Source organism: Rhizobium sp. NZLR1, assembly GCF_017357385.1.
In the GTDB taxonomy this organism is placed as follows: Bacteria; Pseudomonadota; Alphaproteobacteria; order Rhizobiales; family Rhizobiaceae; genus Rhizobium.
In genome coordinates, this window is record NZ_CP071637.1 from 57,672 (window position 1) to 113,796 (window position 56,125).

Below are 56,125 nucleotides of genomic sequence, written 5' to 3' on the forward strand. Positions count from 1 at the left end.
CTGCACCTAGCTTCGCTGCCGACGCCATTGTTGCCGCCGAGCCAGAAGCGGTCGAGTATGTTCGCGTCTGCGACGCGTACGGCACTGGATACTTTTATATCCCCGGCACCGAAACCTGCCTCAAAATCGGTGGTTACCTGCGCTTTGAGGTTTACGGTGGGCCAGATGAAAAAGGCACCTCTGACTGGAACGCTCGCACGCGAGCGCATGTTCAGTTTACGTCGAAGAGCGACACTGAATATGGTCCACTAACCGGCGTTATCGTTATGCGCAACAACGGCGACAACGCATCAACCGGTACCATGCTTGACTCGGCTTACATCGACATTGCCGGGCTGCGTGGTGGGATGATGACTTGAGCGGCGAGCCAGACGTCCTGTCGAGCTTCGAGACGCTGCATAATTCCATCCGATACCAATACGAGACCGGCGATTTCTATGCTGGCATTAGCGCCGATGAGTTGGAAGATGGCTACTACAAGCTTGGCGAGCAATCAAACAACGTCGGTATCGCATTCGGGATCGGGGACAAGATCGGTAGTGTCAGTTATCAACTTACCGGTGGGTATGACACGGACAATGAAGAAGGCGCGATCCGCGGCATGATCTTCGCAGATCTTGGCCCTGGTACTTTGGGTCTGGCAGGTGTGTGGGCCTCTGGGCCGAACTCCTACTATGCCCAATCAGAATGGACTGTTGCCGCCGAATACGCTTAGAAAATTACAGACAAATGGTCAGTGACCCCTATGGGTCAATACTTCGGCAAATATGCCACCGACACAGACAATGGCGCTATTCCCGCATCATTCGATGGACTTGGCGATGCGTGGGAGGTCGGCGTTACCGTTGATTACCACATCGCTGAAAACCTCTATGCTAAGGGAACAGCCAAATATCTCGATGCGGAAGATGGTGAAGACGTGACAAGTGGCTTCTTCCGTTTGCAGCGCACATTCTAGCCGACGCTGCTCCTTGACTGGCCTGGAGAGCCATACGCAGGCCGACTTCTCAATTGCACAGACCTCTGCCTGGCACGGACAAGCGCGACATTGTCTAATGGGCGACCGTCAATTTCCGACGCTATAGTCGCAAATAAAAGCTGGCCAATAACAGGCGTTTAGTGGTGCTTAGGACCAAGAGTGGTTTCCCGGCGGACTTCGGGTCAGCGATCGTGATCACATCTGCAATAAACAGATTGAACAAAGTACCATCTGAAACGACTCAGGTGATTGTCGAAGCGATTGCTGATTTTTAGAACGTGCTTTCACAATTTGCCCAGGTCATGTGCCTGACCGGATGCTCGTAGTTCTTCCAGGGTCTTTCCGACACAACTGCCACCGCCCTTGCCGCCGACTGCCTTGGCGTGACCGTCGAGCGAGATCGTTCCGGCAATACTGTCGGAGGCCACATAAGTCGCCAGGCCATCTTCCGTCACCCTGGAAAGGTAGAAGGCGTGGACCGTGGTCTTGTATTTGCACTGAATGACGATGGGGAATTTTCCAAAAGGGTCGTCAGCTGCATGAACGGTCGAGACACTAACTGTTTGAAGGGCGGCGGCGACGATCATCGCAGCCACTGTTCCAAGGTGTTTCCCTATACGCCGCTGTGCTAGATGAGTCATCGCTAGAACCCCTGTTTGTTATTGTCTGACAGCGACGCGAGGCCGCTGACCGTAATTGCCGAACCTGACGTTGTCCCTGCTTACCTGCCTGCCTTCGCAGTAATGGCCTGGCTTATTTCAAATCGATATTCGTCGTTGCGAAGCGGCTTGATCGTGAGACGCATTGCCGCAATATTCTCGATCTGCAGGACGAGTTCGGCGCGCAGATCGTCAACGACATCGTAACAATCGTCGACATCAATGCTCGGCCCGACACGCCCTAGCCAGCTCGCATATGCCGCGCCGACGGTGCGCTTAATTCGAGCTTATCATTTCCGCGCTAGCGGATTCGATGGCGATCCCTGATCCCCGAAGTCCGCCCAGAAAACGGTCCTGGTCTTCTTTGCGCTGCAGGCGCAGGGAGACTTCCCGGCGAATGTTCTTCATCATCTCAGGCGCGTTAACGTTCAACCAGTCCCTTTCCTTTGTTGCTTCCGCGGACTTTCCTTCCGCGCCGAGGATCGACAGGAGTACCAGGCGGTGCATCGGGTTGTATTCCAGGTCGCACATGCGGGACCAAAGTTCAGCGGCTTGCAAATCACCCCTCGTGAAAGCGCACAGCGCCATTCCAACCTCGTAGTAGCCCTTGGGGCCGGCCCCTTGGTTCAGTGCCCTTGAAATGAGCTCGCAGCCTGATTGCCATTTTCCGGACATCGCCAGTCGCAGACCATACTCGCCTGCGACTTCCGCATCGTTCGAATTCTGCGCATAAGCGGCTGCCCCGGCCTTCAACGCCTTGTCAGTGTCGTTGTTGAAGAAGCTGACCAGCATCGTTGCCTGAAGCGCGCGCGTATCGTTTGGCGCAATCGAAGTTGCGCGCTCTGCTGCATCGGTTGCGAGTTCCATGGTTGCGGCCTCAGGTACCATGCCTAGTTTGTAGCGGAACCTCATCGCGTCAAGGTAAATCAGCGAAAGCAGCGCCCACGACCTGGCACTCTTTGGGGAACGCAGCGTCGCGCGCTGTAGACATTCACGGGCTGCGGTGTGGCTTTGCAGGCTCATTGCGCGGCGATAGCTGTAATATGCCGACGTGCAGTCATAGGCATCTGCGGCCGCGTTCACATCAGGCCGGGCTGCGTTGTCGTTGTCGGACAGGAAGACTGCGCCGTAGGGCTGGGCGACCGCGATCGCGATCTGCTGGCCGATGTCCGCCTGGATCTGCAGGATGCTCCTGACGCGAAGGTCCGCGTCGTAGTTGTTTGCCCAGACCACAGCGGCATCAGACCGACGCACGAGGCGCAGGATCGAGCGCAGTTTGTCGCCATCACGCTGAACGCTGGCCTGCAAACTGTAGCCCGCCGTGCCTTTGTAGTTCGCCTTGGACGGATCGACGACAACCACGAGGTCGTTGAATGTTGCGAGCTGACCGATAACTTCGTCCCTGAGGCCCTGAGCGATGTCGAATTCACGACCGTCAGGATCGTCAGTCTGAAACATATCGACGACGACCATGGGCCCCGATGAACCTGCCGGGCTATCGTGCAGTGTGAAAATGTCTGGCGTGGCCATGACATAGAAACCTGCCACGGACATTGTGACGAGAGCGCCGATCAACAGCGCAGCCATGGACAGCTTTTGACGGCCCCGGCCATTGCTCGATGGTAGCAGGTCGATGTGCCCCGTATGCTCCGACTGACCTGCAGAATGCGACCCCCGCGCATACTCGAAGCGCGGAACATAGCCGCCCTTCGGTATCGTGATCACGATCGCGTCCGACTGACCGGCGACCAGGTAGTAGCGCTCAAGGCCCCGGCGAATTCGACCGGCCTCTATTCTGACGACGGGATCGTTCTGGGCGTCGAAGGAATTTTGCCGACCGAAAATCTCGTTTGCGATCGTAAACGCCTTCAGGTACTGGGACCGCCCCTCCAAGGTCTCGGTCACGACGAACCGAAAGAACTTCCTGCCGCGCTCGGGCAAGTGAAAGTCGGCACTCGCTAGAACGCGCTCCATTTGCTGCAGGATGTCTTCGATCTTGGGTCCTTGCTCGCTCAACGGCTCGGCTTTTGCGGTGCTCATGATGCCCTCCACCCGATCACGCAATTATTCTTTTTAGATCACCCTAACGAACGATACCCTATAAATGAATGGTTTCAATAGCTTTGTTAGATGCAAGCTAAAGTAGTTGCGTTCGCATGACTGGCGACGTCGAGGCATTCGGTACAGGCAGCATTACCTTGCCGGAGGTGAATACCATCCGTATCAGTTCGGCAGGATTACGCGCTTCCATCTTGGGCATGGCATTGGAGCGATGAACCTCGACCGTGCGTGAACTGATGCCGAGATTGAGGGTCGAGATGACCCGCTATATGGTCCACCACGGCGGCGACGTCGGGATGTCAACGTTTTTGCCGGCGCGCATCTGGGCCTGATCGTAGCCGAGATGGAGATGGACAGCGAGAACGACCAGCCCTCGCTACCGCTTTGGCTTGGCGAGGAGGCCACCAGTGACGATAGGTGATATTGCAATCATGCAACGGCCGTTGCTTAAACCCGCTGGCTTGGAAATATGATACGCGGCGAGTGAGGTAAGATACGGGTGTTACGCTTGCCGGTCTCGGAGCCGTCGCCTAGGGGATGGATGTTTATCAATGGACGTGTGGAAATTGCCCACCATCAGGGCCGACACGCGCAAGAGAAGTTGTCGCCGGAAGAATGTTTCGGCGAATGATGCCCAACAATGCCCAAACCACAGGGACCGACGTCGTATTGTTGCTACTGGTTAAGCCGCGACTGCGAGCCTGCCGCTTCCGCCTCAACTGCGTTCTTATAGATCCGAGGATTTCATGATTAAACCATCGATCAGAAGGCGGATCGTTTCGATCGTGGTGGGACTGACGATCCTCATGGTTGCGACTTCGGTGCTCTCGATGGTGATGGTCGGGCGGGTAGGGCGCCTGCTTGACGAACTGAAGGCGAGATATAATCCCGTCAACGCTCATCTGACACGGATCGAGACTCTCTCGCTTGAACGAGCACTGACGCTCCGACGTCTCGTTATCGCGAAGCTGCAGCACCCGCCCGATGAGGAAGCTTTTACGGCCCGCAAGCAATTGTTCGAAGCCAAGGCCGCGGAGGTTGACCAGGAAGCGCAATCTGCCCGCCAACTGATCAACGAAATGATAGCAGACCCGCGTGTCGCCTCTGACAAGGTGGGGTTGGCGCGCATCGAAAGCCGCATTGAAGGCCTGATGAGCGACGGGCGGCTTCTCCTGACCCAAGCTAACGACGCTCTATTTGCTGCGCTTGATTCACGGGACTTTGCGGAAGTGGCAACCCTTCTCACCCGCGTCGATCTTCTGCGTGACGAGCTGTCTCAAAGGATCGACGCGTTGCGGGAGGCAATGGCCGGAGAGAGTGATCGCGCTATCGAAACGATAAAGGCTCAGCAGTCCGAGGCGGTGGTCATTTCTGCCATCGCGACGTTTCTCGCAGCTCTCGTAGGATTGATATTCGCCAATCTTGTGAGCGGAGGTATCGTTCGGTCGGTGCGCAAGTTGCTCGATGGAACGAAGGCCATCGAGGCCGGCCATCTCGATCAGTCGATCGATGTAACAACGCGGGACGAGATTGGCGAGCTGAGCGCCGCATTCAACCGTATGATCGTGCAGTTGCGCGTCAACCGGCGGGTCAAAGAAACATTCGGCAAATACATTGATCCTCGGGTCGTCGAAGGGCTCATCGATCAGCCGAACATAACGGCAGCGGAAGGCCAGCGTCGGTTGATGACGGTTATGTTCTGCGACCTGAAGGGTTTCACTACCTTGAGTGAAGGCTTGGTGCCCCAGGGCTTGGTGCGGGTGATGAATCGATACTTTTCGCTGATGTCTGAGCCGATCCGAGCCAACGGCGGCATCATCGACAAGTACGTCGGTGACGGCATCATGGCATATTGGGGTCCTCCGTTCGTTGGGGAGGCTGATCACTCCCGTCTGGCATGCCTCGCCTCGCTGGAGATGATTGGGCGCATCGACACGCTTCGCCGGGAAATTCCGGAGATTTTGGGTGTCAGGGATACTCCAATGGAAAACTGCGATCTCAAAATAGGCGTCGCCACAGGCGAGGCACTGGTCGGAAGTATCGGCTCCGAAATCATGATGAGCTACACGGTAATGGGCGACGTTGTTAATCTCGCCTCTCGCCTGGAGGGTGCCAACAGGTTGTACGGAACCCGGAACCTCGTCTCCGGAAAGACAGTTGCCGTAGCGAGCCAAACTCTTGAGGTTCGAGAAATCGACAGCATCGTCGTCGAAGGCCAGACACGTGCGGAGGCGATATTTGAGATCCTCGGACGCCGTGGCGAAGTTACGACCGAACGACTGGCATCGCGTGATTTCTATGAGATGGGTTTGGCGGCTTACCGCGAACGTCGCTGGGAGGACGCGGAATCTGCTTTCAAATCATCGCTGGCGTTGATCCCGGACGACGGACCATCGCTCACTCTACTAACCCGCGTTGAGGGAATGGAAACGGCACACCTTTCTGTGGACTGGGACGGTTCGTGGCGTATCGCAAAATAGCATTGGTGCAACTGGCGTTCGCGATGATGTGGGGCAGAGAATGACGGTAGTCCTTCCGGACGCGTGCCTCCGTCGTGTAATGTTTGTCGTACTTTCTTACCGCCACGAGCAACGTCATACTCGGATCGACAAGCCGGCTAGTGAGGGATTAAATTTCACACGGGCTAAAATGAAGTTCCCGATCGCACTCACTTGTTGCTAATGGTCGTGCACAGCTATCAAATGATCTGCGGCCGCCAAGAGGCACGGTTGCGAGCCTATGCCCACACGTGCCAGTATCGCAGTTCGCGAAGAGAAACCGGTCATAACGTCTCTTCTCCAGTTGATCAAGCTCGCAGAAAGGAATTCAGATGGCTCAAGCTCTTCACCCCGCAACTGTCGACCATTTGCCGGGGTTCATCACGGAGCCTGGACAGACCGACTATCTGTTCGTGGGAGTTGTCATCTTCCTGGTCCTCTTAGTCTTGATCATAGGCAATCTTTATTTCCAGCTCCACGCGGTTCCGGAGCGGATGGCACATCGAACAAGCAAGGTGCAGATGGAGATTGTGGCTGTATTGGCACTTATTTCGCTCTTTACGCATAATCATCTTTTCTGGATCGCGGGCCTACTGCTGGCCTTCGTGCACATCCCGGACTTTTCCACTCCGCTGTATTCCATTGCGCAATCATTGGGCAAACTCTCCGGCCGCGACGCTGCAACAAGCGACGACCCGGCGCTGCTTCTCAATGAAGCCCAGAAGCTGGAAGTGGAAAACCCAGTTAGCGGAAATCATGGCGGGGACAACTGACTATGTTCGAACTAATACTTTGCTCCCTTCTGACCGTCTTCCCTGACTACCTCTATCGACGTTATGTTCAGGGAAAACGTATCGGCCATGAAATCAATCTTTACACTATGTGGTATGAATTGCGGTGGGGCATATCGGCATGTCTGATGCTCACCATTTCTCTCATCACGATGATCTTTTATTTTCATCCCTCGACCAAAAGTGTCACAGCTGTGTTCCGTACAGTGACTATCTTGCCTCAAACGGTAGGGCGGGTTGACGAAGTCTTTGTTGGTGTCAACGAAAAGGTTGACGCCGGTGCACCTCTCTTCCGGCTGGACGACGCGGAGCAGAAAGCAGCTGTTGAAACGGCACGCCGAAAGATTGCAGAACTTGAGGCTGAAGCCAAAGTGACCGCGACGGAGCTGGCGACAGCAGACGGACAAATCCAAGAGGCGCAGGGTGCGCTCCAAGTGGCGGTCGATGAGTATGAGCTGAAGGCCCAACTTCTAACACGGGATGCCGTTGCTAAGCGCGAAGTCGATCGTCTTGCCAATACGGTCGAGAGCCGCAAGGGTTCGTTGAGTGCCGCCGTCGCCAAAAAAGAGACATTAAGGGTGAAGATCGAGGTCTTGTTGCCATCACAAAAGGCAAGTGCCGAAGCAGCACTCGCGCAGGCACAAGTAGAGTTGGATAAGACATTGGTGCGCGCCGGCATCGCGGGTACTGTACAACAGTTCACGCTCCGGAAGGGGGATGTCGTCAATACCATGATCCGGCCGGCTGGGATCCTCGTGCCGACAGAAGCGGGCCGTGGGACGTTGGTTGCTGGCTTTGGACAGATCGAAGCGCAGGTGATGAAACGTGGTATGATCGCGGAAGCCACTTGCATCGGGAAGCCCTTCACTATTATCCCGCTTGTCGTGACTGACGTGCAGGACGTTATCGCGGCTGGCCAGCTGCGTCCGACCGATCAACTGGTCGACATTCAACAATTGGACCAACCAGGAACTCTGACGGTCTTTCTTCAACCTCTATTTGAAGGAGGGCTGGACGATATCCCGCCGGGCAGCAGCTGTATCGCCAATGCATATACCAACAATCACGAAGCGCTGGCCGACAAGAATATCAGCAGTTCGAAATGGCTGTTCCTGCATGTAGTGGATGCCGTGGGACTTGTGCACGCTATGATCCTACGCATGCAGGCGCTGCTGCTCCCGGTTCAAACTTTGGTCTTTGCGGGCCACTGAGTTCAGATTGCTCCCTGCTGACCTTTGCTTGGCGGGGAGCTTTCACCGAAGTGTTTTAAATCGGCTCCGAGATGCTCCACGCTAATAGTTCCCTGACGAGTGACGTTGAAAAGAATCTCAGGTTGGTGTCTGGATTTTTCATCGATTGGTGACAGTGTCCTTAAGAATGCCGCTCAGTTCGTCGGCTTCGCTCGGCAGGTGTTGCCTGGTCGTCTGATCAACAACCGATTCCGGTAGGGCGATTCCAAGTCCAATAATCCCGCCAACGGACATCCCGATATCTGTCGATTTTCTGAAGATCCTGTCGCCAACGCCTTCATTCCAGTCATCAATAGTCTGGCCTTCTTCCAGTCGTCCGCCAATTAGCCTAACCAGTTCGGGGCTGGTTGCGAACTTCCCGTGATTGAGGCTATCATTGCTCCCATGTTTGGTTAAATCGATAACGGTGATGTCGTGTGCTGCAAGCTGCGTCTTGTAAGGTTCCGCTGTTGGATCGATCGCGCCCAGTCTCGCCGTGCTGCCCCAGAGTCTTCGCGAAAGCGCAAGCGCGCGATCGTCCCGCGAAACTAGCAAAGTGAATTTTGGTCTTGGGCTGCCCATGTCATCGATTTCATTCGCGAATACGTCCACGTCAACATCCGGCGCGGCCAGCATGACGTCCTTAATCTTCAGCGGCAGCTGGTGATCGCGAATCGCCATTTGACGGAGGGTTTCTAACGTCAACCAGTTGCCCATTGAATGGGCAAGGATCGTTATCTCAGCGACGTTTTCATCCTTTGCCAGTAGATTGAGTACCTGCTCCAAACCGTCACGCGAAAAATTGGTGCTTTCACGATCGTAGCCATAGGCGAAAATGCTGCCGCGGGAGGGCCATGTGAACAACACCGGCACGAGCGGTGTGCCAGCGTCGTGGACAAACTGCGCTGAGCGAAATACGGCATCGTCGAAGCGGTTATTGAACCCGTGCACGAACACCAGAACGCGTCGTTTCGGCGTTAGAGCGGTATCGGACCGAACCCATTGCCGAGCGCCCTCGAGATCCAGTCTCTCTGCCTTTACTGTTACGAAATCAGTGGCGGGGTTGCCGGGCGTCTTTTGGGGCCATTCGACATCGCCGCTTTTGTGGGCTTCGCCCGGTGGGATGGAGACCACAACATTAGCAAAGCTCAATGCCCTGCCGCGCTCACCCGAGAACATTTCACCTGAGGCATCTGTCTTACGGGTCGTGGCCACCAACAGGTCGACTTTGGAGGTGCTGGGAATTTTTTCTGATATCGGAAGCAAAACATGTTCGGGTCGTCCTGCACATGCCGCCATTATGGCAAGCAAAGAGCAAGATAAAAGCACTTGACCAAACCTAATCTGCATTATCGATACTCACAGCCGAGTGAAACTGTTAAATGAGAAGTTAATCAACGCAAGAGTTTGATAATAATGCAGAAACATGCTTATCGCTTTGGTGTCATTACCGATCCGAAACGCTTCTTGCATAGGTGTTATAGGTACAAGCCTCGGTTTTGGTTGCCTTGTGGCATTTCCCTTACGATCGCGGGCTAGTTGATCAAGAGCACCAAACCGGCGGCTCCACACACGGCGATGTCTGGATCCTATACTATCAGTAAGCATGGGCGGATGGAAATATCCGTCACGTTTTCGTTCTGGGAAGTGTCGTTCGGGACTGCGCGAAGCTGCTGTTGCGAAAATGGCCGCTCTTAAAACTGATCGGGCGGTTCAAGACTACGTTGACAGCCCCGCTTCGACGAATGGTAGAATGGGGCGCAACGCGAAGCGTTGCGCGGTCAAACTAACCGATACTTTTGATCGCCGACCGGCCGGAGGAATCATGGACACCCCACCAATCATCAGCGACTATGCTGATGCGATCCAAACCTCCTTGGCCCCGGTATTTCTGCTTGCTGGTACCGCCGCGTTTGTGAGTATCTACTGTATCCGCCTCGGGCGGGTCTCCGACCGAGTTAACGAGATCGCGGACAAACAATCATCAGGTGAGAAGTCACGACAACAGCTTATCTACCTGCAGACACGAACACTGGCTCTTGAACTGGCGGTTATACTTGGCGTTGTAGCGGGAATCTGCACCTGCGCGGCAATTTTGAACCTGCTTTCTGGCGCACTCGCGATCCGTCTTCGGCCTGAAAACTTGTCGTGGTTCTTTGGTGGTGCCATCGTCTCGCTGATGCTTTCGCTAGTCTCGTTCCTATTTGAACTCTTGGCCGCTGGTCGGAGCATGATTCTGCAAATCCGTAGAGACCGTAACGGGCAAAACAGAACGCAGGCATGAAGGTAGGCTCGAGGCGCGGCATCCCTGCGGTCGGCGCCGCGCCCTGATCATCACCGGAATTGCTGACGTCGATCGAGTGAAGGGCCCGCTTCGTGTTATGCAAATGCTGATGCTGCTTGTGCCCTAGTCCTCCGAGGCGAGTTCCTTAAGAGCTGGCTCGGGAAATCTGCACAGCTAGGATAAGTGGAATTTGTGCCTGACTTCGGCTTAGATGCCGGGAACAGGAGAGACCATCACGAGACGACCGCGCCGGAACCACAGCCCGGCTTTCAAGGCAAAGGTGGCGCTCGCCGCCATCCGAGGTGAGCAGACGCTAGTGGAATTGGGTTCTGTCGCAAATTTTTAGCAAGGTCGCAGAACCAGCTGACGCTGGACACACCTACGCAGCGAGTGAAGCGAATTGCTGAAATGGCGATTGGCCACTGGGTGAAAATTGGCCCTTGCGGATCATGTGCGCCACTTCGATACCATCCAGTGTCGCTGACGCAGACTGAAAGGATTTGAAGCCTTTCATCGGGCCGGTCAGCTTCTTGATGAACCGGTGGTCCTGCTCAATCATGTTGTTGAGGTTATTTGACCTGCAGGATCTCGATCAGCCAGAACCATCCCTGCAACAGCAGTAGCCAGTTGATGTTTTGCAATCCTGCCAGGTTGGCACCGCTCTTATCGATGACGACCTTTTCAGGCCAGCCATTGTTCTTGATCGTGCGGGCGAAGAAAGCGCTGGCCGCAGCCTCATCGCGATGCTCAGACAGCATGAAATCAAGGGTTCTGCCGAATTTATCGACAGCCCGATAGAAATAGGTCCACTTGCCTTTGACCTGAATATAGGTCTCGTCCATCCGCCAGGAGCTGCTGGTTGCGGATTTCCGGCGACGAGCCCGGCAGGCGAGAAGCGGCGAATACTTCACCACCCATCTGTTCAGCGTCGCGTGGTCAACGGTAACGCCGCGCTCGGCCATGATCTCTTCCAGATCACGATAGGAGACTGCATATCGGACGTAGAAAAACACCGCGTATAGAATAACCTCTTTCGGGTAATGGCTGCCTTTGAAATCGACCATGATCTGGAACTCAACCTGCCTGCTCATCTTCAACCCAGATCTATGGCATCACCAACCTGGCGGCAAATGCGCTGAGAAATTTGCGACAGAACCGAATCCGGCGTACCGGAAGAAGACGCCAACTTCTATGCTGAAGGCATCCGACGTGGTGGTTCGGTCGTAACCGCTCGGGTCGACGAAAGCCGGGTTGCTTCGGCTGAAGCAATCCTCAACAGGTCGCCGCGTGTCGACGTCGCAGCACGGCGGGCGAGCTACGCCGAGCAGGGCTGGACGCGTTTCGACGAAACGGCCGACCCGTATACGGAGGCGCAGATTGCCGCGGAACGCGACCGGTATCGCCTGAACCGTCTTTAAGTCGCTTCGAACTCAGTTATCGGAAAGCCTTGCATAGCTGCGGGGCTTTTTGCTGACTTCTGCTGGGACCTTTTGAGACCTTTGGCGTTGTCCTCTCAAAATCGAGAGGAGAGCAAGATGTCATCGAAAGCCACCGCCGCAAAGCAGCGCGAGATCCAGCAACAGGTCGACAATGCCGACGAGAAGGCGAAGTCGAAGCCGAAGCCGTCCGGCGCTATGCAGGCAGGCGCGCGCCGCTATCCCGAACCGCCTTTTCCTGAGGTTCACCAGGCCAAGCCCGGCTCCGAAGCGGACCTTCCGCTCGCGCCCATGTACGACGCGCCTTTCTACAAGGGCTCGGAAAAGCTGAAGGACAAGGTCGCCATCATAACGGGCGGAGATTCGGGCATCGGCCGTTCGGTGGCGATCCTGTTCGCACGAGAAGGCGCCGACGTCGCGATCGTTCATCTCGACGAGGATCGAGATGCCGCGGATACCAAGGCGGCCGTCGAGAAGGAAGGCCGCAAGTGCCTTGTTATAAAAGGTGATGTCAAGGATGCGAAGTTCTGCCGGAATGCCGTCGCAAAGACAGTCAGGCACTTCTCCCGGCTCGACATCCTCGTCAACAATGCCGCCTTTCAGGTTCACTCCGCCGAAATCGAAGACCTGACCGAAGAACATTTCGACGAGACGTTGAAGACCAACCTCTATGGCTATTTCTACATGGCGAAAGCTGCGATCCCGCATTTGACGAACGGCTCGGTGATCATCAACACCGGGTCGGTCACGGGCTTGGAAGGCTCCAAGGAGCTGCTCGACTATTCAATGACGAAAGGCGGCATTCATGCCTTCACCGAGGCGTTGTCCAGCCAGCTCGTGCCGAAGGGCATCCGCGTCAATGCCGTCGCGCCAGGACCGGTCTGGACGCCTCTCAATCCTTCTGACAAGCAGGCCGAGGACGTCGCGAAGTTCGGCAGCCAGACGCCGATGAAGAGGGCAGCCCAGCCCGAGGAAATTGCTCCGGCCTACGTGTTCCTCGCGTCACCCCAGATGTCGAGCTACATCACTGGTGAAATCCTGCCGATCGTCGGCGGCTACTGAGGCTGGCGCGATGGGAAGGTTCCATTGCCATGCGCTCCGGGACGAAACCAAGGAGACGGCCGAAATCCAAGCTCAGGTGGCGATTGAGAGCCATGGCTGGTCGTCGAAAGACTCGAAGATGGTCGTGTTCAGCCTGAAGCTGTCGTGTCCTATGTCGAAATGGCGATCTACGAGGCCATCCTTCGACACCAGCAGGGAAAAGATCCGGAACTCGCCCGGTTCGATGGAGAGGTTCATGGACGGCTGGTCAACGAGTTCGCGGCGTTGGATCGAAGCCGCATGGCCCTGTCTCGCCTCGACGTCGTCCGGGCGCATCACAGGCGAATCCCACAGATCAGCGGTCTCGGACCGGTCGGAATCCTTAGAGGTGAAATGGCACGGCGTCGCGGGCATATGCCGATCCGCCAGCTTATGCAGCGTGCCTCGCCAGCGATCCAGGCGTTGAAGCCTGTCTTCATGATGAGTCCTCTCTCGATCGCACAGTTCCTGCCGCCGGGCGTGCTCGAATTCGACCTTCTCGTCATGGACGAAGCCAGCCAGATTCAGCCGGTCGACGCACTAGGAGCGGTAGCCCGCGCAAAGCAGGTTGTGGTCGTTGGTGACGAACGGCAATTGCCGCCGACGCGGTTCTTCTCGAAGATGACGTCAAGCTCCGGGGACGAGGACGACGATGGCCAGGATGGCGCGCAGGTTTCAGACATCGAAAGCATCCTCGGATTGTTTTCGGCTCGAGGACTGCCGGAAAAGATGTTGCGCTGGCACTACCGCAGCCGGCATCAGTCCTTGATTGCCGTCTCCAACAGCCAGTTCTACGACAGCAAGCTGTATATCGTTCCCAGTCCCTACACCGCGGAAGCAGGGATGGGTCTCAGGTTCCACCACGTGCCCGGCGGCGTCTTCGAGGATGGTATCAACAGGGTCGAGGCGAAGGTGGTTATGGATCCTTCTTGCGACGGTGTCGCTGGCAGCCGACCCTGCTGGAGCCACGAACACGCCTTGCAGCGGAAGCAAGGGCGGTGTTGCGGGCTGCCGTGGCGACACATTCATCTGCAATGATGGCTCCGTAAGCGCCAGCAAGAAATCTTGTACGGGCTATCCCGGAGCTGCTGCTGGCCTTCTAGGCGGATCTTCGCCCCAGATGTCGCCCGCCATGGCCGGGGAGTGCTCCTGCCGGTCCGGCGCGTATTGCACGGGTCCGCGCGGAGGAAGGTACTGCATGACCGACGCCGGAACGAAAAGCTACTTGCGGAGATAGCCGCGCGGCCCATCGTCAAAACCCATAACGACCTGGGGGTTCCCGGAGCGGAGGCGACCGCGAACAAAAAAAGCCCCGCGTGCTGAACTGACCCCCGAAAGTTGGACACCCAACTTCGGGGGATCAATTTTTTCGAGAAGCGTAGATAGCAGCCGCAGCCAAGCTGGTCCGCCGTCGAAAAAAGCCCCGCATTCGCGCGGGGCTCTAGTTGGACAAACACGGACGTGCGACGTAGCAAGCACATCCATGTAATCGCAACCCGGAAAATAAAGAAAAGTTCCAACGCAAGCATTTGATTCATGCATTGCGCGGCCTAGAGCGAGCAAGGGCGGTCATCATTGGCTCGAATAGTAGTAAAGAAAAACCCGCCAAGGCGGGATCAAGATGGAGGGGTGTTTACTACAGCGCGTCTTCGCGCATTCGAAAAATAATGCTCCTTTCTCCACCATTTGCAATTAATATTATATTTACATGTCATTGTTTCCGCATTTTTATTAGGTTCTACTAAATTCAAAGCAAGGTAGAAAAGCATAACGCGAAGATTATAACTACAATTTGTATTAACAGTTTGCTATTGTTAGCTCGGCCGCTCAGCGATCACTTGCTAAACCCTAAGCAAAGAGTCTCCTGTACGTTGGGCGGCCATCAATTTTCAGTTCGCAGTCGTCCGCGCCGGCCCCGAGATCCCGCCCAGCCCAATCTTCCGCTCCTGTACGAACGGGATAAGCCTTTTAAAGAACCGGTTCGGTTGCGTTCGAAAATACTACTCGGCGGCTTGCCGCAAGGAGTTCTCCTCCGGGAGTGCCAATGGTCCGATGATTTCGAAATCGCATGGCATTGCGTGCTGGTCGGTGCCCAGCAGTGCAAGGGTCCAATAGTTGGGATCTTCTCCGAAGACAGTCGAGACTTTCACAACGGTGAGCTTCCCGTCGAAGTGCTTTGCTGAACGCGCCCAGTAATAGGCTTCCGGAATCAAACTCGCGGTAAACATAACGCTCACTCCCGTTCGAGCGCGGAAGATATCAGAATTCTTATAAATGAACATGCCTCATGGTGCGCCGCCTGCAAACGGGAACGGAGAATCCAATCCACCCTCATAGTGCCCAGGGATGTTTCTGCGGCCGCGACGAGGTCGACTGGACGATCGACTGAAACGACGGCGCCCTGCGCCCAGACGCTGGCGCGTCCTCGAGGCGGGCGGCGAGGGAAGGCCTCCGCTGCTCGTCGAGTGGGTGCCGCCGAAGATCGTCTACGCTCCGGCGCGGTCTTCGATGGAGAAGGGGGCTGCGGTACTGGAATTCAAGGCGTGTAGCCGGCTCTCGGACGGCCTTCTCCCGCGTGTGAGGATGATGTTGTCAGTGGAATCCCGGATCTCGGACCTTGGTTGGGGGATAGCTCCGACTCAAGTCTTACACGTGGAACCGCTTGTGGGGGGGAGTGTTTTCGATTGGCGACGCCAAAGAGCGCCCCGCCGATTTTTGGAGCCCCGGAGACGAATCATGCGCCTGCTCATCGTCGAAGACGAATTGGGAATCGCTCTGGCGATCGAGGACGTCGCGATCGACGCCGGATTCGAAATCACTGGCATCGCGGGGACTATGTCAGAGGCTCTGGAGCTCGGCGCCGAAGCAGACATCGCCATCATCGACGTCCGGCTTGGGGATGGACTCACCGGGCCGTCCATTGCCCGCGCGCTCTTTTCCGAGTTCGGACTTGGGGTGGCTTATTTCACCGTGAATCCTGGCCTCATCGAGAACCCGGAGGGGCGACCTGTCGCCACCATGCGGACGAACCCCGAAAGAATAGTGGATGCGCTGTCCATGGCAGCCAAGAACGCCGCGCAAGAACGCATCGCGTCGCGAGCGGGCCTACCTTCCACTGAACGCTTGAGGTGATCGATTGGCTTCCAGCGACGGGAATAAATGGAGCAGCACACTGCACGTATTATCGGCCGAGATGCGAATCCCCGCGCCGCGATCCCAGGAAGCCTTAGAGATGCTCTCGGAGGCCGTACACGAACGGTTCAGCTTCTACGACGTCGGGCCAGACTAGCAGGACTCGCACAAACTGCCGGCCGCCGCACTCGAATTTTTCCCGCATTATGGAGCAAGCGGCACCGAAGAAACGCAGGCCCGATGGTTGCATGGAGCTGCACCGTTGGTAAATTCAGTTGGTATACCTATGAGGTGCCAGCATTGACCAGCGTGAAGCCTATCTCGAATGACGCTGTGCTTCTGACCTACGAGACAGAGCGCTCTTATCCAAATGGTTCAAAGCGGCGTGTGCTGCGAAGCTCCGTCTGGAAACACGACGGGCTCAAGTGGCAAATGTTTTTCCATCAAGGCACGATCAGGCCGTAGCTTGCCTTGACGTCTGTGTGGTGCAACTGATCGGAGATCGCCTTCATCGGTGACCGCCCTCTTGCACAAGAAGATCGATGATCGTTGTTCGGTCGTATACGCTGCCAGAAGCTCCAAACTCAACGAAACCTTCCGCGAGCAAAATCTCGACCGCCTCCCTGCAACCGCTTATCTCTTGGCGGTGAAGAGCTTCTTCAAGAGACTGGATTTCCTCAAGGCTAGGAGCGATATCAGGCGCCATGACCGGCCATCGGAGGCTTCGATGGTCGGCGTCATCGTTCTCGCGTGCGCGGAGCAGATATTTGCAAGGGTAGCGCCGCACCTACATTGGAGAGTCGGAGCAATTTTGATCTTGCAGGCTCTGGAGCGACGCGTCGAGGCTGAGGATCAGGCCTGTCGGGGCATAATCAACAGAGACTTTTCCGAACGCAGACAGGCTGGAATTGATGAGCCGGGAGCCGAAGCCCCTCCTTTTCGGCGCTTCCACCGTCGGACCGCCGCGCTCTCGCCAACGGAGGGTGAGGTGGTCGGCGCCCGCTTCCTGACGCAGAGACCACTCGATTTCGATCACTCCGGTATCAACCGACAGGGCCCCGTACTTCGTCGCGTTCGTGACAAGCTCGTGCAGCACGAGAGAGAACGCTAACACCGCCTGGGGGTTCAGCGTGACTGTGGGACCACTTGCTTTGAGACGGTCCGACCCAAGTCCGAGATTGACTGCGGTCGCCTCGACGATCGTGTCCATGGTCGCTGACAGCCAGTTCTTCTGCAGCAAAATGTCATGCGCGTGGGCATAGGCGTTGACGCGCGCCGATATCGACTGCTCCGCATCCTTCATGCTGCCGGCACTTCTGAATGACTGGCTGATAATTGCCTGAACGACGGCCAGCGTATTCTTGATGCGGTGCGAGAGCTCGTGCATGAGGACGTGCTGTCGCTGCTCATTTTCACGCTGCTCCGTTCGATCCCTGAGGATCTTTACGAATCCTTCGAGTTCGCCGTCATCCGACCTCAGCGTCATGAGCTGGCCTGATGCCCAGAATAACGAGCCGTCCTTTCGAACGTGCCAGCGTTCATCGTCTCCGTGGCCATCGATCAAAGCAGCGGTCATTTCCCGCTGGGGAACCCCAGTCTCGCGGTCTGCCTGTGTGAAAATTACGCCGACCGGCTGGCCAATGATTTCAGCCTCGTCCCATCCAAGGATCCTGCGCGCTCCCTCATTCCATGTGGTCACCCTGTGATCGAGATCCACGGAGATGATCGCATATTCGATGGCACTCTGGAGGATGGCTTCGAGGAAGCGTTCCCTGGCGCGACTGGAATTGGAAAAAGGGTTCATGACATGTTTCGCCTGATCCATCAGGTCATGAGCGGATGATCTTTCTCAACACTATACCCGACATCGCCGCATTACCATCGAAGCCGTGATGTTCGCGTAAGGAAGCCATCGATCTGAGCTGAAAAGATGATCAGCGTGGGAAACAAAGGAACACGCGTGACGTTATTTGTCGACGTCTGATAAAGCGTGGAAGCATGGCCAGCCATTTAACAAGAAAACTGCACGGAGATTTGCCTTCGGCATCGTCAAAAGCAGCCTTGGTTGATCGAAAAGACCTGGCAGCCATCGCGTTTGAACGAACAAGGATGCCGATGGTTGTCACCGACGCACGTAGGCCGGATCTGCCGATCGTGCTGGCAAACAAATCATTCCTCGAACTGACAGGTTACTCCGCGGAAGAGGTGTTGGGCCGCAATTGCCGTTTCCTTCAGGGTCCGGCGACATCTCCGATCGCTGTCGCCGAAATTCGAGCGGGCATCGCCGACGAGCGCGAGGCCAGCGTCGAAATCTTGAACTATAAGAAAAGCGGGGAGCCGTTCTGGAATCGCGTGCACCTGAGCCCTATCCATGGCGATGATGGAAGAATCCTGTATTTCTTTGGGTCGCAAATCGACATGACGGAGTACCGGCGGATTGAGGCGCTGGAAGCTTCCGAGCATCGCCTGCTCATGGAGGTCGATCACCGGTCGAAGAATGTCCTCGCCATTGTTGACAGTATCGTTCGCCTCAGCAACGCCGATGATCCAGCCCTTTATGCAGCAGCTATCCAGCACCGCGTGCAGGCGCTTGCCCGTGCCCATAATTTGTTGGCTGAACGACGATGGGCGAGTATTTCGGTCGAGGAACTCGTGCGGTTGCAGGTCACGCCATTTTCGGCAACCCGTGCCGTCTTTAGCGGACCTGATGTCAGGTTGCCGGCGCCGGTTGTCCAACCGGTCGCGCTCGTTCTCCACGAGCTCGCCGTCAATGCGGCTCGCCACGGTGCGCTTGCCGCGCCACAAGGCAGGCTCTCAATCAGCTGGATGCACGGACCGTCCGGCGCCGGCTTCAAGCTTCGCTGGCAGGAGGCGGGTGTTGCTACGGCGCCGACCTCTACCAAAAAAGGTTTTGGCACGGTGATTGTCGGCGCGATGGTTGAAAAACAGCTGAAAGGGCGTGTCGAGAAAACCTGGACGAATGATGGGCTTCTTATTGAGATCGAGGTACCTTCTGTCGGCTCAACTACCCGATAGCGCACGCTCTGGGCCGGATTTCTACGGGCTTGTTGAGGTCGCCCGCCATTTTGGGTTTCGGCCGTCACCAGGCAGTGGGACCGAGGGCGCTCGTGAATATCGGGCCATCCGGTTGCCACGGATCATAGGAATCAGTGCAAAGAGTCGGAAGATGGCGCGTTGATTCGAGTGGCGGCCAGCCCCACATAGGTCCCGATCAAGATCGTCGCCATCTCCTCTACCGATCGGCAGCCGCGGTCGTATAGCTCGATCGCCGCATCGCAGAGAAACGAGGACGCCTGATCGTCCCATTCGACCTCATAGTACCGATACCATTCCCGGACAGCTTTCGACATGATGCGATAGTCGTTTGGAGCGCCCCTTGTCATCGAAGACCTCATAAAGGCTCCTGCGTCGACGTGGCGAGGCAAGAGGTCGCCGGGTCGAGAGACCCTGAGAGCGTCAGCACACGGATCAGCGTCGGCCGATTTCGGCTTCGACTTTCTTTCGGGAGTTTCCGGCGCTCTTGACCGCCTTTTTGACGGTATCCTTGGAGACGCCTTCCTTCTCCGCTTCGTATTTCACCTCGTGATCCTGGCCGCCCGCTACGCGGGCGCGATCTTGTACGCGGCCTCGGGAAGTCTGTGTCTTTGCCATTGGGTTTCTCCTTGATGAAGGTTCGCAAAAAGAAACTCGCTACGATTCCAGTGGTTCCTCGGAAACAACAATGTCCGTCATGCTGCGCTGAAGCGACACTAAACCCGCTATGCATTATCGGACGAGCGGGATCAGGATGACGAGCGGTAACCTATGGACACTGAAGCATTGCGGGCGGGAATCACGCGGTAGTCTCGTTACTGGCGACGCCTTGACCGAGTTTCTCTGCACCGAAGAACTGCCAGGGATCGTGCCGCCGGATTGGATCGTGACCAGCTTCGGATGGAAGAAGAGGACGACGGTGTTGCCGTTCATTCCTCGCCGCTCGGTTGGACGCTCCGCGCAAAGCGCATGGCGTAACTTCTGATATGCTTTCAACCCGGAATCAATCTGTGAACGCAATTCTGTAAGTTATTGAAAAATGATTCGTTTCGAGTCGGAACGAATCATCCTGAGACGTCTTTGAGTCGCGACAAGGTGATTCGGAGAAACGTCATGGCAACAGGGCATCGCGCGCAGTGGAAGGGCTTCGTAAAATTCGGTGAGGTCTCCTTCGGAGTAGCGCTTTATACGGCGGCAAGCACGTCAGAGCGCATTACATTCAACACGATCAATAAGGCATCCGGGAACAGGGTGAACCGCATCTTCATCGACAGCGAGACAAAGGACCCGGTTCCGAAGGAGCAACAGACAAAAGGCTTCGAGGTCGAAACTGGCCAGTACATTATCATCGATCCAGAGGAAGTTGCCGCGACGATCCCTGAAAGCAACAAGACCCTCGAGATTGATGCCTTCATTCCCTGCTCAAATGTGGACGACGTCTATTTCGACAAGCCCTACTACCTGACCCCTGACAAGGTGGGTAGCGACGCCTTCGCAGCTCTGCGCGACGGCATGAAGAAGTCGAATGTCGTCGCCATAGCGCGCACGGTTCTCTTCCGGCGAATGCGGGCCGTGCTCATACGGCCGCATGGCAAAGGCCTTATCGCGACGACCATGAACTATGACTACGAGGTACGGGATTCGAAGAAGGCCTTTGAGGAAATCCCCAAGCTCAAGATCGAGGGGGAGATGCTCGATCTAGCCAAGCACATCATCGGCACCAAGAAGGGAACCTTCGACCCTGCGACCTTCGATGATCGCTATGAAGCCGCTCTTGCCGACCTGGTCAAGGCGAAGATCGAGGGCAAGGCGTTGCCGAAGCCGAAGAAGGTCGAAGTGTCGAAGCCGAACGATCTTCTCGCCGCCCTGCGCGAAAGCGCAGGGATGATGAAGGCCACAGCGGACAAGCCGAAGCGCACTGCCGCCAACGCCAATCAGGGCACTGGCCGGCAGCGCGCCACACGCGGACCAGCTTCGAAGACCGCTTCTGCTGGAACCACCCCGCGTCGCAAGGCTAGCTGAGGAGATTGACCCATGGCACCGCGTTATTATTGGAAAGGCTACCTGAAACTCTCGTTGGTCACGTGCCCCGTTGCGATGACCCCAGCGACCAGCGAGAGCGAGAAGGTTCGCTTCCACACCCTCAATCGCGATACAGGAAACCGGGTCGTCTCGCAGTACGTCGATTCTGTCACGGGCAAACCTGTGAAAGACGAGAACGAAGCCAAAGGCTACGCACGCGGCGAGAACGACTACGTGATCCTCACCGACGACGATCTGGACAGGGTGGCGCTCGACACTGTGAAAACCATCGACATCGAAAAGTTTGTCCCGGCCGACAGCATAGAGTGGGTCTACTTGGAGAAGCCTCATTATCTGATGCCTGACGACGCGGTCGGGAACGAGGCTTTTGCCGTGATCAGGGACGCGATGAAGGCCGACAAGGTCGTCGGTGTTTCGAAGCTCGTCATGGGCCGCCGCGAGCGTGCCGTCATCCTTGAGCCCCGCGACGAAGGCATTGTTCTGTGGTCGCTGCGGTTCGGCGACGAAGTACGTCCGGAGGAGAGTTACTTCGAGGACATCGAGGCCGAAGCCGATCCCGATCTCATTCCCCTTGTCCAGAAACTCATCAAGCAGAAGTCAGCCCGCTGGACGACGAATATGGTCAGCGACCCGATCCAGGCCAAGCTGCTGAAGCTGATCGAGGAAAAGAAGAAGCTGCTTAAACCCAAGAAGACCGCAAAGGGTAAAACAGCGACAGCGCCCGCATCGAACGTCGTCAATATCATGGACGCATTGAAAAAGAGCATCCAGGCGGACCTCAAAGGTCGGAAGGCGGGGTGAGTCATGCATCTGACAGACACCAAAGTGGCCCATCAACACACTGGCGGGCGGATCGACTTCGTCGGCGACGATGGCGACGCGGTCGCCGTCCACGTTGCCGACGGCGGGTATCTGGACGAAGGGACAGCGGTACAGCGCGCTCGGGCGATATTGGTGCAGTTGACGGAGTTTGGGACGCGCGGCGGCGGGAGGAGCCTGAATGCGTACGATGCCGCCAGCAACGGCAACTTCGACGACATCCAGCCACTGATCGGCACCCCTCATTAGCGCACGTGACATATCCCAGTCGCAGGCAATACGCAGCCTCGATGCCATTGAACGGTAGTCTGCCGTCGCCCGTTGCGGCCATCGCGCCTTTCTTTCGAGAGGTGGTTTTTGAAGTAGGGCCTCGCGAGGAAAAACGAACTGGTCCACGAAATCTGGCTCGATCGCGGGCCTGATGGCCTGATGGTCACAAGAGCACGCGAGCGAGCGTCTTTGTTCCAAGCGGTTTCGGGACACGCGTCCTGACACGACCGTACACGCGTCCGATTCATGCGGCCGGCCGGATCATTTCGAACGGGCATCGCACACAGACCGTTCCCCGATGTTGCCCGTTGTTGAAGTCGCCAGCGTCCTGATCAACGGGAACTACGATCACGGGCTCCTCGTTACGCTTGAGAGAGGGAAATTGTGAGACATGTCATGGCATCCGCGTGTTAAGTGTCCTCTCTATGTCCGTGCTTGAAGCCTAACTCGAGTATTGGAGAACGAATGGCGCCGCAGCCGCTGCTAAACCCGCCCGAAAATTGCTGGCGGATCGAGCGTGCCGACGAGTTTGCTTTACTGATTGATGCGGACTGCTATTTTGCCGCAGCGCGTGCAGCAATGAAGGCCGCGAAGCGTTCCATCTTCTTGGTTGGCTGGGATTTCGACGCTCGTGTCACTCTCGGACACCCCGATGTCAGCGAAGAGGGGCCTCGCGCAGTCGGTGATTTTCTACTCTGGCTCGCGAGGCGAAATTCAGATCTGGAAATCCGACTGCTCCTTTGGAATCCTGCTTTTCTGGCGAATTGGGCCAAGTTTTCGAATGTTCCATACTTGCTGCGCTGGAAACTGCACCCGCGTATTTCAGTCAGGCTGGACGGCAACCACCCGGTAGGCAGCTCGCACCATCAGAAGATTCTGGTCGTCGATGACAGCCTCGCGTTTTGCGGCGGCATAGACGTCACCACGGATCGTTGGGACACGCGCGAGCACCTCGACAACGATCAGCGGCGCAAGCGGCCGAACGGAGTTCTCTATGGCCCGTGGCACGACGCGTCCAGCTACTGCATCGGCCCGGCCGCGCGTGCTCTGGGCGACCTTTGCCGGGAACGGTGGAAGCTCGCGGGCGGCGAAGAGCTGGAACCTGCCGAGTGGCATCAGGCATTTCCCCGGGTCGACGGGGCGATAGCCTTTGGGGCCGTCGATCTCGCGATCTCGCGAACCAGTCCTGAATATGAAGGTCGCCAGCGCGTGACAGAGGTTGAGAGGCTCTATGTCGATATGATCATGTCGGCGCGGGACGTCATTTATGCCGAAAGCCAATACTTCGCGTCCCGCATCGTTGCTCAGGCCATGGCGCGCAGGCTCGCGGAAATAGATTGCCCTGAAATTGTCCTGATCAATCCGGTTGAGGCGGATAACTGGCTTGGTTCGCTCGCAATGGACACCGCCCGTGCCAGGTTGCGGGAATCATTGCGGCGGCACGACCGGCGCAACCGATTTCGCATCTACCATCCCGTAACGGCGCAGGGCGCTCCCGTCTACGTCCATTCCAAGCTCATGATTGTCGACGACCAGGCGATGCGTGTCGGTTCGTCGAACTTCAATAACCGGTCCATGCGGTTCGACAATGAGTGCGACGTGGCGTTCGAGGCGCAGGGCTCGGATGCTCTTGCGCAACGGCTGCTGCACCTGAGAAACGACATGCTCGCCGAGCACCTTGGTACCGGAGTGGAAGAGTTCTCGGCAATCGTCGAGCGGAGTGGATCGCTGATCGGCGCAATTGAAGAAGTCAGAACGAGGCCGGGGCCCGGCGCGCAGCCCGCCTCGCGTACGTTGCTCCCATATCTCACGCCGGAGATTTCGGACCTTGCGGAATGGCTCGCAGATAACGAAATTCTGGACCCAGAAGGTCCGGACGCTGTGTTCGAACCGATCGAAAAACGAGGCCTTTTCCGCGGAAAGCTCAAAGTTCCGTCCCTGCGCCGCGGTTAGCCAGGCTGGTCAGTTATGAAGCAGTGGAGACAGACAGGACCATAAAGCCAACCGATCGCACCTGCCAGGGCGTTCTTACTTCGGCAGTAACGAGAAAAGAAAAAGGCCGCTCGCGGAAGCGGCCTTTGTCTTCCGAAACTTAAAGGCAGCTTCGATCAGCCAGCGGCCTTGATGCTCGTGTTGCAGAGGCTCCAATAGCCGCCGCCCTTCTGGATCCACTTCAGATCTCCGAGCGATCCAGCATCCTTGGCGGCGTGATAGGCGTCGACGCAGGTGTGAAGGCGGCCCTTGGCCGGCGTCTCACTAGAGTATTTCTTGTCGACCGCTTTCGGGAACTTGACGCTTTTCGGCGCCATGGTCGTCGGCTTCGCCGGCTCTTTGTCGGTTGTCTTAGCGACATCCGCCTCGTCGGCCTTATCGTCAGCGGCAGCGTCCGCTCCACAGAACTTGGCGCGGAAATCGTTCCACTTTACGTTGGCGGCAGAACCGTCGGCCTTCGCTGCCTGATATTTCGTGCTGCATTCCTTCATGGTCAAGGCGTGCGCCGGCGACGACAGAACGAACGCTGCAAGGAGCGAGCCCGCGGCGGGCAGAAGCAGTTTCTTCAACATGGGATGGCCTCGATGTGATGTTGACGGTGGCAGTCTTCACTTCCGCCGCTGCGTCAGGACGTGGACGACGGTAGTTCGGACTTGCTTGATCGATGGCGGTCGGAAGGTGCTCGGCGAGAAGCTCGGGCACTTTGGTAATAACGATGCCAAACTTGGTGGCGAGAGCCTGCAGCTGTTCGGACGAAAGCGCTAAGCGGATCTGATCCGCGGTCACTGGCAGACTATCGCCCGTGCCGATCCAGGAAGCCACCTGATGGCCACGCCCGCTTTGATTGAGTTTCGTGAGAATGCCATCGAGTGCGCCGGCATTCTGGAAAACGTCTTCGGCGACAACCAGAAGGTTGACCGGTCTGTCGTTCAAGACGCCGCTGACGATACTGCCCAAACCGTCGAAAAGTCCCATGACATTCCCCTTGGGTGCATTCGCCTTCTAGCATAGATGCTTATACCTACTGAATGAACTGGCGATGAACAGGTCACACCGGCTGACCCCGCTTGAGGCTTGGGTGTCGCTTGCTCGACCTTCGGCACTTCTGAGGTGACATTACTCAGGTGAAGAAAGCGGCCGCAACGCGTCGATCAGCTCCGTGGTGCCGCGGCGAACCTCGCCGGCGTTCGGTTCGATGTCGATCAAGCCACCCATGTTCTTGGCATCGTTGGCTTTAATCAGGAGGTCGGCTAGGGTCGCTGGCACGGTCCGCTCGAATACCTCCTTCCATTGCGAGCGAGGTACCGCCCTTGCGTGAATCAGCCGGCCCGATAATTGGCTCACCGCCGTCGCAACATCGCTGGCGCTATATCTGCGTGGTCCTTCAGCGTGGATAACCTCCAGGTTATTTCCACTGTCGGGACGCAGCAAGAGATCGGCAGCAATCACGCCCAGATCCTGGGCCGATATCGTTGGTTGCGTCATATCGACCGGATCTTGAAAGGTCATCAAGTCGCCGGAGGCAACCGCCCGTGGAATAACGCGACTCCAATTGTGCACATGTTCTGCCGATCTCAGGACAAGCAAGTGGCTATCGATCTGGGTAAGTCGCGTCTCGAGCTCACGGAAAACGCTGGGCATCCCTATGTCATCGGCGACATGCGCGCCATAGTCGGAAATGGCTAACACCCGCTTTGGGCGCGCCTGGTCGAGTGCCTTGGCAATACCTTGGATCGATCGGCGCATATCTCCGGCTGGATCGGGCGCCGTCGGCGACACCGGGACGATGAGTTGAACGGCGTCTACATCGTCGATCACTTGGGCGAGGGAGCCCGCATCCTGCAGATCGGCGAGAGCAATCTCGCACCCAATCTCACGCAGCCGCGCTGCTTTTGTCGCGTCCCGAAGGATCGCCCTGACAGGCTGGCCCGCCTTGCGCAAGGCCAATGAAGTTGAATAGCCGACTCTTCCGGCGGCCCCGACGATTGCAAACATGCGCCATTCCTTGGTTTTCGTTGTTCAAGATCTATGGAATCAGACGACACTATCGCACGGGATCAGCGAGGTCTTTGCACAGGGACCGGAGGAACGACCCGATGTTTTGCAACTCCGGGGATTGACGCGTCGAAGCTAAACAGGCGCTTTTGGATTTGTGATGAATACCTCACAGTGCAGAAGATCGAAACTTTTTTCTGTGGGGATGGGCGGCGCAGGCGTCGCCCATCCCCTGCGCGCCCGATGGGCGCTGCGAACCATCTGCTGAGACGCGGACGCGCGTCGTGCCGTTGAGGGCAAGAACTACGTCTTCGCCCCCGACGCTCATTGCCGAGATCGAGATCCGCGGCGGGACGACGACGGCAATTTGCGTCAGGCCTCCTACAAAGGCTTGCGCGAAGTCCAGAATAATGCCGCGGTTTATGCGCTCGATTGAGCCGCTAACGCAGAGCTAAGGACAAGGCAAAATTTTTTCTGCGAGCGCCCTTGAATCCGGAAATCTCAAAAACCAAATCGATTGCCGCCAGCCGCTGGTAACAGGGCTGGCCTTGCTGGGAGCGCCGCTTTCGGCGATCCCGTACCCATGTTGCTTCAAGGAGGATATGGCTATGGCAACATCTTACGACTACGCACCGCTGTTCCGCTCGAGCGTTGGCTTCGACCGGGTCTTCAATCTTCTCGAAAACGCTCAGCGCGCCCGTTCGACCAGTGACTGGCCGCCCTATGACATCGTCAAGACCGGCGATGACCACTACCGGATTTCGATCGCGGTGGCAGGCTTTGCCGAGGGCGATCTCGAAGTCACCTTCCAGTCCAACCTTCTGACCGTCACCGGCAAGAAGCAGGAAGCTTCCGCGGAAGGCTACCTGCATCGCGGCATCGCCGGCCGGCCGTTCGAGCATCGGTTCGAGCTCGCCGACCATGTCCGGGAGAATGGGGCGGACCTGAAGAACGGGCTGCTGTCGATCGAACTCGTTCGCGAAATCCCCGAGGCGCTCAAGCCGCGGAAGATCGACATCCAGAGCGAGCCTGTTCTCGCATCGCCGGCTGCTCCGGCACAGATCGAAGCGCAGAAGGCTGCGTGATCAAAATCCATCGAGGTAGGCGCCGCTGTGGCGGCGCCCGTTGGCGTTCCCGGGTTGGAAGGAGGAAAACGATGAAACCCGATATGTTCAAAGAGCCTGTAACGATCCTTGTCGGCCTCGGTTTTCCGGCACAGGTCCGCGGCGTGATGGACGCCTACCGGCATCTCTCCGAATGGCCGGCGTCGCTGAGGGATACCGCGCACTCAGTTGCGCTGAAGGCTTGCAGTGCTGCGTTGCGCGGCGAGATCGAAGCAGAAACCGCGCGCGGCCTGTTTGCAGCCTTTGCCGAAAAACACGATCTGCTGGCGCCGGCAACCGACGCAATAGCCGCGTCTCGATCGCGGCGCGATAGAGATCCACACGTGCGATGAGGGTGACCGATGATGGACAACATGTTGCAGCAGGTGGCCAGCAATGTGATGGCGATGGGGCCAGCGGTTCTGGTCCAGGGTCTGCAGTTTCGGCGGCCGATCGATGTGGTGAGGGCACCGGCACTTTCCGTTGATGACAAACGGACAATCCTCGCCGCCTGGGCATCGGATTATTATGCCGTCGATTCCAAACCGGCGCTGCGTCACCTTCCAGGCACGCCCGAACCAATTTCGATCGATGAGGTTCACGCGGGGCTGCGAGAACTCGACCGGCGATACGATCTCTGACGGGCCGCAGGCTCAAGCGGCCCGTTTCACCGGCTTGGCGAGCCGCTTGAAGGCGTGGTCCAGCGACCGCTGCCCGTCGCAATAATCCTGCCAGGCGCTCGTTTTCCCACTGTGCGCAAGACATTCAAAACAGTGTCGGCTGCGCGACAGGTTCCCCAGCTTTCGTGATGATGGTGGCTCCATAGGGTTCCCGCGAGGTCACGATGATCGCATCGTTTGGCAGCGGCCGGGCAAGCGCCTTAGCTTCGTCCCATGCCGCCCTCATCCAGACATCGGTCTCCTCTTTCGTCAGCAGCAGCACCGGCATGGCCTTGTCATGGATTGGCTTGACGATCGCGTTCGGGTCGGTCGTCAGAAAGCCGTAGAGATCATCCGTCGTCTGCCCGTCCTTGACCTTTCGCACGCTGGTCCATTGAGGAACATGGAGGCCCGCGAAAAACATGAGCGGCTTGCTCTCGTCGCGCGCAAACCAGGCATTCGGCGTGTTCCCGCCTTCCTGCTTGCTCGCCGGATCAGGCTCGGCAAAACTCGTGACGGGCACGAGGCAGCGGTTCTCGACCCCGAACCATCTCTTCCAATGCGGGAAATTCAGCTTCCGGACATTCGTCGTCCCACTGTCGAGCTGCTCGCGGACAAGCCTTTCGAAATCCACCTCCTGGCCCTTGGCGCGAAGTTTTGCAGCTTTCTTCTCGGCCTCCTTTTCGAGGGCGAAGCGTGGCGACGGCAGGCCCCACCGCGCATGGACGAGCTGCTTGCGACCGTCGGCGGTGTTGCGCACGATCGGTCCTGTCTCGTTCGGGTTCATCTGGTAGGCTGGCATCAGGTTGATCAGGCTGTCGGCGTCCTGCGCCCACTTGGCAACCCAGTCCTTGTCTTCCATGCGGTACAGATTGCACATCGAGCTGCGACCGTTTCCGTTGAACACCGCTAGCATCGTAGCTGACAGATTTGCAGAATGCCAAGCCGTCGATGATCAGACTGTGGCCCCGGCAAAAATTTGTACGGGGCCGGGAAATCGACAAGGCGACCCATAGCCATGATTCGCCACGCGAATCTGCCGGCCTGCTAAAATTGGGGGATAAAATTCCTATTTCCGGTTGCTTGACTCTTGGAGCAGCGGGGAACAGATAAGGAACATCCGCATTTGAACGACATGACGTCGATACTCCAACACGACCTGAAAGGAGGTTCGTGAACGATGACTGCTGCCCGCGACAGGGTGATCTCCGATCTGCGCGACCGCATCGCCTCGTTTGAAAGGGGTGCTGCGAGAAAGGCCGGCTGCCTTGCCTTCGGGGTTTCCGAGATTGATGCAGTGCTGCCAGGCGGCGGCCTTGCTTACGGCGCCTTGCATGAGTTTGCGGGCGGCGGATCGGGAACAGTCGATGGGGCAGCGGCAGCGCTTTTCGTTGCCGGGATCGCGGCCCGGACAAAGGGTCAGATCCTTTGGTGTTTGACGCGTCCCGACCTGTTTTTCCCGGCGCTCGCGCAGGCAGGTCTTCATCCCGATCGTGTGGTCTTTGCCGAAGCCGACAAGGAAGAGGATGTCCTTGCGACCATGGAGGAGGGCCTTGGTTATGGCGGCTTGGGCGCCGTCGTCGGCGAGATCGTTCGCCTGCCGATGGTCGCCTCCAGACGGCTGCAGCTTGCGGCGGAAAAGAAGGGCACGCTGGGTTTGGCTGTCCGCCGATGGCGGCGGCAGACGGAGGCTTCGGATTTCGGGCAACCGACGGCCTCGACGTCCAGGTGGCGGGTGAGTGTGCTGCCATCGGAGGAGCTGCCAGTTACGGGCGTCGGACGTCCGAGGTGGCTGCTTGAGCTGATGCGGGTGAAAGCGGGTGAGTGCGCAGAGTTTATCGTAGGAGCGTGCGATGCCACGGGTCGTATCCATTTATCTCCCGGATCTCGCGATCGAGAGGATCAGACGGACGGCTGGCGCCGGCGAATTGTCGGCTGAGCGCCCACTTGTCGTCGTCGCGAAAAGCGGCTCGAAGCGTTGGATCACGGCTGCGGATCACAAGGCGCGCGAAGCCGGTATTCATGTCAATATGCCGGCCGCCAAGGCACAAGCGCTCGTCCAGGGCCTGCAGATGGTCGAGGCTGAAGTGAACGCCGACACCGCAGCTCTTGAACGGCTGGCGCTGTGGGCGCTGACGCAATATTCCCCTGTTGTCGCGGTTGATCCGCCGGACGGCATCGTCATGGACACCGAAGGCGCCGATCACCTGCAGGGTGGCGAAGACCTGATGTTGTCCGGTATCGTCAACCGTTTCCATGCCCGGGGTCTGACGGCGCGCGTTGCGATTGCCGACAACTGGGGTGCGGCCCATGCGCTCGCTCGGGTGAGCAAGCGCGCGACCGTGATCGTTCCGCGTGGCGAGACAGCACGTTTCGTCGAGCGATTGCCGATCGCCTCGCTCAGGCTACCTCCCGAGATCGTTGCCAGCCTGCGGACACTCGGGTTTCAGACGATCGGCGAGCTGTCGGTTACGCCGCGTGCACCGCTGACCCTTCGCTTCGGCCCAGAGATCGGCCGGCGCCTCGACCAGATCTATGGACGGTTGCCGGAACCGATCGAGCCAATCCGCTCGATGGACACCATCGAGATCAGCCGCGCCTTTGCCGAGCCGATCGGCGCGCCAGAGACCATCGCCAAATATGTCTCGCGCCTGGTCGTCCAGCTTTGCGAAGCGCTTCAAAAGAAGGGCCTTGGCGTTCGCCGCACGGATCTGATCGTCCACAAGGTCGACAATACGATGCAGGCGATCCGCACCGGTACCGCAAAACCCGCCCGCGACGTCGCCTGGCTGACGAAGCTGTTAAAGGATCGGATCGAGAAGATCGAACCGGGTTTCGGTATCGAGAAACTCTCGCTCGTCGCCGTCATGTCCGAACCGCTCATCGAAACACAGAGGGCGTCTTCGCTGATTGAGGAGGAGGTCGTCGATATCGCCCCGCTGATCGACGTGATCGGCAATCGCGGCCAGCGCGTCTATCGCGTGGCGCCAGTGGCCAGCGATGTGCCCGAACGCAGCGTCCAGCGTGTCAACGCCGTTGCTGAAGAAACTGGAACGTCATGGAGCTTGCATTGGCCGCGGCCGGTTCGGCTGCTCGTCCAGCCGGAGCTCGTCGAGGTAATCGCGCTCCTGCCGGATCATCCGCCGGTCTCGATCACCTGGCGCGGCAAGCGCCGGCGGGTGAAACGCGCCGACGGGCCGGAGCGGATTTTCGGCGAGTGGTGGACGCGGGGCGCGGAATTCGATGCGGTAAGGGACTACTTCGTCGTCGAGGATGACAGCGGCGAACGATTCTGGATTTTTCGCTCCGGTGACGGTGTCGATGCCGCGACCGGCTCGCACAAATGGTTCCTGCATGGGATCTTCGCATGAGCTACGCCGAGCTTCAGGTGACGACGCATTTCTCCTTCCTCCGGGGAGCATCCTCGGCCGACGAGCTGTTTGCCACGGCCAAGCTGCTGGGCATCCAGGCGCTTGGCATCGTCGATCGCAACTCGCTGGCCGGCATCGTCCGGGCACTGGAAGCATCGCGCGCCACTGGCCTCCGGCTGGTTGTCGGCTGTCGGCTCGATTTGGCTGATGGCATGTCGATCCTCGTCTACCCCACCGATCGTGCCGCCTATTCGCGCCTTACTCGATTGCTGACGCTTGGCAAGGGCAGGGGCGGCAAGGCCAAATGCATCCTGCATCTCGATGATGTGACGCTCTATGCGGAAGGCCTCATCGGCATTCTCGTTCCCGATCTGCCGGACGAGACCTGCGCCGTGCAGCTGAGGAAGATGGCCGAGATTTTCGAGGACCGAGCCTATCTCGCTCTATCGCTTCGCCGGCGGCCGAACGACCAGATGCGGCTGTACGAACTGTCGAACATGGCCAACCGCTTCAAGGTCAAGACGGTGGTGACCAATGATGTGCTCTTCCATGAGCCTTCGCGGCGGCAGCTGCAGGATGTCGTCACCTGCATCCGCACCAGGACCACGATCGACGATGTCGGCTTCGAGCGGGAACGCCATGCCGATCGCTACCTGAAGCCGCCGGAGGAAATGGAGAGGCTGTTTCCCCGCTATCGGCAAGCGTTGGCGCGGACGATGGAAATCGTCAATCGCTGCAGGTTCTCGCTCGAAGAACTGACCTATCAATATCCGGAAGAGGCGATCGTGCCGGGCAAGGATGCGCAGGCTTCGCTTGAGCATTACGTCTGGGAGTGCGTGCCGCAGCGCTATCCTGAAGGCCTGCCACCAAAGGTGTTGAAAGTCGTCCGGCATGAACTCGACCTCATCCGCACCATGAAATACGCCCCCTATTTTTTGACGGTGTTTTCGATCGTCCGGTTCGCCCGCTCGCAGGGTATTCTCTGCCAGGGGCGGGGCTCGGCTGCGAACTCTGCTGTCTGTTATATCCTCGGAATCACATCGATCGATCCCGAGACCAACGATCTTCTGTTCGAGCGCTTTGTTTCCCAGGAACGCGACGAGCCACCGGATATCGATGTCGACTTCGAACACGAACGGCGCGAAGAGGTGATTCAATGGATCTACAAGACCTATACGCATCAGAAGGCGGCGCTCTGTGCGACGGTGACAAAATATCGCGCCAAGGGCGCCATCCGCGATGTTGGCAAGGCGCTCGGGCTGCCGGAGGACATGATCAAGGCGCTATCATCGGGCATGTGGTCCTGGTCGGCCGAGATGGCGGACGAAAGGAACCTTCGAGAGCTCAACCTCAATCCGGATGATCGTCGGCTGGCGCTGACCTTGCAGCTTGCGCAGCAGCTGATGGGGGCGCCTCGCCACCTCGGCCAGCATCCGGGTGGCTTCGTGCTGACCCATGACAGGCTCGATGATCTCGTGCCGATCGAACCTGCGTCCATGGCCGATCGGCAGGTGATCGAATGGGACAAGGACGACGTCGAGGCGCTGAAATTCATGAAGGTCGATGTCCTGGCGCTCGGCATGCTCACTTGCATGTCAAAAGCGTTCAGGCTGATCGAAGAGCAGAAGGGCAGACCGATTGATCTTGCCGGCATCGAGCAGGAGGATCCCAAGACCTATGCGATGATCCGCAAGGCCGACACGCTGGGTACCTTCCAGATCGAGAGCCGGGCGCAGATGTCGATGCTGCCCCGGATGAAGCCCAAGACTTTTTATGACCTGGTGATCCAGGTGGCGATCGTCCGACCTGGTCCGATCCAGGGTGACATGGTGCATCCCTATCTGCGTCGGCGTGAGGGCAAGGAGAAGCCTGAATATCCAACACCCGAACTGGAGGCAGTTCTCGGCAAGACACTTGGCGTGCCGCTCTTCCAGGAGAGCGCCATGAAGGTGGCGATGGTCTGCGCCGGCTTTACCGGCGGCGAAGCCGATCAGTTGCGCAAGTCGATGGCGACATTCAAGGTCACCGGCGGCGTGTCGCGGTTCCAGGAGAAGCTGGTCTCGGGCATGATCCGGAACGGCTATTCGCCGGAATTCGCCGAAAAGACATTCAAGCAGCTGGAAGGCTTCGGCTCCTACGGATTTCCGGAAAGCCATGCAGCGAGCTTTGCCCTCATCGCCTACGCCTCGAGCTATGTGAAATGCCATTTCCCGGACGTGTTCTGCGCTGCTCTGATCAACAGCCAGCCGATGGGTTTTTACGCTGTCGCCCAGATCGTCGGCGATGCCAGGAATCACGGCGTCGAAATCCGCCCGATCTGCATTAATCGGTCACGTTGGGATTGCACGCTGGAACAGATCGAAGGCAGCGATCGTCACGCCGTCCGGCTCGGCATGCGGCTGGTGCGAGGACTTGCAGCGGTCGATGCCGCCCGAATCATTGCCGCCCGCGCCGATCAGCCCTTCGACAGTGTCGACGACATGTGGCGGCGCTCCGGCGTACCGGCGGCTTCGCTGGTGGAACTGGCTGAGGGCGATGCCTTCTTGCCGTCACTGGGCCTGCAGCGCCGCGATGCGTTCTGGGCAATCAAGGCACTGCGTGACGAGCCGCTGCCATTATTTGCCGCGGCATCCGAGCGCGAGAGCAAGTCGATCGCGGAGCAGCGGGAACCGGATGTTGCACTGCGGCAGATGACGGATGGGCACAATGTCATCCAGGATTATAGCCACACGGGTCTTACTCTGCGCCAGCATCCGATCGCGTTCCTGCGCAAAGACCTTACGGCGCGCAGCATCGTCACCTGCGAGGAGGCGATGTCTGCCCGGGACGGTCGCTGGCTGATGACGGCCGGCCTCGTTCTCGTCCGGCAGAAACCCGGATCAGCAAAGGGCGTGATGTTTCTGACGATCGAAGACGAGACCGGCCCGGCGAACGTCGTCGTCTGGCCAAAACTGTTCGAGCGACGCCGGCGTGTGGTGCTGGGATCGAGCATGATGGCGATCAACGGACGCATCCAACGGGAAGGCGAGGTTGTGCACCTTGTCGCCCAGCAGCTCTTCGATCTCTCCGGCGACCTGTCGGCTTTGGCGGATCGTGATGAAGCATTCAAGCTTCCGACCGGTCGCGGCGATGAGTTCGCCCATGGCTCGCCGGGCAGTCCCGATGCCCGGGATCGGGCTGCCGTGAAGACGCGCGATATCTATGTTCCGTTATGCCGAATTCGGCATAAGGGGACTTATACCGAGCCCGAGACTATGCCGAGCCCATTCCCTAGATCCCGATTTCCGGTAATCCAGGATTGAAAGCTCGGCATAGTTTGAATGCGTTGGAAGACCGGGTTCGGCCCAAAGCGGCCGTCGGCCCAATGCCATCGTGCCAATTGGGCTGACCCCGCATCACTGCTCGCAAACATATAGGCCAAGTGGAAACAACTCTTCGTAACGCGGATGGTCCCTGATGCATTCAAGGCAACCCTCATGGCGAATGACATCAATCATATCGTCAGCAACACGCTGCATGTAGGCTTCGAGAATGTGCATCGCCGTGTCGAGACCCGAAGCCGTTGCGGCTGTCAGAATTGAATCTCGATCAGCTCGGGAGGCTCCTTGTTGAAATCGGAATATCGAATCCACCGCGGCGTTGCTTTGAACATCACTGCTCCTCTCTCGATGAACTCCCTTTCGGCCGGAACGCTGTTGAGATGGGCTTCCTGGTATTGTTCGATATCTGCGGCACGAACACTTGTTGCCTCACCCTCGTATTGAACCGTGATGTTGTCGTTCCATCCGACAACGAATGCGACGCCGGGACGCTCCGCGAGATTGTTGAACTTCCGTGTGTCTTTGAAAGTGTCGAACACGATCTCAAGATTGTCCCGCACCGAGAAGTCGACCGTAGCCGCCTCCGGCGTTCCGTTGCGGTGGCATGTCGCAATGACCGCCAAGGTGTGCTTCCTCAGGAATTCAAGGATCATGCGTTTCGTATGATCTTCGTCCATTGCCTCATCCCTCAGTGAGTTTTCTCGACTTTTGTGCAGTCCCATTCGACAGCCCGCCGGCCTCGGCGGCGTTTGGCCGCCAGCGCCGCGAGCTTGCGAGATATGCGTTCACCACCCGACCCAGCCATCGATGCGTCCGTTCTAATCTCGTGCCTTCCAGGACGATTAACACATTGCTCACCCTCGTTCGATGGTCATCGGCCAGCAGGGTCCTGCGCCGAACATCATGAAGACGGTCAAGGTTCTAAAAGAACGCAAGATCGCCGACAGGACCGCTCTTGGCGCTTTCCTGCCTAATGAAAGCTCCTCGATGATTGGTGGGCTCGTTTTCGAAGCCTCTTTCCTGCTACAAATTCAGCGGGTCCTTGCCATCCCTGGGAAGATCGGGTCGAACCGAGAGGTGCAATTCCTCACCCGCAACGAGATCAAAGCGATCCTCGCGGCTCCTGATCTGCGAACTTGGGTTGGGCGGCGGGACTATGTCCTGATGCTGACGGCTGTACCGACAAGATGCGCCTTTCCGTACTCGTCGGGCTTGATCGAAGCGCCGTCACTATTGGAATGGGCGCACACATTCGGGAAAGGTCGCAAGGAGCGGACCACGCCGATCACCAAGATGCTCAATGCAAAACTCAAAGCGTGGTTGGACGAACCGCCCATGCGGAACTCGAATGCTCTTTTTCCGACCATTCACGGTGAGCGGATGAGCCCCGATGCGGTGCAGTACCTTCTGGCAAAATACGTCTTGGCGGCGTCCAAGGGCTGTCCGTCTTTACGATCAAAGCGGATATCACTTCATGTCCTTCGCCACAGCGCCGCAATGGAACTGCTGGATGCAGGCGTGGACAGCACGGTGATCTCGTTGTGGCTCGGCCAAAGGAGGCCGCTCTTGCCAAGATCGATCCGTACAATGATCTCTCGCATGGGCGCTTCCGGGCTGGCGACGAACTCTTGGCTTTCCTCGATAAACTCTGATCCTTAGGAATCATCGATCGCTAAAGCCGCGATATCATTCTGTCCGGAGACCCGTTTCCGGGGTGGATCGCCGAAGGTCGTGGCTGATCTTCAGGAACGCCACGACGCCGACGCCCATTGACGCGGCGAATGAACAGGGAATCTCTATCGGCTAGCTGTGCCGCCATACGTTAATTGCGGATATCAGCAAAATCACCGCTAGCGCTGGCAGAAGTACGGAATTCGGGACAAGGCCAAGAAGCAGCCCGCCGACAAAGGTCCCGATTATCGAGCCTGCTGCCATAATCAGCAGGAACGCTTTGTTACCGCCAAGGACCGAGAAGCTCTGATCGCGGCTGTACCGTGTGAAGCCGACAAGCATGGTGGGCAGACTGACTGCAAGAGAGAGGCTGCCAGCCAGTTTGATATCCGCACCGAACAACAACACCAGCGTCGGGATCAGCAGCTCGCCGCCTGCCACGCCAAGCAAGGCTGCGACAATACCGATGATGAAGCCCGCGATCACGCCACCAATAAGCTGAGCTACTCCAGTCACCAACGGCTGCCCGGCGGTCGCATCATGACCGAGAACCAGCACCACAGCGATGATGATCAGCATGGCTGCTATGACTTTGTAGAGCGTCTCCGACCTCAAACGTGTCGCCCATCCTGCGCCGAACCAGGCTCCGATCAGGCTTCCGGCAAGGAGGTTGGCGATAATCGCCCAGTGATCTGCAATTGTTCCAAAGGAGATAGTTCCAGCACGGAACGGCAGCGCTGTCGCCACGACGACGAGGCTCATGGCCTTGTTCAGGATGACGGCTTCCAGCGCCGCAAAGTTGAACAGGCTGATGAGGATCGGGAGACGGAATTCCGCGCCCCCCAGCCCAATCAGACCTCCAAGAGTGCCTATGATTGCCCCCGCGACAAAGGCTGCGGGCTGATTTCGAGTAGTCGATGGATTGGCGGCGTCACTCATGACCGGTATGTATGCACAATAAATACGGGCTGGATAGAAGACGAACCTGATGAGTGTAACAAATTGCAGATGGTGTGTTGCCAACGGAGAAATGCTTTCGGAAGCAAAGCGCTACCGCGCGGAATTCAAGTCTGATGGTTTCACCATTGGCTGGAATGTCGGCTCAGCCGGTGGCCAGCATGTTTTTCATGCCCATCTGCACGTTATCTGCAGATATGAGGGCGAGCCGAACGCCGGGCGTGGATTGCGAAACCTTGCCCGCCAATTGCGAACGTTTTCAAAGCCAATTTCGACGACTCAATCTCTCGCCGATTGATCGTAGGGCGGAGCGAAGTAGACAGCAGATCGAATGCGGATTTATGCCGAGCTTATAATCCCGGATTAGCGGAAATCTCGGGCTTTAGGGAAGTCGCTCGGCATAGTATCGGGCTCGGGATAAATTTCTGACCTTCACATTGACGCCCTCAAGGTAAAGAGCAGGAATTTTCATTGAGCTTCAGCCAGAATGCGGTCGCCCCAGGATCAGAGCACGGATACCTTCTCGGCCTTGGACTTTCCGGTCTTGCGGTCCTGACCGACTTCAAAGCTGACCTTGTCACCCTCCTTCAGCGAACCGCCACGCTGCAAAGCAGACACGTGAACGAACATGTCCGTTCCGCCATTGTCAGGCGTGATGAAGCCGAATCCCTTGTCGTCGTTGAAAAATTTGACTGTACCGGTAGGCATGAAACTTCCTCTTAGCTTCCATTCCAAGACTCGCGTGCGGAACCTATATCGCCAACCGCTTTCGATCAACACGCGAGCGATTCCCTATCATTGAGCTACGAAAACTCGGTTAGACTTCATCCATATTACAGGGCCGCGGTTCGTATCCTTTCAAGAGCTTAGATATGAAGGAAGTTGTCACTGTGGTGCAGTGTCATTTGAAGTTGAAGCGGACCTTCCAGACAGTGCGATCAGTTGCAATTGCTCTCATTGCCGGAGAAAAGGCTTCCTTTTGTCCTTCTTTCCCGCGTTGAGTTTCCAGCTGAAAGCGGACGAGAGCGCATTGGAAACCTACACCTTCAATACGCACAAGCTCGCTCACAGGTTCTGCAAAACCTGGGGGTGCAGCCCTTTGCAGAGGGGATTGGCCCCGACGGATCGGAGACGCGGGCTGTGAACCTCCGGTGTGTGGCAGCATGCGATCTCGGCGCTTTGCGTGTGCAGGAATTCAATGGCGCCGATCGGTGAACTGTCGACGTGCGGGCGGCGTCGCCCGAGTGACCTCGGCGGCTGCGGGCTGTGTCAATTGACTCAGTTCGATCGTTAGGAGGGGGAGGCGCTCACAGACAGGGATACCGAGCTTCTTCGCCTTGTCGGGGAGATTGCCCTGAATGCCGGTGCCCGGGAAGTGCATCACACCGATAGGCAGGATGTCCAGCATCTGATCGTTACGCTTGAACGGCGCGGCCTTGGCGTGTTTGGGCCAATCGAGCGAAATGACACCAACGACGCGTTCACAGTCTCCCCTAGGCCGCGCCAAGGTAATGAACCTAACAAACAAATGGCTTTCTTTTAGGGTGGGACGCAGCATCGCCGCGCCCCACCGATGAGTAAAGCTCACCAGGGTAGAACTCGCTCTCCAGACGTCGAAACGGTCTCATATTCTGCTCCCATCAAGAGCCCCGGTAGTTGGCCGCACGGGGTAGAGATGTCAACGTCGCTGCGAGGCAAGCCGGACGGTTGCGCCAGCGGCAGGTTGAGCCATTGCTTTCGCCGTCGAGCGAAGAATCGCGGACTGGTTTGAGACGGCGTCATCGAGCCTGAACTGGCCAACGAGCTCGCGAAGTTTCTGGGCTTCCTGAGCGAGAGAGGTGGAAGCGGCCGTCGATTGTTCTACCATGGCCGCATTCTGTTGCGTTGTCTGATCCATTTGATTGACTGCAATGTTGACTTCGCTCAGGCCGACCGACTGCTCTTTGGCAGAGGTTGCGATCGCATCCATGTGCTGATTGATCTGCGTGATGAAGCTGCCGATGGTCGTGAGAGCTTGGCCGGTGTCGCGCACGAGCTTGACACCGTTTTCCACCTCTTTCGAGGAGTTCAGGATCAAGCCCTTGATTTCCTTGGCAGCGCTTGCTGAGCGCTGGGCAAGTTCGCGCACTTCTTGGGCTACGACGGCAAAACCCTTGCCTGCTTCGCCGGCTCTCGCCGCTTCCACGCCCGCATTGAGCGCGAGAAGATTGGTCTGGAATGCGATTTCATCGATGACGCTGATGATGTTGGAAATCTGTCGCGACGAGGTCTCGATGCGTTCCATTGCCTCTTCGGCGTGGGAAACGACTTCCGCAGACATCGCAGCGCTTCGGTTCGCCTCCGTGGCCACCTTACGGGTCTCTTCGGTGCGCTTGCTCGAATTCGCCACGTTCGCGGTAATCTCTTCCAGTGCTGCGGCCGTCTCTTCAAGCGAGGCGGCCTGCTGTTCCGTACGCTTTGAAAGATCGCCTGCCCCGGAAGAGATTTCGCGAGTGCCATCATCGATGGTGGTGATGCTGCTGGAAATCGACTTCAACGCTCCACCAAGTTGGGTGACAGATTGGTTGAAGTCGCGGCGCAGGGCCTCGAAATCGGGAGCGAACGCCTCATCGAGCTGAAAGGCAAGATCGCCTGCAGCAAGCCGCCTCAAGCCGGCAGCGAGACCCAATGTGGCGACGCGTAAACGCTCGGCGGCATCGGATTCTGCTTGTTGCTGGGCGGCGATGCGATCAGCCTCCGCTTGCTTCCGGTTTTCCTCCGCTTCCACCTCCATTCGCTTGTTTGCTATAGCGGCCTGGCGAAAGATCTCCACCGCGCTCGCCATGGAACCGATTTCGTCTGCACGACCGGCGAACGGAATGTTGGAACCGGTGTCGCCCTCGGCCAGTCGCCTCATCGAGGCTGTGATCTGGGTCACGGGATTGGCGACGCCTGTCAGCACAAAGGCAATCGCGCCGACGACGAGCAGGCCTGCGAGACCAATCGCGGCAAAGAGGTAGAACTTCACCGACGCGTAGGTCGTCTTGCTCGCGTCGGCAGCCTGTTTGCTGCCGATAACATTCAATTCAACCAGGGACGCCGTCAGTTCTTTCAGCTTATCCGAGTAGGTCCGCATCTCTCCGCCGAGATATTGCCCGGCTTCACCTATCTTGTTTGCGCGGGATAGGGCGAGAAGCTGCGGCCTGCCGGCGATGTAACTCTCGAAGTTTGCTCTTATTCCGGCGATCAACTGGCGCTCGCCGTCCGATGACGCCAATGGAAGATAAGCATCTATCGAGTTGCGAACCGTATCCTCCGCGACGGTGATGGCCTCTTCGCGCGATTTCTTGTCAGCTTCCGTCTGTGCGATGACGTGATCGCGGTAAGCGAGGCGCAGGTTTGCCATGTTGAGATTGATCACCCGGGAAGCCTGTACGCTCGGCAACCATTTCGTCGCGATTTCTTCGGTGGACCCGTTCGTCTTGCTTAGACCATCGATCGCAAGATATGCGACAATGCCGAAAAGCAGCGCTATGCTGCCAAATATCAGGAGCAGGCTGGATTTTATACTCGGACGATGCATTGAAGGCCCCCCAATTTCCGACGCACAGCCGGATCGCCAACAAGTATGTATCCAAACGAATTAATAAATCACGCAAACGTAATGCAACGTTTACCGGGACAGGTGGGGTCGCTGCATCCCGTGGCTTCTCACGGCACACGAAGCGCGAGATAAATGGCGCCGTCGCCAGTGTGCTGCTGCGGATCTGAGCCGCAGTTCGGAGAATGTGGCGTGTTAGGTGCGCTAACTGCTTTGACCGGGTCTGCGTTGGCGGCCCAGCCGGCCAAGATGGTCGAGACGAAAATGGGCAAGGTCCTGGCCACCGAAAAAGGCGTGGTGCTCTACACCTTCGACAAAGATACAAAGGGCCAATCCAACTGCGATCGCGATTGCCTGAAGAAGTGGCCGGCGTTCCACGCTGGAGCCAAGGCCAAGGCGGAAGGCGAATGGTCTTTGGTTAAAGCTGCGGATGGCAAAGAAATGTGGGCCTATGAGGGTAAGCCGCTTTACACCTTTGTCGAGGATAAGAAAGCCGGCGAAGCCAACGGCGATGGCGTTGGAGGAGTGTGGCACGTTGCCAAATAGGTCACCGGCGACGGTTCGAATGGGCGGTCGTCGGATCGCCCTGAACTCAAGGCCAACTTCTGGAATGGCCTATCTGTCTCTGTGTGCCTTCGCCGACAAACCCGGCCTGCCCGTTCGATAACCGCTGGCGAGGGACAACGTCGTCAGGGCACTGCATATCGATACCCTGACAGTCGAAGCCACGAATTTCCACTAGATGGTCCGTCGCCTCGCTCTGCAAACGCGAGCCGCGGCTCGGCGGATGTCACTAAAACGCGTGACGCCCAATTTAGCTCATGGATCGAGCGTCCTTCTTACAGCTTATGCGGTGTAACGCATTGTTTTGGATCACGAAGGGGAATATTCCTCGCGGTGGGCACCGGTTTCCTCGATCGCCGCCAAGCTGGGCTGCACGACGCAAACGCTCAGTGAATGGGTAAGGAGTTGGAAATGCACATGGTTCCCGGCCTGGACTTCCAAGCGGCGGAGCCACCGCGTTGACAACGCGAGCGCCATAATTTGATTGGTGTCGTTGCCCACCCCTCGTTGGCCTGGCGGATCTGCGATTCCTCCGGCCGAGCGTCCGGGCATTCATCATACAATTCCTAGAATCATCACCCAGTTTTATAATCATTCTTAATTGGAACATGCTTCACTTGTCCCAAGGACGAGGGATAGCATTCATGTCGACAATATTTCGAATTCTGACCGCAGCACTGATCTGGCTGCCGACAGCCGTCTTTGCTGCTGCCGACGAGTGGCGGATCGTCAAGGCGACGGATCAGGTGAAGTATACCGTCGACAGGACGAATTGGCTGGACTTGCGCGCCGGCGAGGTGGTCCCCAACCGGGCATGGGTTTCGACTGGTCCGCGGGGGCGAGTTCAGCTTTCCAGAGGGGTGGAGAGCGTCACCTTCCAGCCAAACACGGTTGCCGCCATCACCACCAACGAATCCGCTGTCATGAAGACGCAGATCTACCAGCAGGTCGGTGCGCTGGACCTTGAAATCGAGAAGCGAAGCCAGCCGCATACAACAGTACAGACGCCCTATCTCGCGGCGGTAGTCAAGGGAACGATCTTTCACGTGACCGTCGGTAAGGCGAAAGCTTCCGTCTCCGTCGATCGCGGCCTAGTCCAGGTCACCTCCTTCGCCAGCGGCCAGCGGTCGAATGTGGCGCCGGGTCAGAGCGCGACTGTCGACAAGAAGGCCGGCATGACGGTGGCGGGCCGGCTATCAAAGCCCGCAATCACCTCGGTCGCGCCGTCGGTCGCCCAGATTCCCGCCGTCGGCACCACGAAACTCGCCGGCGCCACCCCCGACGCCACGAGCAGTTCTTCGGCAACGAGCGGAAACACCAGTTCCAGCGCCAGCGACGTTGACGACAGCGGCAATGGCAATGGCAGCAGCAATTCCAGTAGCAGCAGTGGCAACGGCAATTCCAATGACAGCGGTAACAATGGGAATGGCAACGGCCACTCCGGTGGCAACGGAAACGGCAACAGCGGCGGCAATGGCAATTCCGGAGGAAACGGCAGCAATGGCAATTCCGGTGACAGCGGTAACAATGGGAATGGCAGCGGCAATTCCGGCGGCAATGGCAATGGAAACAGCGGCAAGGGCGACAACAACGGCGGTGGCAATGGTAACGGCAACTCCGGCGGAAACGGTAAAGGCAAGGACAAGTGAGAGATAGGAAGGCGGCTGGGGACTATCTCTCCAAGGGCATCGGCACGATCACGGTTCGGCTTCTGCTGATCGCCGCAATGCTGGCGCTGCCGGTGGCGGGATCCAGCGTCGGCATCATCCAGGGCATCAAAAACAGCCTTTTTGCCAAGCGCTTCCAATGGGCGCCTCGCACCGCCACCGGCAACGTCGTCTTCGTTGCGATCGACAAGCACTCCCTCGACGCCGTTGGGACATGGCCCTGGCCGCGGAGCATCTACGCGAAACTGCTCGACAAGCTGGTCGCCTCAGGCGTTAAGGACGTCTTCCTCGACGTCGATTTCAGCGCATTCTCCAGCACTGAGGAGGACGAGCTTCTTGCAGCGGCGCTGGCGAGATCCGGAGGAGGGGTTCTTTTGCCGGTGTTCCGGCAGCAGGAGATGGCGTCATTGTCTGAGACCGCGGTGACGAGACCAATCCCGCAGCTCCTTCAGAATGCCTGGCCTGCATTCGCCAATGTCGCGATGGATGCAGACGGGATCGTCCGCCGTTTCGATCTGGGAAGCCAGCTCGATGGCAACCCCATCCAATCCGCCGCAGCAGCCCTTGGCAGGATCGACGGCAGTTCCGGTTCTCTGCTGATCGACTACTCGATACGACCCGACACCGTTCCGACATTCTCCTTGTCGGACGTGCTGAACGGGACCGTCCCGGCCGAGGCAATCAGAGACCGCTCGGTCGTGGTGGGAGCATCGGCAGCCGAGCTGAAAGACATTTTCGCCGTTCCCGTCTACGGCGCAATCGCCGGCCCGCTCATTCACGTGCTCGCGTCGGAGACGTTGCTCCAGAACCGTTTCCTCAGAATGGTCGATGAGATTCCGCTGGAACTCTTGTTTGCTGCCTTGCTGATCGTCGGCGTCGTCTGCAGCCGTTCAACCAGCCTAGTCACGATGATGGCGGTCGCACTGACCATAGTTGCCGTCGGCGAGATCGGCGCATTCCTGCTGCAGTGGCGGTACGCGATCCTGGTCGGAACGGCGGTGCCGTGGTTGACGCTGCTGCTTGCGTGGATGCTCGCTCTGAACGAACGAGTCGATCTCGGGCGCATGCTTGTCGCCATCGCCAATACCGAGGCTCGAAACACCCGACGGCTGATGAGAAGGATCATCGCCGACAGTTCGGACGGTGTCGTTGCATTCGACAGCAATCTAAGGATCGTCGAGGCGAGCGAATCCGCAAAGGCGGTGCTGCGAGCCGAGATCGGCGCCTCGCTTCTCGGCAGCACGGAGACCGCGGTTATCGACATCGTGCGCAGGCTGGTCTCGGAGCACGAGGCCGAACCGGGCAAGGTGCACACTGCCCTTGTCGATTTCGCCGCGCAGGCTGGGTATTACGAGGCCTCCGTCACGATTTCGCCAATTGAACAGCCGGATGCGCATCTAGCCACGGCGCGATCGCGATTTGCCGGTTGCCTCATCATACGGGACATCACCGCCCGATATGATTATGAAGAGCGGTTGAAGACGCTCTCCGAGCGGGACGAGCTCACCGGGCTGCTCAATCGTCGGGAGTTCGCGTATCGACTAGCAAGCCTTGAGGGTGGGAGCTGCGTCTCGGTGCTGAATATCGAACGTTTCTCCTACCTTTGCGCCACGCTTGGATGCGACGTCGGCGACGAGGTCCTGAAAGCCGTGGCAGTGCGGCTTGGGAATGCATTCGCCGGTGATTTGCTGGCAAGGTTGGACCGCGACCATTTTGGCATCGCCACCGCCGCGACAGATGCGCTTCCCATCGAAGATTTTGCCGATGGTCTTTTGGCTCTGTTCGAGGAGCCTGTACAACTCACCGGCGCGGCCTTGCCGATCTCGGTCTACCTCGGAATATCTCGCTCAGGCGACACGGCGGCCCCTAGCGCCCTGCTGAACGCCGCCGAATCCGCTCTGGATGCCGCAAAGGCCGCGCCAGGCAGGCGGTGGTCTTCTTTCGATCCGTCTGTCGCCGTTCGCCAGGCCCGGTCGCGCCGGCTGGAGCGGGACATGCGCGACGCTCTCCGGGACCGGCAGTTCTTCCTGCTGTTCCAGCCGCAGATTGAGTTGGCGAGCGGGCGCCTTTTAGGTGCGGAAGCCCTGATCCGATGGAACCATCCCGAGTTCGGTTTGATATCGCCGGCCGAATTCATCCCGATCGCCGAATCCTCCGGCTTGATCTGCGAGATCGGCCGCTGGACGCTGTTCGAAGCTTGTACCGAGGCGGCCGCGTGGCCTGGTGACCTCGGTGTTGCCGTCAACGTCTCGGCGCTTCAGTTCGAGCGATCCGACATCGAGGCCGATGTAAGGCAAGCCTTGTCCGGCAGCGGACTTCCCTCTTCCCGCCTGTGCCTCGAACTGACGGAATCCGCGTTCCTCGATCAAGGGGGGGCGCTATCGCAAAGATGCGAGCGCTTCGCGAAACCGGAGTGGTCATTGCCTTGGACGACTTCGGGACCGGCTACTCATCGATGAGCTACCTTGCCGATCTTCCTCTCGACAAGCTCAAGATCGACCAGTCTTTTGTCCGGCGCATGGACGGAAATCCGACCGTATTGGAAATCGTCCGAGCGATCATTTCGCTGGCGCACGGCTTGAACCTGCAGGTTGTTGGCGAAGGAGTCGAAAATGAACTGGAGGCCGACGTGCTACATCGGCTCGGATGCGAGACAGGGCAGGGCTATCTCTTCGGGAGGCCAGACCAGTCGACCCGGATGCTTTCCGAGTGGAAAGTCCCGAAACCTCTGGCCGCCGATGCTTGACGATTCGGATCTACACTGAAGTGGCGCCTACCCTCGCGAGAGTGCGTCAAGGCAAAATGCAGGTTGCAATCTCGAAGCATGTTACATGTGGCTTCGAGTTGAACCGTCAATCGTCGCAAGAGCGAAGCGTGGTTCGCACGTTGGAAGGGGATTGATTCCTCAGTGTGAAGCTATAGGCAGCAGCGGTTTCCCTTCATCCTGGGTTCAGGCTCGATGTTAGAAACTCAGGCATCTTCGTGGGAGATGTCCACCATGACCAAAGCTGATTTCGCTGCAACCGATGCACCATTGCAGAACGAAGATATTGTGATCTGTAAAAGAGTCTTCGATCATATCTGCGCCACCGGGGAAATAACGGACGGCGATGCCTGCGACGAACTCGCAACCCAGATAATCTATTTCTATCAACATGGCGTCAGGAACGAAGATAGCTTGGAACAGCTGCTCGCGAGGGTTGTCGAGAACTGAGGCGGGATGAAACATGGCGGGCCGCTTTCCAAGCCGCTATCCCCTGTCATTCCACCTTCGTCCGTCTCAGTGACGTTCGCTGGGGGCTAAGAGTTGAACTCAGCATCGCATCCACAGCCGTCAGACGCATTACATGACGGTGCAAGCTCGGCGTCTCCTTTGGGCATTCGGGAAACGACGGAGCAAATTGATCATCGAATTTCGACCTATTCATTCGCGGCGGGTCTTCACCGTTTGCGGTGCTCGTCCCAAGACGAAGACAGTGCCGTATTCCGCGCAGCCCCTTCTGAACTACAAGCCGAACCACGAAATACGGGTCTTTTGGCAGTATGGACCAAATGGATACAAGCGACAAATATGTTGCCCGAGCTTGTCGAAATTCCCAAAACGCATATTTTTGGGTGGCGTCGAGTGCTCCCCGGACCGCGTATTGCGGGAGATTCGGATTTGCGGCCAGCGAACGCCTAATCACTTCCAAAGCACTTTTGCCCATTCGAGAGTGATTGGAAGACATGCTGCCGGGATGCTTTCGGTATCCCACCAGTCGTTCGGGAACGACTTCGATGCAGTAGCGCGTGGCCAGCCTGAGCTCGAAATCGAGGTCTTCGCAGCCTCCAAGACCGGCGGCTGAATATGAGCTATCAAACCCACCGATTTCAAGCGCGACGTTCCGCCGGACGAGAAGCGCGCTTCCATTGCCTATGTACTTAAAATTCAGATGTCGGGCATAGATATATCCCCTTGCAACTTCGGAACTTCCAGGCTGGATAACCTCGTCGTCTTCGTTGATGAGGCAATGCTGCACATAGACCGCAGCCCACCGCGAGGACAACCGGTTGAGAGCGTTCACCTGCTTTTCGATTTTTGTCCGGTGCCAGAGATCATCGGCGTCAAGGAATGCCACAAATCGGCCTGATGATACCTTGATCCCAGTATTCCGTGCAGCCGCGACACCACGGTTCGGTGTGGAGAGGAGACGGATCCGCGAGTCCGACATCGCTATCTGCTCAACGAGTTTTGCCGTGTCGTCCGTGGAACCGTCATTGACGACGATGATCTCTAAGGCGGTGTAGGTCTGGCGCAGAGCGGATCGAAGCGTCCGCTCAACATAGGTGGAAGCGTTGAAAGCCGGGATGACCACTGAGACCAAAGGCTGCTCAGAATTAAAGGTCCCTCGTCGATGCTCCTCTGTAGATGAAAGCATTGCAGATCTCTCGCCACGCCAACGACAAAGATACTTTCGTACAGATGAAGGACTGCCTTGTTGAGTTCTGCCGTTCTCCCACATTCAATTCGGAGCGGGAAATCCCAGCCACCGACAATGTTGGAAGATCGCCTTCAACGTGCCTACACTCTAACATTGTTTTGCGGGCGAAAACGGACTTTGGTCTGACGTAGACCCCTCTACTTTGGGAGAAGAAGAGGCCGCAGGCGGCCTTATCCGGCGACGCTGGATCTTCTCATGCATTGCATTTGGAAGTCATTTGAACCGAAGCGCGAACGCTTACGACTCTTTAACCGCTGCCCACAGCCAGGCACTTTGTTGCTTCGCGAAAACTGCCTTGAATAGCATCCAGGCCCGTTCTCTTGCCATCGTCTGTCGGCCAGGCGAGGACAAGGGCTTTGGCAACCTCGCCAAGTGATCGAGCCTGTACTTTTCCTGACCGTTCATCACAAGCATCAGAGGGGCGAAATCGTTCCCGGAGCCGCCCTTTATTCCCAAGACGCGACGCCCCGCCATGGATCGACAATTCTTCACCAGGGAGGTTCTGACTGGAGATCAGGGCTACGCGACCGAACCTCCCCGGTGTCCTTTTAACAAGGATCAGAAGAATCTAAGCCGGATCGCGCAGAGAGGAAGACGGACTTAGGTCGGACTGGCGCCCAGAACCCGCTTCTCATATTAGGTGAGGTAACATGAAGGTCCGTGGAGGGGCAGGACAGGACAGGAGGACGGTATGAGGTTCGGTTCCGATAACACCAACCACGAAGAGCGCTGCTCGCAAGGCCACAGTTCAGCATCGACGATTGCAACAATCGAAGCGGCGCTTTCCGCTGATCCGGATATCGACAGCATTGCCATCGAGATCAGGATGCTCGGCCCTGTCGTCCTGCTCGAGGGCTACATTACAAACACCGCGGACCGCGAGAAAGCCATCTCGCTTGCAGCGATGATCGTCGGCGAAGAAAACGTCCAGGATCGGATGCTGAGCCGCTTTCCTACGCAGTAGGCAGAGGTATCCAGGCGGGCTCGGACCAAGGTCTGACAAAGCCCCGGCATGAGGTCTTAAGTCTGGAACACATCCTCCTTTTGACGGTTTGCTTTTCCAGCGGAACCAACCGCTACAGCCAACCGCTTCAAGGAGGAAAACAGATGAATATCAAATCAGTAGCTATTGCCGCTGGTGTCCTGTTGGCGTCGACGTCTGCCTTTGCGCAGTCGTCGACGGTCACAGGTGCGGCGGGTGGTGCTGCAACGGGTGCGATCGTCGGCGGCCCGGTCGGTGCAGCTGTCGGCGGCATCGTCGGCGGCGTGGCAGGTAGCGTGATTGATCCGCCGCCGCAGCAGGTGGTGACCTATGTTCAGCAGGCTCCCGCCCCGACCGCACGGGTCGTGGTGAAGGAGAAGGTCGTCGTAGGACAGCCGCTGCCGGAGACGGTGGTCGTGACGCCGATTCCCGACGACCCGAAATATGCATACGCGATCGTCAACGACCAGCGTGTGATCGTCGAACCTTCCTCCCGCAAGGTCATCCAGGTCATTCAGTGACCGACGGGCGGCTTCAGCCGCCCTTTCCAACCATCAGGGCAGGCATGCACCGCACGAGAATGCGCGCGGGCATCGTCTACAGTCGGAGGTCAACTATGAAAAGCAATCATCAACCATGCTCCTGGCAGCGCTGTCACTTAGTGCATCGCCACTTGTAACATCGCCGGCGGCAGCTCAGCAGGACACCAAGAGCAGCGGCCAGGCCCAATCCGGCTCTCAGACGGGCACGGACGCCGGCTCGCAGTCGGGCTCCGCCAGGACCGGCACCGACTGCACCCCCGACGCGTCCGGAGCCTGCCCAGGCAAGGCCAGTCTTCTCAGCAGAAATCCGGTCAGGGCTCGGACATGAAAAAGAGCGCTGAGCAGCCTTCGACCGATGGCTCGACGAGCGGAAGTGCGTCCGGCAAGACTTCGATAGAAACCAAACCTACCTCGAAAGACGCCAGCGGTGGCGCCACGACAGAACAGAAGCCCGCCGCCAAGTCCGGCACCACGGATAGTAGCGGTTCGGCCACCGCAGGCACGAAGAGCACCACGCAAAATGCCAAGCCCGCCGAAGGCACAAGTGGCGGTCCACCACCGGTGATACGTCGAAGCAGTCGACCGATCAGAACGCGACGACAAACAAAACCAACGTCAACAACAACACCACGACAAACAACCAGACCACCAACACCAAGACCAACGTCAACATCTCGGTCGAGTAGCAGACCGAAATTCGAACGGTGGTGAAGGAAGTCCATGTCGCGCCCGTGAAGGAAGTCGACTTCACGGTCTCCGTCGGAACGAAAATCCCGAAGAAGATCCGACTGGAAAGGCTGCCGACGCGCATCGTCAAGATCGTTCCGCAGTATGAAGGTTACCGGTTCTTCATCCTTGCGGATGGCCGGATCGTCATCGTCGATCCCGATGCTCTGACGATTGTCTACATCATCGAGGCCTAACACGGTTTTTCCCGGCGGTGTCTTATGCGCCGCCGGGCCGCAGGAGCAAAATGATCTACCATGAAGATAAGCCGTCCGGCGCCGCGTTTCCCATCATCGTTATCCTGATCGCCATGGTCGCGATTGTCGGCAGCCTGGTCCTGTCATCAGGCCACCAGGCATCGGCTCGGGTCTGGGTTCCTGGTACTTCGGCTGGCCCCTGATCCGGCGGTGTCCAAAGGCGTACTTCCGATCCGACTAACAGCACCTATGATGAGAGCATGTTCATCGCAGATAGCGGCGTGAGATCGCCTTGACGCTCTCCGCCTTAGACTTCCTGATCCTGCCTTCCTGGCCAAGCTCGTACGATATCTTCTGGCCGTCGCGCCGTAGCGTCGACCCTTGGATCGCAGTTGCATTCACGAATACGTCTTGGCCACCGTCATCCGGCGTGGTGAAGCCGATCCCTTTGTCTTGATTGAGAAACCCAACCGTCCCATTCACCACAGCATTCTCCGAAGTCACGTTAAAAGAGCATGATTCATAGTGGTGCCTCAGTCCGCAGCGCTTTGTCATACTTCGAGCGACCTCGTGTCGATCGGCTGTCCGAGCAAATTTCACATCGCTCTCCTCGAGCTTAACCTAGGGAATACCGAGCGCTTGAGACACAGCGTGAAGGTGTCGGGAGCTTATCGCGGCTTAGCCGCGTTTTCACACCGGCTCGTGACAACACTCAAAACTCACCTTAATGGTTTGTTAAGCTTTAGAGGCGCGGGAGGTTCGCATGCATGGGAGCGAGATCAAGAAGGCATTTTACCCGAACTTCAACATGATCAGGCTCGTGGCAGCCTCCACGGTGATCTTCTCGCATGCCTTCCTTATCTCGGAGAAGACCTCGGCGAACGAGCCCTTTGAGCGTTTGCTCGGAGAGGTTAATATCCTCGGCCTCTTCGGCGTCTATGTTTTTTTCATCAGCAGCGGCTTCCTCGTCACGCAGAGCGCCCAGTTCGGCAGCGCGGGTGGTTTTCTCTGGCGGCGGGCGCTGAGAATATACCCGGCGTTTATCGTCTGTACGCTGCTCAGCGTCTATGTCTTGGGCGCCTTGTACAGCCCGTTGGGCGTCAGTGGTTACTTGCTCAAGTCGCTTCATATGAAGACGACACTGCATTCGTTGCTCAACCCGAACTTTGGCATGACCCTGCCGCATGTGCAGTTTTATGACCCCGCCATCTCTTGGCTTGCCACCTCGGTCAACGGCTCTCTTTGGACGATCGGGCAGGAAATCTTCTGCTACCTCATCGTCGCCGGATTAATGGTAATCGGGCTTCTGCGAGCCCCGATCATGGCACTTGCCCTCGCCGTGGGCGTGACCTGGCAGCTTTTCTTCGATCATCCGTGGCCAAACATACGGTTCCTGACGGATTTTACTTTTATCGCTCCCTACTTCTTCTGCGGTTCGCTTCTCTGGTTCGCGATGGAAAAGCGGCAGCCCAATATTGTCCTGGCATTGATCTTCGTGGCGCTCGGTATGCTCTGCCTCGTCTTCTGGCCCGGCTATCTTTACGGCCGCATGTTGTTCGCCTATCCGCTTGTCTACATCGCGACCTCGCCGGTGATACGCCTGCCGACCCTCGAACGATTGGGCGACGCCTCCTACGGGACCTATCTCTATGGCTGGCCAGTGGAGCAGATGATGAACCACGCCCTCGGCCAGTACAGCACGTGGTGGGCGGTGTTTGCGCTTTCCCTGCCGACAGCGTGGTTGCTTGGCTGGCTTTCGTGGCATCTCCTGGAAAAGCGTGCGCTGCGGTTGAAGCGGATCGCGCTCATCCAGCGACAGCCCGTCAGTGAGAAAAGCTGACTTCGACCCACACATCGCAGCGAGGGCCTTGATTTCATTTTAAAGCAGAGATCGCGTACCTGGCTGGGGCACGGGAAGCAGCTATCCGATAAATTCTGAAGCGGGCTATGAAAAAGTATGCTCGCCTCAGAATTGCTGCCTCTCCTCTGCAACTGAGAAGTCGCTACTGTACCTTGATCACGACTTTGCCCTTGGCGCGACCCGTCTCGACATAGGCCAAAGCCTCTGGCGTCTTGGTGAATGGGAATATCTTGTCCACGACGGGATGAACCGCGCCGGTATCGATCAACCCGGCAATCTCCTCCAGTTGCCTGCCATTGGCCCGCATGAACAGGAAGGAATAGTGAACGCCGCGGCTCTTCGCCTTCTTGCGAACGCTCCGGCTCAACAGACGGACGACGAGCTTCAGGAGCGCGTTCAGTCCGAGATCTTTGGCAAAGACCGGGTCCGGCGGGCCGGAAATTGAGACGAGGTGGCCACCCGGCTTTAGAATGTTCACCGATTTCATAAGTGTCTTTACGCCACTGACACTGAAATAGCGGGATCAACGGTTCTGGCACGGCGAGAGCTTTCGAGGCCAGCGTTCGACTTGTTGCTATGGGGTTCACGTTTTAGGCCGTGAAGATCGCATAATCCATCGACCGGAATACACAAGCCGAAGTGGGGAGGGGCGGAGAGCAGTCTTTAGGAGCGGCTTCATTCACCTTGCGTGGCTGCCGGAATCTGCTGCGGATAGATGCCGTGCATCACAGAGGAGTTCGGACGCTTCAAGAGGCCGCGACGAGTTATTCGTTGCCCCAGATGTAGGTTTGACCGACACTCATTCGTCATGAAGGCGTAACCTCAATCGATCGGTCACGGAGAACGCAAATGACCAAGGTCGCTTTCAATATCAGCATGTCGCTCGACGGCTTCATTACCGCAGGAAACCAGACCAGGGAGGAACCACTCGGCAAGAACGGCGAATTTCTTCACGAATGGTTCTTCAACAGCGGTAGAGAGGGCGACGCATATGTGCAGCGCCTCACCAGCAATGTTGGCAGCGTGATCTGCGGGCGCAAATGCTATGACGACTCGATCCCATACTGGGACGAGAACGGGCCGACGGGGCCGTTAAAGCTGCCGCTTTTCGTCGTCACCCACCGGCCGTTACTCGCCTCGCACAGCACTGGAATCTATCACGCGGCTGGGACAATTCCCGACGCGGTGAAGCAGGCGAAGTCGGCGGCCAGAGGCAAGGATGTGAGCCTCATGGGCGGAGCCGAGGTCTTTCGCCAAGCACTGGCCGGCGGGCTTGTCGACGAGATCGAGTTGCATATCGTGCCGGTGCTCTTTGGTGCTGGGAGTCGCCTGTTCGACACGCTGCCCAACCAGATCAAGCTTGAGCCCACCAGCATGCTCGACACGCCACTCGCTCGGCATATCGCCTATCGCATTGTGAAGTAAGCGAACGCAACCAGCCCTGTCTGACCAGGGTCCAGTCCCACAAATACCGTTTATGCCCCGCGCCGCCTCAAAAGACGTGGTCGACGGTTCGATTCCCTTCAAGGCGCACGGCTTCATCCTCCGTGTGATTGTTACTCTGCCCCGTTAATGGAATCCGTTGACGGAAATCCTGCACTCGGATGTGTGGGCGGATACGCTGTTGGTCTCTATAGACTGCTGTCCAGGTAACCGCTATTTGCGATGCTGAGCACGTAGCCGAGACCTCTTGTTGACACACCCAAGGCCTCTTGAAATGAAAAAAGTCCAACGCAGTTTTGCCGTCGAGTATAAATCCGGGCAGCGGAAGACCGATCCCAAGGCCAACTCCATCTGGGGTAATATGGATCTTAAGTCTGTTGCCCGCGATGTAGAGGAAGAGGCAATGCCATTTCTGTCGGGCGGCCCGCAGGAGCGCGAAGCTACCGGCGAAGTGCCTTTCCCTGCATCAGAACAGGCCGGGCCTTTGTTGACACTGCCGCTCGGGCAGGAGACAACTGCATCGGCTTTAAAGGAGACAATGATGGCCGACGAAAGCGATACGATGACCAATACGAATGCGCCGGCCGTTGTCGAAACCGAACTTGCGCCAAAGAAGCAGCGTAAACCCCGCGCCAAGAAGGCGGCCCCTGAAACGGTTCTCGCCGAGGTAACCGCGGAACCGGCCGTAGCTTCAGGCGTAGCGGGTGGAAGGCAGAAAAGGGGACGCAAGTCCAAGTCGGTTGAAGCTGTCAGCAGTGCCAAGCGCGCGCCGGTGAAACGTGCGACGAGGCCTGCGCAGACAGTAACGATGGCCCCGATGGCGGCGGGCGATGAGATGGCGGATCTCCTGCAGTTGGAAGAGGAAAACCAAAGACTGCGCAGGCTGCTAGCCGAACAACTCCGCGCTGAGAATGCCGATCTGCGAAAGCGACTTAAGCTCGATTGAAAATAACAGAAGGCCAGCCGCAGGCGCATTTCCGTGGCTATCGGGTTATGCATTTGGCGGCAGTTACCGCTATCGCCAAAGCCGGAACTTGCAGCCTGCATGCGGGAAAGAACGCGAGGTCGAATAGTTGGCGTCTCCATTGAAATTTCTTGCTCGGTTGGTGCGGAGGCGAGAAATAGGCACAGTCGAAGACGTGAAGCCCGACATTTTGGCAATTGGCGGTCCAATTGAAGCGTCTGCCGAGGAAAGCCTGAACACCGCTGATCGAACGTCAGACGAAAAGGCACAGCCTCGCAGTCAACCTGAGCCGTCCGAAGAAATCGGAAGCGATGCTCAGGATACCGCCGACACTGCAAACGCCGAGCTAGTGAGAGCCGCTGATCTGGCTTTATTCGATGGCACTGACATCGCCGCCGCCCACCGCGCTCCGGAGCTTGACCAGACTACCGAAAGCGCGCCGCGCAAGCACGGCGGCCGTGCCAAGAGACCCGAAGCGGTTGCAATCATTTCACCGGCCTCTCCGGTCGCGCCGACCTTCTCCGATAAAGCGAGGAGCTTGGATGAAGAGATCAGGGTGCTCCGCGCGCAGTTGACGAGCAAGCTTCAACTGCAAAACGCCCAACTGAAAAAAATGCTGGAGCGATTCGAACGCTGATCCATTTGTTAGCGACGACAGCGTCACGCTCAGAAGCCAGAAACAGTCTCCGATTTGAAATAGGTGCCAACGGTTCAACCTCCTCGAGACCCTCAGCGCTCCAACCCATATGAGACCAACTGCAAGGTCGCTGCCGAACCAGGTCGCTTCCGGATAACGACGGGCTCGATATTTGATACGCGCCTACACCCCGGTCGACTGGGACACGATCCCGGCCGCACCTCCATCATTGGCTATGTGCATGGCGCAGGACCGGGGAGTGATTGGCTCGGAGAGCGAAGGCAGGGAAGGCATGTGACTTCTTAGACGTCACCACCCGGTAGCTGCTCGATAAGGAAGCGAGCATCCACGGCTTTGGAATAGCGGCGCGGCGACAACTCCATTCTGAACGGACATCACACAATCAATTCCAGTCGGACTCGCGTGTCCGACCGGCTCGTTCGTGGACGAGCCTTCTTCCGCGCGCATGAGGATCGATAGGTCGGAGATCCATCACGTTTCTAGAAATGACACGCTTTGTCTTCGGCAACATTCTCGACCCGCTTGTGGCGCACACGCCAGTCGCCGGCGTCCGTCCTGGTGAGCCGATCCGTCACCATGGCGTAGGAGATCAGCTTCGGCAGATGCTCGTCATATTCCATGATCTCCATAGGCGCGGACTTGAGTTTGCTTGCCTCGCTCGATGGAGCGATGCGGATAAGCAGGATGTAGTAGGTGACGATGATGTCGTCGTCCGGTCCAGCGTCGATCACGTGGTTACAGTTGTGCCGCCGAACGCCATGGGTGATGGGCTCGTAGCCCTTCAGGAATACCGCTAACTCCTCCTTTCCGGCACTTCGTCCAAGCGGATGATCGACGATCACATCGTCCGAGAACGCGGCAAGCAGTTCCTCCGGTTGCCATCGGTCAAATAGGAAATTGACCCGGTTCACGAAATCAATAGCCTCGAACCGGGTATCGGCGTCGATGCGCCGCTTCGGTTGGGCGAGCGGCATGGCGCTGGTGTTCATGGAAGATTCCTTTTGCAGAGGTTGGGGCACACGTCGGCGAGGCCCGGAGAAGTCAGGGGGCTGGGCTC

Annotated in this window: 51 protein-coding genes and 11 pseudogenes (1 of these 62 running past the window's edge); 38 read left to right on the forward strand and 24 right to left on the reverse strand. The window is 57.8% G+C overall.

Annotated features, from left to right (window positions below; all coding sequences use genetic code 11):
- Window positions 1-958, forward strand: a pseudogene (locus J3O30_RS32055) (porin); it begins 46 nt to the left of the window's first position.
- A gap of 305 nt (window positions 959-1,263) precedes the next feature.
- On the opposite strand, the gene J3O30_RS32060 reads toward J3O30_RS32055, so the two are convergent.
- From J3O30_RS32060 to J3O30_RS32070, 3 genes and pseudogenes are all read right to left on the reverse strand, one after another.
- On the reverse strand, window positions 1,264-1,566 hold the full coding sequence (locus J3O30_RS32060; RefSeq protein WP_246762924.1) for a hypothetical protein: 303 nt from the start codon (window positions 1,564-1,566) through the stop codon (window positions 1,264-1,266).
- A 348-nt stretch (window positions 1,567-1,914) separates the two neighbouring features.
- The gene (locus J3O30_RS32065; protein WP_207586090.1) at window positions 1,915-3,678 is read right to left on the reverse strand and encodes a hypothetical protein; all 1,764 of its coding nucleotides are present in this window, start codon (window positions 3,676-3,678) and stop codon (window positions 1,915-1,917) included.
- A 97-nt stretch (window positions 3,679-3,775) separates the two neighbouring features.
- Window positions 3,776-3,943 (reverse strand): annotated as a pseudogene (locus J3O30_RS32070) (LuxR C-terminal-related transcriptional regulator); the annotation flags it as partial.
- Window positions 3,944-4,445: 502 nt separating this feature from the next.
- Here J3O30_RS32070 and J3O30_RS32075 point away from each other — a divergent pair.
- The 3 genes from J3O30_RS32075 (at window position 4,446) to J3O30_RS32085 (ending at window position 8,199) form a co-directional block, all read left to right on the forward strand.
- The gene (locus J3O30_RS32075; protein ID WP_207586091.1) at window positions 4,446-6,179 is read left to right on the forward strand and encodes an adenylate/guanylate cyclase domain-containing protein; all 1,734 of its coding nucleotides are present in this window, start codon (window positions 4,446-4,448) and stop codon (window positions 6,177-6,179) included.
- 350 nt (window positions 6,180-6,529) lie between these two features.
- A complete protein-coding gene (locus J3O30_RS32080) occupies window positions 6,530-6,970 on the forward strand; it encodes a hypothetical protein (RefSeq protein WP_207586092.1) in 441 nt (146 codons plus the stop codon).
- 2 nt (window positions 6,971-6,972) lie between these two features.
- Window positions 6,973-8,199, forward strand: a complete 1,227-nt coding sequence (locus tag J3O30_RS32085) for a biotin/lipoyl-binding protein (RefSeq protein ID WP_207586093.1) — start codon at window positions 6,973-6,975, stop codon at window positions 8,197-8,199.
- A 138-nt stretch (window positions 8,200-8,337) separates the two neighbouring features.
- Here the strand turns inward: J3O30_RS32085 and J3O30_RS32090 are convergent, their stop codons facing one another.
- Window positions 8,338-9,567, reverse strand: coding sequence for an alpha/beta hydrolase (locus J3O30_RS32090; RefSeq protein WP_207586094.1), 1,230 nt, complete (start codon window positions 9,565-9,567; stop codon window positions 8,338-8,340).
- Window positions 9,568-10,042: 475 nt separating this feature from the next.
- On the opposite strand from J3O30_RS32090, the gene J3O30_RS32095 reads away from it, so the two are divergent.
- Window positions 10,043-10,501 carry a DUF2721 domain-containing protein gene (locus tag J3O30_RS32095; protein ID WP_207586095.1) on the forward strand — a complete coding sequence of 153 codons (459 nt, stop codon included), beginning with the start codon at window positions 10,043-10,045 and terminating at the stop codon, window positions 10,499-10,501.
- Between the two features lie 379 nt (window positions 10,502-10,880).
- Here J3O30_RS32095 and J3O30_RS32100 read toward each other — a convergent pair.
- Window positions 10,881-11,565, reverse strand: a protein-coding gene (locus J3O30_RS32100; protein WP_246762932.1) for an IS6 family transposase whose coding sequence is annotated in 2 segments (ribosomal slippage) — window positions 10,881-11,078 and window positions 11,080-11,565 — 684 coding nt in all. Because the reading frame shifts where the segments join, the coding sequence is not laid out codon by codon here.
- A gap of 90 nt (window positions 11,566-11,655) precedes the next feature.
- Between J3O30_RS32100 and J3O30_RS33570 the strand changes: the two are divergent.
- From J3O30_RS33570 to J3O30_RS33575, 4 genes and pseudogenes are all read left to right on the forward strand, one after another.
- Window positions 11,656-11,919 (forward strand): annotated as a pseudogene (locus tag J3O30_RS33570) (hypothetical protein); the annotation flags it as partial.
- Window positions 11,920-12,036: 117 nt separating this feature from the next.
- The gene (locus tag J3O30_RS32105) at window positions 12,037-12,999 is read left to right on the forward strand and encodes an SDR family oxidoreductase (protein ID WP_207586096.1); all 963 of its coding nucleotides are present in this window, start codon (window positions 12,037-12,039) and stop codon (window positions 12,997-12,999) included.
- 96 nt (window positions 13,000-13,095) lie between these two features.
- A pseudogene (locus J3O30_RS32110) lies at window positions 13,096-13,935 on the forward strand (DEAD/DEAH box helicase); the annotation flags it as partial.
- Entirely contained in the window at window positions 13,904-14,254 is a 351-nt protein-coding gene (locus tag J3O30_RS33575; RefSeq protein WP_246762925.1) for a hypothetical protein, read from the forward strand. The pseudogene J3O30_RS32110 and the gene J3O30_RS33575, both read left to right, overlap by 32 nt.
- A gap of 763 nt (window positions 14,255-15,017) precedes the next feature.
- On the opposite strand, the gene J3O30_RS32115 is transcribed toward J3O30_RS33575, so the two are convergent.
- Window positions 15,018-15,245 carry a hypothetical protein gene (locus tag J3O30_RS32115; protein WP_207586097.1) on the reverse strand — a complete coding sequence of 76 codons (228 nt, stop codon included), beginning with the start codon at window positions 15,243-15,245 and terminating at the stop codon, window positions 15,018-15,020.
- Between the two features lie 508 nt (window positions 15,246-15,753).
- On the opposite strand from J3O30_RS32115, the gene J3O30_RS32120 reads away from it, so the two are divergent.
- A complete protein-coding gene (locus J3O30_RS32120) occupies window positions 15,754-16,149 on the forward strand; it encodes a response regulator (protein WP_207586098.1) in 396 nt (131 codons plus the stop codon).
- Window positions 16,150-16,657: 508 nt separating this feature from the next.
- Here J3O30_RS32120 and J3O30_RS32125 read toward each other — a convergent pair.
- Window positions 16,658-16,855 (reverse strand): DUF4440 domain-containing protein, encoded by a 198-nt coding sequence (locus J3O30_RS32125; RefSeq protein ID WP_207586099.1) that lies wholly within the window; start codon window positions 16,853-16,855, stop codon window positions 16,658-16,660.
- 81 nt (window positions 16,856-16,936) lie between these two features.
- Window positions 16,937-17,953 (reverse strand): HWE histidine kinase domain-containing protein, encoded by a 1,017-nt coding sequence (locus J3O30_RS32130; protein WP_207586100.1) that lies wholly within the window; start codon window positions 17,951-17,953, stop codon window positions 16,937-16,939.
- Window positions 17,954-18,147: 194 nt separating this feature from the next.
- On the opposite strand from J3O30_RS32130, the gene J3O30_RS32135 reads away from it, so the two are divergent.
- On the forward strand, window positions 18,148-19,185 hold the full coding sequence (locus J3O30_RS32135; RefSeq protein WP_207586101.1) for a PAS domain-containing protein: 1,038 nt from the start codon (window positions 18,148-18,150) through the stop codon (window positions 19,183-19,185).
- 131 nt (window positions 19,186-19,316) lie between these two features.
- Here J3O30_RS32135 and J3O30_RS32140 read toward each other — a convergent pair whose 3' ends face one another.
- Complete coding sequence (locus J3O30_RS32140; RefSeq protein ID WP_207586102.1) at window positions 19,317-19,553, reverse strand: hypothetical protein; 237 nt, start codon at window positions 19,551-19,553, stop codon at window positions 19,317-19,319.
- A gap of 85 nt (window positions 19,554-19,638) precedes the next feature.
- The gene (locus tag J3O30_RS32145) at window positions 19,639-19,821 is read right to left on the reverse strand and encodes a DUF3606 domain-containing protein (protein WP_207586103.1); all 183 of its coding nucleotides are present in this window, start codon (window positions 19,819-19,821) and stop codon (window positions 19,639-19,641) included.
- Between the two features lie 211 nt (window positions 19,822-20,032).
- On the opposite strand from J3O30_RS32145, the gene J3O30_RS32150 reads away from it, so the two are divergent.
- The 5 genes from J3O30_RS32150 (at window position 20,033) to J3O30_RS32170 (ending at window position 24,288) form a co-directional block, all read left to right on the forward strand.
- On the forward strand, window positions 20,033-20,188 hold the full coding sequence (locus J3O30_RS32150; protein WP_207586104.1) for a hypothetical protein: 156 nt from the start codon (window positions 20,033-20,035) through the stop codon (window positions 20,186-20,188).
- A 128-nt stretch (window positions 20,189-20,316) separates the two neighbouring features.
- Window positions 20,317-21,225 (forward strand): Ku protein, encoded by a 909-nt coding sequence (locus J3O30_RS32155; RefSeq protein WP_207586105.1) that lies wholly within the window; start codon window positions 20,317-20,319, stop codon window positions 21,223-21,225.
- A 12-nt stretch (window positions 21,226-21,237) separates the two neighbouring features.
- Window positions 21,238-22,047, forward strand: a complete 810-nt coding sequence (locus J3O30_RS32160) for a Ku protein (protein ID WP_207586106.1) — start codon at window positions 21,238-21,240, stop codon at window positions 22,045-22,047.
- 3 nt (window positions 22,048-22,050) lie between these two features.
- Window positions 22,051-22,314, forward strand: coding sequence for a hypothetical protein (locus tag J3O30_RS32165; RefSeq protein ID WP_207586107.1), 264 nt, complete (start codon window positions 22,051-22,053; stop codon window positions 22,312-22,314).
- 486 nt (window positions 22,315-22,800) lie between these two features.
- Complete coding sequence (locus J3O30_RS32170; RefSeq protein ID WP_207586108.1) at window positions 22,801-24,288, forward strand: phospholipase D-like domain-containing protein; 1,488 nt, start codon at window positions 22,801-22,803, stop codon at window positions 24,286-24,288.
- Window positions 24,289-24,443: 155 nt separating this feature from the next.
- Here J3O30_RS32170 and J3O30_RS32175 read toward each other — a convergent pair whose 3' ends face one another.
- The 3 genes and pseudogenes from J3O30_RS32175 to J3O30_RS32185 form a co-directional block, all read right to left on the reverse strand.
- Entirely contained in the window at window positions 24,444-24,899 is a 456-nt protein-coding gene (locus J3O30_RS32175) for a hypothetical protein (protein ID WP_207586109.1), read from the reverse strand.
- A gap of 121 nt (window positions 24,900-25,020) precedes the next feature.
- Window positions 25,021-25,302, reverse strand: a pseudogene (locus J3O30_RS32180) (YidB family protein); the annotation flags it as partial.
- A 141-nt stretch (window positions 25,303-25,443) separates the two neighbouring features.
- Entirely contained in the window at window positions 25,444-26,322 is an 879-nt protein-coding gene (locus J3O30_RS32185) for an NAD(P)H-binding protein (RefSeq protein WP_207586110.1), read from the reverse strand.
- A gap of 317 nt (window positions 26,323-26,639) precedes the next feature.
- Here J3O30_RS32185 and J3O30_RS33580 point away from each other — a divergent pair.
- From J3O30_RS33580 to J3O30_RS32200, 4 genes and pseudogenes are all read left to right on the forward strand, one after another.
- Window positions 26,640-26,758 (forward strand): annotated as a pseudogene (locus J3O30_RS33580) (ATP-dependent DNA ligase); the annotation flags it as partial.
- 172 nt (window positions 26,759-26,930) lie between these two features.
- The gene (locus J3O30_RS32190; RefSeq protein ID WP_207586111.1) at window positions 26,931-27,407 is read left to right on the forward strand and encodes an Hsp20 family protein; all 477 of its coding nucleotides are present in this window, start codon (window positions 26,931-26,933) and stop codon (window positions 27,405-27,407) included.
- 71 nt (window positions 27,408-27,478) lie between these two features.
- Complete coding sequence (locus J3O30_RS32195; protein WP_207586112.1) at window positions 27,479-27,778, forward strand: DUF982 domain-containing protein; 300 nt, start codon at window positions 27,479-27,481, stop codon at window positions 27,776-27,778.
- A 9-nt stretch (window positions 27,779-27,787) separates the two neighbouring features.
- A complete protein-coding gene (locus J3O30_RS32200; RefSeq protein WP_207586113.1) occupies window positions 27,788-28,066 on the forward strand; it encodes a hypothetical protein in 279 nt (92 codons plus the stop codon).
- A 124-nt stretch (window positions 28,067-28,190) separates the two neighbouring features.
- Here J3O30_RS32200 and J3O30_RS32205 read toward each other — a convergent pair whose 3' ends face one another.
- Complete coding sequence (locus tag J3O30_RS32205) at window positions 28,191-28,964, reverse strand: SOS response-associated peptidase (protein WP_207586114.1); 774 nt, start codon at window positions 28,962-28,964, stop codon at window positions 28,191-28,193.
- A gap of 300 nt (window positions 28,965-29,264) precedes the next feature.
- On the opposite strand from J3O30_RS32205, the gene J3O30_RS32210 reads away from it, so the two are divergent.
- Genes J3O30_RS32210 through J3O30_RS32220 form a run of 3 tightly spaced genes read left to right on the forward strand, consistent with a single transcriptional unit; the run spans window position 29,265 to window position 34,757 of the window.
- Window positions 29,265-30,023 (forward strand): ImuA family protein, encoded by a 759-nt coding sequence (locus J3O30_RS32210; RefSeq protein ID WP_207586115.1) that lies wholly within the window; start codon window positions 29,265-29,267, stop codon window positions 30,021-30,023.
- Window positions 29,938-31,455, forward strand: coding sequence for a DNA polymerase Y family protein (locus J3O30_RS32215; RefSeq protein ID WP_207586116.1), 1,518 nt, complete (start codon window positions 29,938-29,940; stop codon window positions 31,453-31,455). Before J3O30_RS32210 ends, J3O30_RS32215 begins: the two co-directional genes overlap by 86 nt.
- Complete coding sequence (locus J3O30_RS32220) at window positions 31,452-34,757, forward strand: error-prone DNA polymerase (RefSeq protein WP_207586117.1); 3,306 nt, start codon at window positions 31,452-31,454, stop codon at window positions 34,755-34,757. Before J3O30_RS32215 ends, J3O30_RS32220 begins: the two co-directional genes overlap by 4 nt.
- A 269-nt stretch (window positions 34,758-35,026) precedes the next feature.
- Here the strand turns inward: J3O30_RS32220 and J3O30_RS32225 are convergent, their stop codons facing one another.
- Complete coding sequence (locus tag J3O30_RS32225; protein WP_207586155.1) at window positions 35,027-35,452, reverse strand: pyridoxamine 5'-phosphate oxidase family protein; 426 nt, start codon at window positions 35,450-35,452, stop codon at window positions 35,027-35,029.
- A gap of 226 nt (window positions 35,453-35,678) precedes the next feature.
- On the opposite strand from J3O30_RS32225, the gene J3O30_RS32230 reads away from it, so the two are divergent.
- The gene (locus J3O30_RS32230) at window positions 35,679-36,434 is read left to right on the forward strand and encodes a tyrosine-type recombinase/integrase (RefSeq protein ID WP_246762927.1); all 756 of its coding nucleotides are present in this window, start codon (window positions 35,679-35,681) and stop codon (window positions 36,432-36,434) included.
- A gap of 144 nt (window positions 36,435-36,578) precedes the next feature.
- Here J3O30_RS32230 and J3O30_RS32235 read toward each other — a convergent pair whose 3' ends face one another.
- Complete coding sequence (locus J3O30_RS32235; protein WP_207586118.1) at window positions 36,579-37,385, reverse strand: sulfite exporter TauE/SafE family protein; 807 nt, start codon at window positions 37,383-37,385, stop codon at window positions 36,579-36,581.
- A 49-nt stretch (window positions 37,386-37,434) separates the two neighbouring features.
- Between J3O30_RS32235 and J3O30_RS32240 the strand changes: the two genes are divergently transcribed.
- Window positions 37,435-37,701: an HIT domain-containing protein gene (locus J3O30_RS32240; protein ID WP_207586119.1), complete on the forward strand. Its 267-nt coding sequence runs from the start codon at window positions 37,435-37,437 to the stop codon at window positions 37,699-37,701.
- A 206-nt stretch (window positions 37,702-37,907) separates the two neighbouring features.
- On the opposite strand, the gene J3O30_RS32245 is transcribed toward J3O30_RS32240, so the two are convergent.
- Complete coding sequence (locus J3O30_RS32245; RefSeq protein WP_207586120.1) at window positions 37,908-38,111, reverse strand: cold-shock protein; 204 nt, start codon at window positions 38,109-38,111, stop codon at window positions 37,908-37,910.
- Between the two features lie 124 nt (window positions 38,112-38,235).
- Between J3O30_RS32245 and J3O30_RS33585 the strand changes: the two are divergent.
- Window positions 38,236-38,618 (forward strand): annotated as a pseudogene (locus J3O30_RS33585) (GFA family protein).
- Here the strand turns inward: J3O30_RS33585 and J3O30_RS32250 are convergent.
- Window positions 38,599-38,961, reverse strand: a complete 363-nt coding sequence (locus J3O30_RS32250) for a hypothetical protein (RefSeq protein WP_207586171.1) — start codon at window positions 38,959-38,961, stop codon at window positions 38,599-38,601. The pseudogene J3O30_RS33585 and the gene J3O30_RS32250 sit on opposite strands and share 20 nt — an antisense overlap.
- A gap of 120 nt (window positions 38,962-39,081) precedes the next feature.
- Window positions 39,082-40,965: a HAMP domain-containing methyl-accepting chemotaxis protein gene (locus tag J3O30_RS32255; RefSeq protein WP_207586121.1), complete on the reverse strand. Its 1,884-nt coding sequence runs from the start codon at window positions 40,963-40,965 to the stop codon at window positions 39,082-39,084.
- A 153-nt stretch (window positions 40,966-41,118) separates the two neighbouring features.
- On the opposite strand from J3O30_RS32255, the gene J3O30_RS32260 reads away from it, so the two are divergent.
- From J3O30_RS32260 to J3O30_RS32275, 4 genes and pseudogenes are all read left to right on the forward strand, one after another.
- Window positions 41,119-41,529 (forward strand): hypothetical protein, encoded by a 411-nt coding sequence (locus tag J3O30_RS32260; protein WP_207586122.1) that lies wholly within the window; start codon window positions 41,119-41,121, stop codon window positions 41,527-41,529.
- Window positions 41,530-42,191: 662 nt separating this feature from the next.
- Entirely contained in the window at window positions 42,192-43,196 is a 1,005-nt protein-coding gene (locus tag J3O30_RS32265) for a FecR domain-containing protein (protein ID WP_207586123.1), read from the forward strand.
- A pseudogene (locus tag J3O30_RS32270) lies at window positions 43,193-45,960 on the forward strand (EAL domain-containing protein). Before J3O30_RS32265 ends, J3O30_RS32270 begins: the two are co-directional and overlap by 4 nt.
- Before the next feature lie 252 nt (window positions 45,961-46,212).
- Window positions 46,213-46,428 (forward strand): hypothetical protein, encoded by a 216-nt coding sequence (locus J3O30_RS32275; protein WP_207586124.1) that lies wholly within the window; start codon window positions 46,213-46,215, stop codon window positions 46,426-46,428.
- Window positions 46,429-46,474: 46 nt separating this feature from the next.
- On the opposite strand, the gene J3O30_RS32280 is transcribed toward J3O30_RS32275, so the two are convergent.
- A complete protein-coding gene (locus J3O30_RS32280; protein ID WP_207586125.1) occupies window positions 46,475-47,632 on the reverse strand; it encodes a glycosyltransferase family A protein in 1,158 nt (385 codons plus the stop codon).
- A gap of 352 nt (window positions 47,633-47,984) precedes the next feature.
- Window positions 47,985-48,109: pseudogene (locus J3O30_RS33590) on the reverse strand (DUF982 domain-containing protein); the annotation flags it as partial.
- A 277-nt stretch (window positions 48,110-48,386) separates the two neighbouring features.
- Here J3O30_RS33590 and J3O30_RS32285 point away from each other — a divergent pair.
- From J3O30_RS32285 to J3O30_RS32300, 4 genes and pseudogenes are all read left to right on the forward strand, one after another.
- Entirely contained in the window at window positions 48,387-48,659 is a 273-nt protein-coding gene (locus J3O30_RS32285) for a BON domain-containing protein (protein WP_207586126.1), read from the forward strand.
- Window positions 48,660-48,802: 143 nt separating this feature from the next.
- Window positions 48,803-49,198: a DUF1236 domain-containing protein gene (locus J3O30_RS32290; protein WP_207586127.1), complete on the forward strand. Its 396-nt coding sequence runs from the start codon at window positions 48,803-48,805 to the stop codon at window positions 49,196-49,198.
- Window positions 49,199-49,293: 95 nt separating this feature from the next.
- Window positions 49,294-50,142: pseudogene (locus tag J3O30_RS32295) on the forward strand (DUF1236 domain-containing protein).
- A 50-nt stretch (window positions 50,143-50,192) separates the two neighbouring features.
- Entirely contained in the window at window positions 50,193-50,345 is a 153-nt protein-coding gene (locus tag J3O30_RS32300) for a hypothetical protein (RefSeq protein WP_207586128.1), read from the forward strand.
- A gap of 61 nt (window positions 50,346-50,406) precedes the next feature.
- Here J3O30_RS32300 and J3O30_RS32305 read toward each other — a convergent pair whose 3' ends face one another.
- On the reverse strand, window positions 50,407-50,628 hold the full coding sequence (locus J3O30_RS32305) for a cold shock domain-containing protein (protein ID WP_207586129.1): 222 nt from the start codon (window positions 50,626-50,628) through the stop codon (window positions 50,407-50,409).
- Between the two features lie 277 nt (window positions 50,629-50,905).
- Between J3O30_RS32305 and J3O30_RS32310 the strand changes: the two genes are divergently transcribed.
- The gene (locus J3O30_RS32310; RefSeq protein WP_207586130.1) at window positions 50,906-51,982 is read left to right on the forward strand and encodes an acyltransferase; all 1,077 of its coding nucleotides are present in this window, start codon (window positions 50,906-50,908) and stop codon (window positions 51,980-51,982) included.
- Between the two features lie 163 nt (window positions 51,983-52,145).
- Here the strand turns inward: J3O30_RS32310 and J3O30_RS32315 are convergent.
- Window positions 52,146-52,499, reverse strand: a pseudogene (locus J3O30_RS32315) (zinc-binding dehydrogenase); the annotation flags it as partial.
- Window positions 52,500-52,852: 353 nt separating this feature from the next.
- Here J3O30_RS32315 and J3O30_RS32320 point away from each other — a divergent pair.
- The 3 genes from J3O30_RS32320 (at window position 52,853) to J3O30_RS32330 (ending at window position 55,047) form a co-directional block, all read left to right on the forward strand.
- A complete protein-coding gene (locus tag J3O30_RS32320) occupies window positions 52,853-53,428 on the forward strand; it encodes a dihydrofolate reductase family protein (protein WP_207586131.1) in 576 nt (191 codons plus the stop codon).
- Window positions 53,429-53,720: 292 nt separating this feature from the next.
- The gene (locus J3O30_RS32325) at window positions 53,721-54,392 is read left to right on the forward strand and encodes a transcriptional regulator (RefSeq protein WP_207586132.1); all 672 of its coding nucleotides are present in this window, start codon (window positions 53,721-53,723) and stop codon (window positions 54,390-54,392) included.
- Between the two features lie 139 nt (window positions 54,393-54,531).
- Window positions 54,532-55,047, forward strand: a complete 516-nt coding sequence (locus tag J3O30_RS32330; protein ID WP_246762929.1) for a hypothetical protein — start codon at window positions 54,532-54,534, stop codon at window positions 55,045-55,047.
- Window positions 55,048-55,547: 500 nt separating this feature from the next.
- Here the strand turns inward: J3O30_RS32330 and J3O30_RS32335 are convergent, their stop codons facing one another.
- The gene (locus tag J3O30_RS32335; RefSeq protein ID WP_207586134.1) at window positions 55,548-56,057 is read right to left on the reverse strand and encodes a nuclear transport factor 2 family protein; all 510 of its coding nucleotides are present in this window, start codon (window positions 56,055-56,057) and stop codon (window positions 55,548-55,550) included.
- Between the last annotated feature and the right edge of the window lie 68 nt (window positions 56,058-56,125).

Coding starts and splice junctions, on each gene's coding strand:
- J3O30_RS32105 (WP_207586096.1), top strand. CDS start 12,037: ATGTCATCGAAAGCCACCGCCGCAAAGCAGCGCGAGATCCAGCAACAG.
- J3O30_RS32115 (WP_207586097.1), bottom strand. CDS start 15,245: ATGTTTACCGCGAGTTTGATTCCGGAAGCCTATTACTGGGCGCGTTCA.
- J3O30_RS32095 (WP_207586095.1), top strand. CDS start 10,043: ATGGACACCCCACCAATCATCAGCGACTATGCTGATGCGATCCAAACC.
- J3O30_RS32125 (WP_207586099.1), bottom strand. CDS start 16,855: ATGGCGCCTGATATCGCTCCTAGCCTTGAGGAAATCCAGTCTCTTGAA.
- J3O30_RS32090 (WP_207586094.1), bottom strand. CDS start 9,567: ATGCAGATTAGGTTTGGTCAAGTGCTTTTATCTTGCTCTTTGCTTGCC.
- J3O30_RS32310 (WP_207586130.1), top strand. CDS start 50,906: ATGCATGGGAGCGAGATCAAGAAGGCATTTTACCCGAACTTCAACATG.
- J3O30_RS32235 (WP_207586118.1), bottom strand. CDS start 37,385: ATGAGTGACGCCGCCAATCCATCGACTACTCGAAATCAGCCCGCAGCC.
- J3O30_RS32195 (WP_207586112.1), top strand. CDS start 27,479: ATGAAACCCGATATGTTCAAAGAGCCTGTAACGATCCTTGTCGGCCTC.
- J3O30_RS32230 (WP_246762927.1), top strand. CDS start 35,679: ATGAAGACGGTCAAGGTTCTAAAAGAACGCAAGATCGCCGACAGGACC.
- J3O30_RS32250 (WP_207586171.1), bottom strand. CDS start 38,961: ATGCTGCGTCCCACCCTAAAAGAAAGCCATTTGTTTGTTAGGTTCATT.
- J3O30_RS32175 (WP_207586109.1), bottom strand. CDS start 24,899: ATGTTGAAGAAACTGCTTCTGCCCGCCGCGGGCTCGCTCCTTGCAGCG.
- J3O30_RS32245 (WP_207586120.1), bottom strand. CDS start 38,111: ATGCCTACCGGTACAGTCAAATTTTTCAACGACGACAAGGGATTCGGC.
- J3O30_RS32240 (WP_207586119.1), top strand. CDS start 37,435: ATGAGTGTAACAAATTGCAGATGGTGTGTTGCCAACGGAGAAATGCTT.
- J3O30_RS32275 (WP_207586124.1), top strand. CDS start 46,213: ATGACCAAAGCTGATTTCGCTGCAACCGATGCACCATTGCAGAACGAA.
- J3O30_RS32165 (WP_207586107.1), top strand. CDS start 22,051: ATGCATCTGACAGACACCAAAGTGGCCCATCAACACACTGGCGGGCGG.
- J3O30_RS32145 (WP_207586103.1), bottom strand. CDS start 19,821: ATGGCAAAGACACAGACTTCCCGAGGCCGCGTACAAGATCGCGCCCGC.
- J3O30_RS32335 (WP_207586134.1), bottom strand. CDS start 56,057: ATGAACACCAGCGCCATGCCGCTCGCCCAACCGAAGCGGCGCATCGAC.
- J3O30_RS32225 (WP_207586155.1), bottom strand. CDS start 35,452: ATGGACGAAGATCATACGAAACGCATGATCCTTGAATTCCTGAGGAAG.
- J3O30_RS32255 (WP_207586121.1), bottom strand. CDS start 40,965: ATGCATCGTCCGAGTATAAAATCCAGCCTGCTCCTGATATTTGGCAGC.
- J3O30_RS32325 (WP_207586132.1), top strand. CDS start 53,721: ATGAAAAAAGTCCAACGCAGTTTTGCCGTCGAGTATAAATCCGGGCAG.
- J3O30_RS32220 (WP_207586117.1), top strand. CDS start 31,452: ATGAGCTACGCCGAGCTTCAGGTGACGACGCATTTCTCCTTCCTCCGG.
- J3O30_RS32210 (WP_207586115.1), top strand. CDS start 29,265: ATGACTGCTGCCCGCGACAGGGTGATCTCCGATCTGCGCGACCGCATC.
- J3O30_RS32300 (WP_207586128.1), top strand. CDS start 50,193: ATGATCTACCATGAAGATAAGCCGTCCGGCGCCGCGTTTCCCATCATC.
- J3O30_RS32065 (WP_207586090.1), bottom strand. CDS start 3,678: ATGAGCACCGCAAAAGCCGAGCCGTTGAGCGAGCAAGGACCCAAGATC.
- J3O30_RS32285 (WP_207586126.1), top strand. CDS start 48,387: ATGAGGTTCGGTTCCGATAACACCAACCACGAAGAGCGCTGCTCGCAA.
- J3O30_RS32120 (WP_207586098.1), top strand. CDS start 15,754: ATGCGCCTGCTCATCGTCGAAGACGAATTGGGAATCGCTCTGGCGATC.
- J3O30_RS32085 (WP_207586093.1), top strand. CDS start 6,973: ATGTTCGAACTAATACTTTGCTCCCTTCTGACCGTCTTCCCTGACTAC.
- J3O30_RS32260 (WP_207586122.1), top strand. CDS start 41,119: ATGGCGCCGTCGCCAGTGTGCTGCTGCGGATCTGAGCCGCAGTTCGGA.
- J3O30_RS33575 (WP_246762925.1), top strand. CDS start 13,904: ATGGTATCAACAGGGTCGAGGCGAAGGTGGTTATGGATCCTTCTTGCG.
- J3O30_RS32190 (WP_207586111.1), top strand. CDS start 26,931: ATGGCAACATCTTACGACTACGCACCGCTGTTCCGCTCGAGCGTTGGC.
- J3O30_RS32185 (WP_207586110.1), bottom strand. CDS start 26,322: ATGTTTGCAATCGTCGGGGCCGCCGGAAGAGTCGGCTATTCAACTTCA.
- J3O30_RS32080 (WP_207586092.1), top strand. CDS start 6,530: ATGGCTCAAGCTCTTCACCCCGCAACTGTCGACCATTTGCCGGGGTTC.
- J3O30_RS32135 (WP_207586101.1), top strand. CDS start 18,148: ATGGCCAGCCATTTAACAAGAAAACTGCACGGAGATTTGCCTTCGGCA.
- J3O30_RS32200 (WP_207586113.1), top strand. CDS start 27,788: ATGATGGACAACATGTTGCAGCAGGTGGCCAGCAATGTGATGGCGATG.
- J3O30_RS32265 (WP_207586123.1), top strand. CDS start 42,192: ATGTCGACAATATTTCGAATTCTGACCGCAGCACTGATCTGGCTGCCG.
- J3O30_RS32280 (WP_207586125.1), bottom strand. CDS start 47,632: ATGCTTTCATCTACAGAGGAGCATCGACGAGGGACCTTTAATTCTGAG.
- J3O30_RS32060 (WP_246762924.1), bottom strand. CDS start 1,566: ATGATCGTCGCCGCCGCCCTTCAAACAGTTAGTGTCTCGACCGTTCAT.
- J3O30_RS32320 (WP_207586131.1), top strand. CDS start 52,853: ATGACCAAGGTCGCTTTCAATATCAGCATGTCGCTCGACGGCTTCATT.
- J3O30_RS32170 (WP_207586108.1), top strand. CDS start 22,801: ATGGCGCCGCAGCCGCTGCTAAACCCGCCCGAAAATTGCTGGCGGATC.
- J3O30_RS32075 (WP_207586091.1), top strand. CDS start 4,446: ATGATTAAACCATCGATCAGAAGGCGGATCGTTTCGATCGTGGTGGGA.
- J3O30_RS32130 (WP_207586100.1), bottom strand. CDS start 17,953: ATGAACCCTTTTTCCAATTCCAGTCGCGCCAGGGAACGCTTCCTCGAA.
- J3O30_RS32205 (WP_207586114.1), bottom strand. CDS start 28,964: ATGTGCAATCTGTACCGCATGGAAGACAAGGACTGGGTTGCCAAGTGG.
- J3O30_RS32290 (WP_207586127.1), top strand. CDS start 48,803: ATGAATATCAAATCAGTAGCTATTGCCGCTGGTGTCCTGTTGGCGTCG.
- J3O30_RS32155 (WP_207586105.1), top strand. CDS start 20,317: ATGGCAACAGGGCATCGCGCGCAGTGGAAGGGCTTCGTAAAATTCGGT.
- J3O30_RS32160 (WP_207586106.1), top strand. CDS start 21,238: ATGGCACCGCGTTATTATTGGAAAGGCTACCTGAAACTCTCGTTGGTC.
- J3O30_RS32215 (WP_207586116.1), top strand. CDS start 29,938: ATGCCACGGGTCGTATCCATTTATCTCCCGGATCTCGCGATCGAGAGG.
- J3O30_RS32140 (WP_207586102.1), bottom strand. CDS start 19,553: ATGACAAGGGGCGCTCCAAACGACTATCGCATCATGTCGAAAGCTGTC.